Annotated in this window: 46 protein-coding genes and 4 pseudogenes (1 of these 50 cut by a window edge); 18 read left to right on the forward strand and 32 right to left on the reverse strand. The window is 71.8% G+C overall.

Annotated elements, in window-relative coordinates; all coding sequences use genetic code 11:
- Nucleotides 1-185: 185 nt before the first annotated feature.
- The 4 genes from ACZ4IF_RS08910 to ACZ4IF_RS08925 all read right to left on the reverse strand — a co-directional run bounded on the left by ACZ4IF_RS08910 (nt 186) and on the right by ACZ4IF_RS08925 (nt 4930).
- Nucleotides 186-971 (reverse strand): GvpL/GvpF family gas vesicle protein, encoded by a 786-nt coding sequence (locus ACZ4IF_RS08910; RefSeq protein WP_467560901.1) that lies wholly within the window; start codon nt 969-971, stop codon nt 186-188.
- 100 nt (nt 972-1071) lie between these two features.
- Nucleotides 1072-2919 (reverse strand): transketolase, encoded by a 1848-nt coding sequence (locus ACZ4IF_RS08915; protein WP_467560903.1) that lies wholly within the window; start codon nt 2917-2919, stop codon nt 1072-1074.
- The gene (locus ACZ4IF_RS08920; protein ID WP_467560905.1) at nt 2916-4259 is read right to left on the reverse strand and encodes an NAD(P)/FAD-dependent oxidoreductase; all 1344 of its coding nucleotides are present in this window, start codon (nt 4257-4259) and stop codon (nt 2916-2918) included. Before ACZ4IF_RS08920 ends, ACZ4IF_RS08915 begins: the two co-directional genes overlap by 4 nt.
- 179 nt (nt 4260-4438) lie before the next feature.
- Nucleotides 4439-4930: a phage holin family protein gene (locus ACZ4IF_RS08925; protein WP_467560907.1), complete on the reverse strand. Its 492-nt coding sequence runs from the start codon at nt 4928-4930 to the stop codon at nt 4439-4441.
- A gap of 171 nt (nt 4931-5101) precedes the next feature.
- Between ACZ4IF_RS08925 and ACZ4IF_RS08930 the strand changes: the two genes are divergently transcribed.
- On the forward strand, nt 5102-5452 hold the full coding sequence (locus ACZ4IF_RS08930) for a VOC family protein (protein WP_028801850.1): 351 nt from the start codon (nt 5102-5104) through the stop codon (nt 5450-5452).
- 306 nt (nt 5453-5758) lie between these two features.
- On the opposite strand, the gene ACZ4IF_RS08935 is transcribed toward ACZ4IF_RS08930, so the two are convergent.
- From ACZ4IF_RS08935 to ACZ4IF_RS08995, 13 genes are all read right to left on the reverse strand, one after another.
- On the reverse strand, nt 5759-7732 hold the full coding sequence (locus ACZ4IF_RS08935) for a DUF5107 domain-containing protein (RefSeq protein ID WP_467560909.1): 1974 nt from the start codon (nt 7730-7732) through the stop codon (nt 5759-5761).
- Between the two features lie 51 nt (nt 7733-7783).
- Entirely contained in the window at nt 7784-8680 is an 897-nt protein-coding gene (locus ACZ4IF_RS08940) for an arginase family protein (RefSeq protein ID WP_467560911.1), read from the reverse strand.
- Between the two features lie 4 nt (nt 8681-8684).
- A complete protein-coding gene (locus ACZ4IF_RS08945; RefSeq protein WP_467560913.1) occupies nt 8685-9245 on the reverse strand; it encodes a GNAT family N-acetyltransferase in 561 nt (186 codons plus the stop codon).
- Between the two features lie 26 nt (nt 9246-9271).
- Nucleotides 9272-9514, reverse strand: a complete 243-nt coding sequence (locus ACZ4IF_RS08950) for a LapA family protein (RefSeq protein ID WP_467560915.1) — start codon at nt 9512-9514, stop codon at nt 9272-9274.
- A 119-nt stretch (nt 9515-9633) separates the two neighbouring features.
- Nucleotides 9634-11451, reverse strand: coding sequence for a CocE/NonD family hydrolase (locus ACZ4IF_RS08955; RefSeq protein WP_467560917.1), 1818 nt, complete (start codon nt 11449-11451; stop codon nt 9634-9636).
- A 182-nt stretch (nt 11452-11633) separates the two neighbouring features.
- Complete coding sequence (locus ACZ4IF_RS08960; RefSeq protein WP_467560919.1) at nt 11634-12569, reverse strand: S66 peptidase family protein; 936 nt, start codon at nt 12567-12569, stop codon at nt 11634-11636.
- Between the two features lie 31 nt (nt 12570-12600).
- Complete coding sequence (locus ACZ4IF_RS08965; RefSeq protein WP_467560921.1) at nt 12601-14574, reverse strand: prolyl oligopeptidase family serine peptidase; 1974 nt, start codon at nt 14572-14574, stop codon at nt 12601-12603.
- 9 nt (nt 14575-14583) lie between these two features.
- Entirely contained in the window at nt 14584-15888 is a 1305-nt protein-coding gene (locus tag ACZ4IF_RS08970) for a M20/M25/M40 family metallo-hydrolase (protein WP_467560923.1), read from the reverse strand.
- On the reverse strand, nt 15881-16714 hold the full coding sequence (locus ACZ4IF_RS08975) for a M55 family metallopeptidase (RefSeq protein WP_467560925.1): 834 nt from the start codon (nt 16712-16714) through the stop codon (nt 15881-15883). The genes ACZ4IF_RS08970 and ACZ4IF_RS08975 overlap by 8 nt, the downstream gene beginning before the upstream one ends.
- A gap of 76 nt (nt 16715-16790) precedes the next feature.
- Nucleotides 16791-17516: a class I SAM-dependent methyltransferase gene (locus ACZ4IF_RS08980; RefSeq protein WP_467560927.1), complete on the reverse strand. Its 726-nt coding sequence runs from the start codon at nt 17514-17516 to the stop codon at nt 16791-16793.
- 167 nt (nt 17517-17683) lie between these two features.
- Nucleotides 17684-20176 (reverse strand): ATP-binding SpoIIE family protein phosphatase, encoded by a 2493-nt coding sequence (locus ACZ4IF_RS08985; protein WP_467560929.1) that lies wholly within the window; start codon nt 20174-20176, stop codon nt 17684-17686.
- 316 nt (nt 20177-20492) lie between these two features.
- Nucleotides 20493-22883: an MFS transporter gene (locus tag ACZ4IF_RS08990; protein WP_467560931.1), complete on the reverse strand. Its 2391-nt coding sequence runs from the start codon at nt 22881-22883 to the stop codon at nt 20493-20495.
- A gap of 178 nt (nt 22884-23061) precedes the next feature.
- Complete coding sequence (locus ACZ4IF_RS08995; RefSeq protein WP_467560933.1) at nt 23062-23508, reverse strand: SRPBCC family protein; 447 nt, start codon at nt 23506-23508, stop codon at nt 23062-23064.
- Between the two features lie 170 nt (nt 23509-23678).
- Between ACZ4IF_RS08995 and ACZ4IF_RS09000 the strand changes: the two are divergent.
- A pseudogene (locus ACZ4IF_RS09000) lies at nt 23679-23903 on the forward strand (Rv2578c family radical SAM protein); the annotation flags it as partial.
- 206 nt (nt 23904-24109) lie between these two features.
- On the opposite strand, the pseudogene ACZ4IF_RS09005 reads toward ACZ4IF_RS09000, so the two are convergent.
- From ACZ4IF_RS09005 to ACZ4IF_RS09015, 3 genes and pseudogenes are all read right to left on the reverse strand, one after another.
- A pseudogene (locus ACZ4IF_RS09005) lies at nt 24110-24827 on the reverse strand (XRE family transcriptional regulator).
- Between the two features lie 78 nt (nt 24828-24905).
- Nucleotides 24906-25031: a hypothetical protein gene (locus tag ACZ4IF_RS09010; protein ID WP_467560935.1), complete on the reverse strand. Its 126-nt coding sequence runs from the start codon at nt 25029-25031 to the stop codon at nt 24906-24908.
- 230 nt (nt 25032-25261) lie between these two features.
- Nucleotides 25262-26701 carry a recombinase family protein gene (locus tag ACZ4IF_RS09015; RefSeq protein WP_467560937.1) on the reverse strand — a complete coding sequence of 480 codons (1440 nt, stop codon included), beginning with the start codon at nt 26699-26701 and terminating at the stop codon, nt 25262-25264.
- Here ACZ4IF_RS09015 and ACZ4IF_RS09020 point away from each other — a divergent pair.
- The 3 genes from ACZ4IF_RS09020 to ACZ4IF_RS09030 all read left to right on the forward strand — a co-directional run bounded on the left by ACZ4IF_RS09020 (nt 26675) and on the right by ACZ4IF_RS09030 (nt 29991).
- A complete protein-coding gene (locus tag ACZ4IF_RS09020) occupies nt 26675-27496 on the forward strand; it encodes a radical SAM family protein (RefSeq protein WP_467560939.1) in 822 nt (273 codons plus the stop codon). The two genes, ACZ4IF_RS09015 and ACZ4IF_RS09020, sit on opposite strands and share 27 nt — an antisense overlap.
- A 205-nt stretch (nt 27497-27701) precedes the next feature.
- Nucleotides 27702-29285 (forward strand): alpha/beta hydrolase, encoded by a 1584-nt coding sequence (locus ACZ4IF_RS09025; protein WP_467560941.1) that lies wholly within the window; start codon nt 27702-27704, stop codon nt 29283-29285.
- A gap of 193 nt (nt 29286-29478) precedes the next feature.
- The gene (locus tag ACZ4IF_RS09030; protein WP_467561136.1) at nt 29479-29991 is read left to right on the forward strand and encodes a GNAT family N-acetyltransferase; all 513 of its coding nucleotides are present in this window, start codon (nt 29479-29481) and stop codon (nt 29989-29991) included.
- Between the two features lie 136 nt (nt 29992-30127).
- Here ACZ4IF_RS09030 and ACZ4IF_RS09035 read toward each other — a convergent pair whose 3' ends face one another.
- Nucleotides 30128-30706 (reverse strand): adenylosuccinate lyase, encoded by a 579-nt coding sequence (locus ACZ4IF_RS09035; RefSeq protein ID WP_467560943.1) that lies wholly within the window; start codon nt 30704-30706, stop codon nt 30128-30130.
- A 367-nt stretch (nt 30707-31073) separates the two neighbouring features.
- Between ACZ4IF_RS09035 and ACZ4IF_RS09040 the strand changes: the two genes are divergently transcribed.
- The 9 genes from ACZ4IF_RS09040 (at nt 31074) to pssA (ending at nt 42470) form a co-directional block, all read left to right on the forward strand.
- Nucleotides 31074-32879, forward strand: coding sequence for a 3-hydroxyacyl-CoA dehydrogenase family protein (locus tag ACZ4IF_RS09040; RefSeq protein ID WP_467560945.1), 1806 nt, complete (start codon nt 31074-31076; stop codon nt 32877-32879).
- A gap of 136 nt (nt 32880-33015) precedes the next feature.
- The gene (locus ACZ4IF_RS09045; RefSeq protein WP_467560947.1) at nt 33016-33828 is read left to right on the forward strand and encodes a TetR family transcriptional regulator; all 813 of its coding nucleotides are present in this window, start codon (nt 33016-33018) and stop codon (nt 33826-33828) included.
- Nucleotides 33829-34748: 920 nt separating this feature from the next.
- On the forward strand, nt 34749-36086 hold the full coding sequence (gene ccrA / locus ACZ4IF_RS09050) for a crotonyl-CoA carboxylase/reductase (protein ID WP_095937579.1): 1338 nt from the start codon (nt 34749-34751) through the stop codon (nt 36084-36086).
- A gap of 9 nt (nt 36087-36095) precedes the next feature.
- Nucleotides 36096-38123, forward strand: coding sequence for a protein meaA (locus ACZ4IF_RS09055; protein WP_345649227.1), 2028 nt, complete (start codon nt 36096-36098; stop codon nt 38121-38123).
- Nucleotides 38120-39085, forward strand: a complete 966-nt coding sequence (locus ACZ4IF_RS09060) for an HpcH/HpaI aldolase/citrate lyase family protein (protein WP_095937577.1) — start codon at nt 38120-38122, stop codon at nt 39083-39085. Before ACZ4IF_RS09055 ends, ACZ4IF_RS09060 begins: the two co-directional genes overlap by 4 nt.
- Before the next feature lie 5 nt (nt 39086-39090).
- Nucleotides 39091-39603: a MaoC family dehydratase gene (locus ACZ4IF_RS09065; protein ID WP_345649236.1), complete on the forward strand. Its 513-nt coding sequence runs from the start codon at nt 39091-39093 to the stop codon at nt 39601-39603.
- A gap of 2 nt (nt 39604-39605) precedes the next feature.
- Nucleotides 39606-40811: an acyl-CoA dehydrogenase family protein gene (locus tag ACZ4IF_RS09070; protein ID WP_028801874.1), complete on the forward strand. Its 1206-nt coding sequence runs from the start codon at nt 39606-39608 to the stop codon at nt 40809-40811.
- A gap of 170 nt (nt 40812-40981) precedes the next feature.
- The gene (locus tag ACZ4IF_RS09075) at nt 40982-41629 is read left to right on the forward strand and encodes a phosphatidylserine decarboxylase (protein ID WP_467560950.1); all 648 of its coding nucleotides are present in this window, start codon (nt 40982-40984) and stop codon (nt 41627-41629) included.
- Nucleotides 41630-41651: 22 nt separating this feature from the next.
- Entirely contained in the window at nt 41652-42470 is an 819-nt protein-coding gene (gene pssA, locus ACZ4IF_RS09080; protein ID WP_028801876.1) for a CDP-diacylglycerol--serine O-phosphatidyltransferase, read from the forward strand.
- A gap of 68 nt (nt 42471-42538) precedes the next feature.
- On the opposite strand, the gene ACZ4IF_RS09085 is transcribed toward pssA, so the two are convergent.
- From ACZ4IF_RS09085 to ACZ4IF_RS09105, 5 genes are all read right to left on the reverse strand, one after another.
- Nucleotides 42539-43801 carry an ABC transporter substrate-binding protein gene (locus ACZ4IF_RS09085; protein ID WP_467560952.1) on the reverse strand — a complete coding sequence of 421 codons (1263 nt, stop codon included), beginning with the start codon at nt 43799-43801 and terminating at the stop codon, nt 42539-42541.
- A complete protein-coding gene (locus ACZ4IF_RS09090; protein WP_467560954.1) occupies nt 43798-44931 on the reverse strand; it encodes a branched-chain amino acid ABC transporter permease in 1134 nt (377 codons plus the stop codon). The genes ACZ4IF_RS09085 and ACZ4IF_RS09090 overlap by 4 nt, the downstream gene beginning before the upstream one ends.
- Nucleotides 44924-45814 carry a branched-chain amino acid ABC transporter permease gene (locus tag ACZ4IF_RS09095; RefSeq protein WP_467560956.1) on the reverse strand — a complete coding sequence of 297 codons (891 nt, stop codon included), beginning with the start codon at nt 45812-45814 and terminating at the stop codon, nt 44924-44926. Before ACZ4IF_RS09095 ends, ACZ4IF_RS09090 begins: the two co-directional genes overlap by 8 nt.
- Complete coding sequence (locus ACZ4IF_RS09100; protein WP_467561138.1) at nt 45811-46617, reverse strand: ABC transporter ATP-binding protein; 807 nt, start codon at nt 46615-46617, stop codon at nt 45811-45813. The genes ACZ4IF_RS09095 and ACZ4IF_RS09100 overlap by 4 nt, the downstream gene beginning before the upstream one ends.
- Before the next feature lie 108 nt (nt 46618-46725).
- Nucleotides 46726-47529 (reverse strand): ABC transporter ATP-binding protein, encoded by an 804-nt coding sequence (locus tag ACZ4IF_RS09105; protein ID WP_095937573.1) that lies wholly within the window; start codon nt 47527-47529, stop codon nt 46726-46728.
- Between the two features lie 179 nt (nt 47530-47708).
- Between ACZ4IF_RS09105 and ACZ4IF_RS09110 the strand changes: the two genes are divergently transcribed.
- Complete coding sequence (locus ACZ4IF_RS09110; protein ID WP_467560958.1) at nt 47709-48920, forward strand: PucR family transcriptional regulator; 1212 nt, start codon at nt 47709-47711, stop codon at nt 48918-48920.
- 154 nt (nt 48921-49074) lie between these two features.
- Here ACZ4IF_RS09110 and ACZ4IF_RS09115 read toward each other — a convergent pair whose 3' ends face one another.
- Complete coding sequence (locus ACZ4IF_RS09115) at nt 49075-50226, reverse strand: glycerate kinase (RefSeq protein ID WP_467560960.1); 1152 nt, start codon at nt 50224-50226, stop codon at nt 49075-49077.
- 302 nt (nt 50227-50528) lie between these two features.
- Between ACZ4IF_RS09115 and ACZ4IF_RS09120 the strand changes: the two genes are divergently transcribed.
- The 3 genes from ACZ4IF_RS09120 to ACZ4IF_RS09130 all read left to right on the forward strand — a co-directional run bounded on the left by ACZ4IF_RS09120 (nt 50529) and on the right by ACZ4IF_RS09130 (nt 53011).
- Nucleotides 50529-51608: an ADP-ribosylglycohydrolase family protein gene (locus ACZ4IF_RS09120; RefSeq protein WP_467560962.1), complete on the forward strand. Its 1080-nt coding sequence runs from the start codon at nt 50529-50531 to the stop codon at nt 51606-51608.
- 102 nt (nt 51609-51710) lie between these two features.
- Nucleotides 51711-52202 (forward strand): NUDIX domain-containing protein, encoded by a 492-nt coding sequence (locus tag ACZ4IF_RS09125; RefSeq protein ID WP_467560964.1) that lies wholly within the window; start codon nt 51711-51713, stop codon nt 52200-52202.
- Nucleotides 52203-52267: 65 nt separating this feature from the next.
- Entirely contained in the window at nt 52268-53011 is a 744-nt protein-coding gene (locus ACZ4IF_RS09130) for an SIR2 family NAD-dependent protein deacylase (protein WP_467560966.1), read from the forward strand.
- 518 nt (nt 53012-53529) lie between these two features.
- Here the strand turns inward: ACZ4IF_RS09130 and ACZ4IF_RS09135 are convergent.
- The 5 genes and pseudogenes from ACZ4IF_RS09135 to ACZ4IF_RS09155 form a co-directional block, all read right to left on the reverse strand.
- On the reverse strand, nt 53530-54018 hold the full coding sequence (locus ACZ4IF_RS09135) for a methylated-DNA--[protein]-cysteine S-methyltransferase (RefSeq protein WP_467560968.1): 489 nt from the start codon (nt 54016-54018) through the stop codon (nt 53530-53532).
- 40 nt (nt 54019-54058) lie between these two features.
- Nucleotides 54059-55528 carry an AlkA N-terminal domain-containing protein gene (locus ACZ4IF_RS09140; protein WP_467561140.1) on the reverse strand — a complete coding sequence of 490 codons (1470 nt, stop codon included), beginning with the start codon at nt 55526-55528 and terminating at the stop codon, nt 54059-54061.
- A gap of 101 nt (nt 55529-55629) precedes the next feature.
- Nucleotides 55630-55919 (reverse strand): annotated as a pseudogene (locus ACZ4IF_RS09145) (heavy metal translocating P-type ATPase); the annotation flags it as partial.
- A gap of 20 nt (nt 55920-55939) precedes the next feature.
- Nucleotides 55940-56869 (reverse strand): M48 family metalloprotease, encoded by a 930-nt coding sequence (locus ACZ4IF_RS09150; protein WP_467560970.1) that lies wholly within the window; start codon nt 56867-56869, stop codon nt 55940-55942.
- 68 nt (nt 56870-56937) lie between these two features.
- Nucleotides 56938-57089: pseudogene (locus ACZ4IF_RS09155) on the reverse strand (BlaI/MecI/CopY family transcriptional regulator); its annotated part runs 214 nt beyond the window's last position; the annotation flags it as partial.

Below are 57089 nucleotides of genomic sequence, written 5' to 3' on the forward strand. Positions count from 1 at the left end.
CGGGGTGCGGGGCACTATGGCCGGGGGGGGCTGGGGCGGGGGTAAATGTGGTACGCAACCCGGGTCTGATCCGGGTTGTTTTCGGAGTTCAGGTCGAGCCACCGGGGCGCCCCGCGCCCGGGACCCCGGGCCCCCGGGCCGCTCGTCTCATGCCTCGTGCAGGTCAGACAGGTACCTCGTGCAGGTCAGACGTGATGGACGGTGGTGTCGCACGCAGGCCATGCCGATTCGCCCGGGATCGTGGATTCTCCGGTGAAGGCGTAGGCCGCCCACGGCCCGGTGAATTCCACCCGCAAACCTGTCTCCTCATGCTGTGCGCGACGCACACGCTCCACGAATTCCTCCGATTTCATTCGAGGAACCAGATAGGCGGCGTCGAGCAGATTCGTGCCGGACTTCCCGGCGAGCTCCACATTGCGTGGCGGATGCAAACACGCACCCTCGGCGCGACGCGACAGGTCGTCATGCAATTGCCGGGCGTATTCCTCGGCATTCACCGGAACCCGGCCCTGCGCCGTCGTGCCGGAAATCCCCGCGAGGTCCGGGCCGGCGCCGTCGAATGCGGCGGGCCGGCCGGTCTCGGCGTAGATCCGCACGCGCCACTCCACCCGCCCGTCGATCCGGTCGAGTGCGCGCACGAACCGGTCGTGCCCTTCCTGCATCATCAGGCGCACGGCGGCGTCGTCGCGGAGCACCGTGGCGAGCCGCAGGGGCAGCGGGCTGGTGACGGTGGTGAGCGCGTCGACGACGCACTCGTGGGCCAGGGCGGTCTCGCCCACCCATTCCGGATCCTGCAGACGACCGCGCAGCGGCTCCACGGCGAAGTCCTCCTCCGGGACCGCGCCGACGACGGCGACCAGGTCCTCGTGCAGGACCTGGCGCGCCGGGGCTCCCGCGACACCGGTCAGCTCGGCCGACAGGGCCGCGGGGAACGGCCTGCAGATCGCGTAGACGTACCGCAGACCAGTCATGCGCTCTCCTCCTTCGGGCCCGGTCGGCGCGGCTTCGGCATTGTCCGCCCGCACGCCCCGATCGGCATACCTTCGCGTCGTCCTCCTCCTCGCCCGCCGCTCAGCGCACCACCGCCGTCTCCACCAGGAGCCGCGCGGCCGCCGCGATCGCCTCGGCGTCGATGCCCGCGGCGTGCAGCTGCTCGCCCGGGCTCGCCGAGCCGGGCATCGTACGGACGGCGAGGCGCACCAGGCGGGGCACCGGGCGGCCGTCCAGGAAGGCGTCGAGGACGGCGTCCCCGATGCCGCCCTCCTCGCGGTGGTCCTCGACCGTGACGAGGCAACCGGTCTGTTCGGCGGCGTCGCGCAGGGTCCGGCGGTCGACGGGCTTGACCGAGTAGAGGTCGACCACCCGGACCTGAATGCCCTCGCGGTCCAGCGCCTCCGCGGCGGCCAGCGCCTCGTGGACGGTGACACCGGCCGCGACCAGGGTCAGCCGGTCCCGGCCACTGGCGCGCAGCACCTTGCTGCCGCCGACCGGGAACTCCTCCGTGGGGCTGTAGATCACGGGGCTGTCGCCGCGCGAGGTGCGCAGATAGCGGATGCCCTCCAGGTCGGCCATGGTGGCGACGAGCTTGGCCGTCTGGTTGGCGTCGCACGGGTACAGCACGGTCGTGCCGTACAGCGCGCGGAACATCGCCAGGTCCTCCAGGCCCATCTGGGAGGGCCCGTCCTGCCCGATGGCCACGCCCGCGTGCGAGCCGACCAGGTTGATGCCGGAGCCGCTGACCGCCGCCATGCGGACGAAGTCGTGGGCGCGGGTCAGGAAGGCGGCGAAGGTCGAGGCGTAGGGCACCCAGCCGCGGCTCGCCATGCCGACGGAGGTGGCGACCAGCTGCTGTTCGGCGATGTAGCACTCGAAGAAGCGGTCGGGATGCTCCTTGGCGAAGAACTCGGCGCGCGTCGAGTCGCTGACCTCGCCGTCCAGGGCGACGACGTCGCCGCGTGCGGTGCCGAGCGCGGCGAGCGCCTGCCCGTAGGCGTCCCGGGTGGCGACCTCGTCTCCGATGTCGTAGCGGGGCAGGTCGAGGTGTGCGGAGTGCGCGGCGTGCACGGTCCGTGCGGCGGGCGGCTGCTGGACCTCCACGTGCCGGTCGTGGACCCCACCGAGCTCCGCGACGGCCTCCTCGGGGTCGGGCAGCGGCTTGCCGTGCAGGCCCTCGCGGTCCTGTGCGGAGGCGACGCCCTTGCCCTTGAGGGTGCGGGCGATGATCGCGGTCGGCTGTCCGGCGGTGGATCCGGCCTCGCCGTAGGCGCGGTCGATCGCGTCCACGTCGTGTCCGTCGACCTCGACGGTGTGCCAGCCGAAGGCCCGGAAGCGCCGGGCGTAGGCGTCCAGGTCGTGGCCGTGCCGGGTCGGTCCGCGCTGGCCGAGGCGGTTGACGTCGAGGATCGCGACGAGATTGTCGAGGTGCTCGAAACCGGCGTGCTCGGCGGCCTCCCACACGGAGCCCTCGGCAAGTTCGCTGTCCCCGCACAGCACCCACACCCGGTAGCCGGTGTGGTCCAGCCGTTTCCCGGCGAGCGCGACGCCCACGCCGACGGGGAGCCCCTGTCCGAGGGAACCGGTTGCGGTCTCCACCCACGGCAGCCGCCGGGGCGTGGGATGGCCCTCGAGCCGGCTGCCCCGCTTGCGGAAGGTGAGGAGTTCCGGCTCGCTGATGGCCCCCGTGGCCTTGTAGGCGGAGTACAGGAGGGGGGAGGCGTGGCCCTTGGAGAGGATGAACCGGTCGTTGCCGTGATGCTGGGGACGTTCGAAGTCGTACCGCAGGTGGTTGGCCAGCAGTACGGCCATGAGATCGGCAGCGGACATCGACGACGTGGGGTGCCCGGAGCCCGCGGCGGCGGCCGCACGCACGCTGTCCACGCGCAACTGCTGGGCCAGATCGTTGAGTTGACGGGTCTTCATGACGCTCCTTCCGGTCGGTCGGCGTGCTTCGCCGGTGCACCGGGCACTCGTGCCAGTTCCGGCGACGCGGTGTCCAGGGGGACGGACCACGAGCGGACCAGGCCGAGCTGTACGGCCTGGCGCGGGAGTACGGCGTCCAGCAGCCAGTCGGCGGCGACGCGGACGCGGTTCGCCGGCATGGCGGCGAGGTGGTAGCCGCGGGTGACCGCTCCGGCCACGGGCCCCGACAGCGGGACGCCGAGCGGGTTGGCGGCGGCCTTGGCGCCACCGAGGTCGACGGTGAAGCCCAGGTCGCGATGGTGGTAGGCGCGCCGGCTGCCGATGCCGAGCGAGGCGGCGACGTTGCGTCCGGCGATCCGTCCGTGCCGCCAGGCGTGCTGGGCGGTCATCGGCGTGTACTGCCCGGGCCGGTCCAGATCCGGTACGGCCGCGGCGTCCCCGCACGCGTACACCTCGGGATGGCCGGGCACCTGGAGGTACGGGTCGACGAGCAGCCGCCCGTGCTCCAGGGGCCGGTCGAGTCCCGCGACCAGCGGGTCGGGGCGGACGCCGACACACCACACCAGGGTCCGGGTGTCCACGAACTCCCCGTCGCTGAGCCGGACCCCGGTGGGCGTGGCCTCCTCGACGGACGTCTGGGTGCGCACGTCGACACCGCGCTGCCGCAGCACGCGGTCGGCGGTGCGCGAGAGCCGCTCGTCTAGTTCGGGCAGGACGCGCGGCGCGACGTCGAGGAGCAGCCAGCGGGGCCGCATGCCGTCGTACAACGGCTGTTTGCGCACCAGCGCGTCGGTGAACAGCTTTCCCTGGGCGGCGACCTCGGTCCCCGTGTAGCCGGCGCCCACCACGACGAAGGTGCAGCGTGCGGCGCAGTTCTTCGGGTCGTCGGCCGCGGCGGCGAGCTCCACCTGCCGGGTGACGTGGTCCCTGAGATAGAGCGCCTCGGGCAGGCCGCGGAAGCCGTGCGCGTACTCGGCGACGCCCGGTACGGGCAGCAGTTTGTTGACGCTGCCGACGGCGAGCACGAGGCGGTCGTAGCCGAGAGTGGCGCCGTCGCCCTCCGGGCCGGTGTAGTGCACGGTGCGGGCGTCGAGGTCGATACCGTCGGCCTCGCCGAGCACGAGGCGCACCCGCGGCAGGGTTCCGGTGAGCGAGACGGTGACGCGGCGCGGCTCCAGCACACCGGCGGCCACCTGGGGCAACAGGGGCAGGTACAGAAAGTAGTCGGTGGGGTTGAGCAGGGTGATGTCGGCCTTGTGCCGGGTCAGCCGCGACAGGACGCGGGCCGTCCGGTACCCGGCGAAGCCGGCACCGACGATCAGGATGCGGGGTCGACTCACGGTTCGCCTCCGGCGGTGTCGCTCGTACGGGCTTTTCCGCGTCCCCAGGGCGCGGGCACCCAAACACCGGCGCCCCCAGCGTCTCACCCGTGTCGTCCGGGTTCACGTCGGGAGCGCCGCGGCGACGACTCGCCGTCACCGCAGGTGGCGTGCGGGACGGTCACCGCACGCGCTGTCCGTCACGCGCGGTGATGCGGCGCATCCGGATAGTCCGTTCCGGGAATGTGGGGCGTGCTGCCGGGGGCGCCCGGGGGGACGGGCGGGACCGGCGGGTAGGGCATGCCGAGGCCGCTGGGCGGAGCGGCCGGGGCCGAACCGCCGACGACGTGGTCGGGGTCGGTGTGCCCGTGCGGCTGCGCGGAGTGTCCGTGCGGATGCGTGGACGGCCGGGCCATGCCGCGCAGCACGAAGGCCGCCACCGCGAGCAGTGCCGCGGTGATCAGGGCGGCGGCCCAGCCGGGCAGCCCCGCGGCGAGGCCCAGCCCGATGGCCAGAGCCAGCGCGGCGCCCGCGTACAGGGCCAGGGCGCCGGACGCCGCGTACAGCGTGGCCGTGCGGCGCTGTTTGCGGGTCTGTTCGCGCAGCTCGTCCCGTACGGTCTCGCGGGCCACCTGCGCCAGCTCGTCGACGAGGTCCTTGTCCAGGTGTTCCAGATGATCCAAGCGTTCCATGGCCGCCGAGTACCCGGCCCGGCAGTGGCATAACGCGAGGTCGGCGGCCGGACCGGGGGCGGAGCCGGGCGGCCGCGCGCTCCGGCGGACCGCAGGGTGCGGTGCTCCCGCGGGGTGCGGGATCCGTGCGAAACGATCTCCCGTCCGGGCGGCCCCAACTAGGCTCCTCCCATGGAGATTCTGGGAGCCACGCTGCGTATCTGCGTCGACGACCTGGAGGCCTCGGTCCCGTTCTACGAGAGACTCGCCGGCGGGAGCGCCCTCCGCTTCGAGCGCGGCGGTGTCTCCGTGGCCGCGGTCGGGTGCTTCCTGCTGATGAGCGGACCCGAGGCCGAACTGGAGGTCCTGCGCAAGGTCGCCGCCACCATCGCCGTCAAGGACGTCGACGAGGCCCACCGTGTCCTCACCGACTCGGGCGCGCACGTGCTCGCGGGTCCCGTCGCCACTCCGGCGGGCCGCAATCTGATCGCCATGCACCCGGACGGATCGGTGTACGAGTACGTGGACCGCAGAGCGGAGTAGCCGTCCGAAACGGGCCCGGCGGGCCACCGGGGGCTCCGGTACCGGTCCGGCGGGCCACCGGGGGCTCCGGTACCCGTCCGGCGGGCCACCGGGGGCTCCGGTACCCGTCCGGCGGGCCACCAGGGGCTCCGGTACCCGTCCGGCGGGCCACCAGGGGCTCCGGTACCCGTCCGGCGGGCCACCAGGGGCTCCGGTACCCGTCCGGCGGGCCACCGGGGCCTCCGGTGCCGGTCCGACCGCCCCCACGGGGGGCTCCGGCACTGACGGAGCCCCCGGCGGAGCGCCCGGGCGCGTGCCTCGGGCCGGTCAGTCCGTGGGCGGCCGCATGCGGAACTCGTACCGCGCCGGCAGCGGATCGTCGGTCAGGCGGGCCCACACCTGGGACATCACCTCGGCGCCCTCCCGCAGATCGGCCACCTCGAATCCCTCGTCGAAGACGGCGCGGGCCCCGGGCACGTCCCCCTCGGCGAGCAGCAGCTGCGCCTCGATCAGACGGAACCGGCCACGCGCTCGGGTGCCGGAGCCGAGCCGCTCCCACACGGACCGCGCCTGACGGGTCCGCCGTACCGCGAGGAGCGCCTCCACGGCCTCCCGTCCCAGCGCGGTCGTCGCCGCGGTCCACACCTCCCCGGAGTCCCGCCGCTCGCGGCACAGGTCGTCGAACGCCTCGACGTACCGGTCGGCGGCCCGCTCCTTGTTGCCCGCCTGCGCGTCGGCGACGGCGAGACAGCGGAGCAAGGGCCACAGGGACGGGGCGAGTTCGAGGGCACGCTCCCAACTGCGCACGGCCTGCGCCGAGTCGCCGGCGTGCCACTGGGCCACCCCGAGGTGGTACTCGGCCAGCGGCACGGCGGGCGCCGTCTCCAGCATGTCCCGCCAGTGCGGGGCGACCAGCGTCTCACCGGGCGGCCCGACCCGCCGGGGCTCGGGAAACGCCCCGGTCCGCAGGAGTTCGAGCCAGGGGGTCTGCGCCTCGCCGAGCGTGGACTCCTCGAACGGCGTGCCGGGCAGCTTGTGGGCGGAGCGCAGGACCTCCAGCGCTCCCCAGCCCGATCCGACGGCGAGCACCTCGCCGGGGTCGGTGTCGGCGTGCGGCAGCCAGGCGGCGTACGCGGCGTCGACGTCCCGCCGCGGCAGGACGTCCTCCAGCCGGGACTCGGCCTCCGCACGCGCCGCCGCCCAGTCCTCGCCGTGCGCCGCTCCGGCTCCCACGGTCAGCGGCCCGTAGGCCTCCAGCCAGGAGAACTCGCTCTCCGCCTCCAGCCTTACGTGTTCGAGCTGCGTGCGCGCCAGTCCGGCCTGGATCTCGCAGTAGCCGCCGGTCCCGGGCTCGGTGAGCCACTCCTGCCAGCGCCGCCCGCCCGGTCCCGAGCCCCACACGAACAGCTTGCGTCCCCGCAGCAGGTCGGTCGAGGTCTGCACGAGCGCGTCGCCCGCCTCGTCGACCGCCGCGATCCAGCGGCGCTGCCCGTCGGGCACCTCGTAGAAGAAGTCGGCGGGGAAGTGGCTGTTGAGCGGGTACGTCCGGTCGGCGTCGTCGTACGACGGCACCGGTATGCGCCGCAGCCGGCGCTCGTACCCGAAGTGCCAGGCCTCGTCGGCCGGTGCCAGGACCCTGCGCTCCTCGGGCACCGCGATGTTGGACCACCAGTACACGGGCGCGGGCCGCTCGTGCGGATTGCGCACGCGGACGCCGACGTACAGGAAGTCGGAGCCGTCCGGCAGCCACAGATCGACCTGGAAGGGGAGGTCCCGCAGTCGCTCCCACTCCCACAGGCGCAGCATCTCGCCGCCGTCGGGGGCGGGCACGCGGGCGGCGTGGAGGGGTGAGCAGGACAGGGTGGTGTGGCCGGTGGCGCCGATGTTCCATTCGATGCCGCCGGAGAACCAGGCGCCGTTGAGGGCGAAGCAGGCGGGCTGCACCACCGGGTTGCGGTAGAGGAGTTCACGCTCGGTGGGTTTGTGCAGGAGCGAGACGATCCGGCCGCCGAGGCCGGGCAGCACGGTGGCACGCAGCCGGTCGTTCTCGATGACGACGGCGTCGAGTTCGCGGGGCGCGCGCGCCCTGTCGTATCCGTCCCGGATGCGCTCCGGCAGGACGCTGCGCAGGGGCTCGTAGCCGATCTGCCGGGCCATGTCGCGCGGCAGGCCCTCGCGGTCCCGCTCGTCGATGCGGTGCGCCTCGTCGAGGGTCAGCAGCGGAGGCAGCGGATTGCTGGGGCCCAGGTCCGCCGCCGGAAGCGTCAGTACGTCACGTCGGATCGTCGTCACGATGACCATGGAACATGGTCCGGCGGGAAGTGACCAGGGGCTGTGCTCGCAAGAATGCGGTCAGGATTCCGCAAAGGCGGCGACGACTAGGTCGGTGAGCAACCGCCCCGCCGTGCCGTCCGGGTCCAGGTCGGGGTCGTAGATGGTGACGTTGAGGCCGACGCAGTGCGGGGAGCGCACCAAGGGGCGCAGCAGGGCGAGGAGTTCGTCGGGGAGCAGTCCGTCGGGGTCGGGGCTGTCCACGGCGGGCATCACCGACGGGTCGAGGCAGTCGGCGTCGAGGTGTACCCAGAAGCCGTCGAGGTGCGGCTGTTCGAGGGTCTGCACGGTGGCCCGCGCGAGGGCGTCGGCGCCCCACTCGCGCAGTTCTCCGACGGTCACCGTCGGGATCTTCAGCGCGGCGAGCTCGTCCCGCTCGGTGTCGTAGTCACGGATGGCGAAGAGCCGTACGTCCTCGTCGCGCAGATAGGGCCTCAGCCCCTCAAGGTCGGTCAGGTCCTCCTGGCCCCGGCCGGTTGCCAGGGCGAGTTCCTCGCCGCCGGCGGCGCCGATCCGGTCGGAGTTGCCCGGGTGGCGGAAGTCCGCGGATCCGTCGACTGCGGCGAGTCCGTAGCGGCCGATGCGGCGCAGCGCGAGCGAGGCGCCCAGCTGGATGGAGCAGTCGCCGCCCAGGACGACGGGCAGGTCACCGGAGCGGACATGGTGCTCGACGCGGTCGGCGAGCTTGACGGTGTACGCGGCGATGGCGGCGGCGTTGAAGACGCCGTCGCCCTCCTGCCAGTCGCCCCGGTCGTAGCGCGGCGGGACGACGACACCGCCCTCCAGCGCGCCGAGCCGCTGCACGATGCGCTGCTCGCGCAGGGCGCCGGCCAGCTTGTAGCAGCCGGGGACGGTGCCCGGCGCCGGGGGCCGCAGGCCCAGGTTGGAGGGCGCGTCGAGGACCACGATGGTGCGCATGGGCTCATCCTCTCCCGGCGTCCGCCGGGCGGGAAGAGACCATCTCCGCCGTGATCGCCCAGCGCTCGTGGTCCCGCCAGACCCCGTCGATGCGGATGAAGTCCGGCGAGAAGCCCTCCAGCCGGAAGCCGCAGCGCCGGGCGAGCGCGAGGGAGCCGGCGTTGCCCGGCTGCGCGTTGATCTCCAGCCGGTGCAGCCCCATCGTGCCGAAGGCGTACCGCACGACGAGGTCGAGCCCCTCGGCCATCAGACCGCGGCCCGCGGCGTGCGCGAAGGCGCCGTACCCCAGCGCTCCGCACAGGAAGCCGCCCTCGACGATGTTGTTGATGTTGATGAACCCGGCGATGCCCCCGTGGTCGCGTTCGCAGACGAGGAAGCCGGCCTTCGTCGGATCGTCGATGAGCCGTCCCGCGTACTGGGCGTAGGCGTCGGCGCCGTCGGGCGGGAAGAGCCAGGGCTGGTGCAGTTCCTTGCTCTCGCGGGCCCGGGCGGTGAACTCCGGGCCGTCCTCGTGGGTGAAGTGGCGTATGCCCACACGAGGGCCTTCGGCGAGGTAGTCAGGCATTCCGTCACCTTACGCGAACGGGTGTTTCAGCTGCGGCGCTTCCTGACGGCGTACGCGCCGCAGAGCCCGCCGATCGCGCCGGTGCCGAGGAGGGCCATCCACAGCGGCATGGTCACCTCCGGGCCGAGCAGCCGGATCTTCGTGCTGTGCCTGTTCTCGAAGACGAAGATCAGGGTGAGCAGGGCCAGGGCCGCGATGCTGATCCTGCCGGGGGTCGCGGGCCCGCCGCTGCCGTTCCCGCCCGCACTCTCGGAGGTCTTCGGGCTCATGCGCCCAGCATGGGCGGCGCGGTCGCGGCACGCGCGGTGGGACGTTCCTACGGGTGACCCGTGACCGCCCACGGTCACGGGTCACCCTGGCCGGTCGCCGGGTACCGTCGGTCCCCGCGTCAGTCCCCGACGACCGGCAGCTCCAGTACTCCGGTGTCCCCCGGTGAGCTGGTGACGGTCACCGGCTTCACCCCCTTGTTCCCGAAGTAGGCGTCGTCGCCGGCGGCGACGACGAACCGGAGCCGGTGTCCCGCCTCGTACCGGTGCACGATCCCCGGCAGCGAGACGGTGAAGCGCCGCGTGACGTCCGGCACCCGCACCGGCGCCACCAGGCGGTGCACCAGCGTCTTCGTGCCGTCGGGCGCCACGTCGTAGAGCTTGGCGAAGAGGACCAGCTTGTCCGCGGCGTCGCCGGAGTCCTGCACGCGCTCCGTGCGCGGTGAGACGACCTTCAGCGTGGCCCGGGGCGCTCCGACCACGTCGACCGCACGGGGCAGCGGTTCGCTGGTCCAGCCGAGGTAGGTGCCCGGAGTGTCGTACGGTGCCGGGTCGGGCAGCCCGACGACCCCGGCGAGGGAGCTCTCGGAGTGGCTCGTGGGCAGCGGCAGGTTGCGGTACTCCCGGCTGCCGCGCGCGACCTTCTTCCGGTCGTCGACGAGCTTGCCGTCGCCGGACAGGTAGAGCGTGCGGCTGAGCGAGGGCAGCCGGCCGGCCGTCGCGTAGGTGTGACCGGGGTCGGCGATCCAGTCGCGGTAGTACGCGAACGCCGGTCCGGTGTCGGTGTCCTCACGGTGCCTCAGATAGCGGTCGAACCAGGCGAGGATCCGCTTGCCGACGTAGCTCGTCTCCAAGTTGCCCTGGGACAGGTTGAGTTCGCCGCCGACCGGGTCGGTGAGCCCGCCGCTGTGCCCCCACGACTGCCAGATCATCCTGGTCGTGGTGCCCTGGGCCTTGAGCGCCTCGTACGTCGCCGTCGCCTCGTTGAGGTTGAACAGGCTGTCGGACTGACCCTGGACGAGGAGGGTGGGCGCGCGTACGCCCCGCAGATAGGAGACGGGCGAGACGCTGCGGGCGTAGTCCAGCAGCGGCCCGGTCCTGGCCGCCGGGTACCTGCCCGAGTTGAGGGTCCGCATCGTCCGGCAGGCTTCGCTCACGAAGTGCAGGCAGGTCACGTTGTTGATCCGGGAGGGGTCCAGGTTCGGTTCGGTCAGCGGCTGGGTCTCGCCGATCAGGTAGAAGCCGTTGGCCCACTGCCATTTGAAGGCGCCGGGCACCTCGCTCGCACCGCCCGCGTTGTTGGGGTCGAGGGAGTACGCGAGGTCGTGCCAGGTGATGAGCGGGACGAGGGCGTCGACGCGATGGTCCACCGCGGCGGTGGCCATCTGGACGGCGCCGCCGTACGAGCCTCCGATCATGCCGACGCAGGGATCGGCCTTGCCGTCCCGTGCCACGTAGTCGGCCCGTGTGCCGTCGTCCGCGGCGCGTGTGCCGGCGAGGAAGTCGATCAGCCGGGAGGCCGCCACGCCGTCGATGCGCGGGTCGTCGAGGGAGATCAGGCACCCGGATCTGCCGAAGCCGAGCCCGGAGTAGACGAGTCCCACATAGCCGCGGGCGGCGAAGGCCTTGCCGATCGCGTCCGTCGAACCGTCCGACTTGCTGCCGCCGAAGCCGTTGGTGGCGAGCACGGCGGGTGCGGGGTGGTCGCGGTCCACACCGGCGGGCCGGTACAGATCGGCGTCGATCGTGCAGGTGCGCCCGCCGGCCTCGACCGTGAACGTGAGCGCGGTGACGGAGTACGGGACGGGCGCGGCGGACGCGGGTGCGGTGAACGCGAGCGGAGCCGTGAGCGCGGCTCCGAGAGCCAGGGCGAGCGGGGCACCGGATCGCCTGGGGCGGGATCCGGGCACTCGCGGGCGACGGGACACATGGACCTCCACGGTGAGGACGACCCGAATGAGCGCGAAACGACTACCGACCGGTAAGTACCGGCCGGAAGTCATGCTGTGACACGTGTCAGACGGAGGTCAATCGCCGTGCTGCATGTGGTTGACGGAGATTCAGTGAACAGGCCGCGTCCGTGCCCGCATGTCACGGCGGTCACGGACGCGGCCCGGGAGCTTCAGACCAGGGCGGGTTCGTCCAGCGTCAACGTCCCTGTGTCGGCGTCGAGTTCGGCCGGCAGGCCGAAGGGTGTGGTGAGCGCGCCCTCGCAGTGCCCGAAGCCGAAGTGCTCGGCCACGGGCACACCGAGGCCGCCGAGCCGGTCGGCGAACACCGCGCGCACCTCTTCGTAGGGACCGCAGTCCTCCCAGGATCCGAGGGCGATCCCGGCGACTCCGTCGAGCCATCCGGCGCGCAGCAGCTGCGTCAGGATGCGGTCCAGCCGGTACGCCTCCTCGCCGATGTCCTCGATCAGCAGGAGCCCTCCCCGGGCGGAAGGACGCGTGTGCGGGGTGCCGAGGCCGGCGGCCAGCAGGGACACGCAGCCGCCGAGGGTGACTCCCCGGGCGCGCCCCGGCACCAGCGGGGTGCCGCGTCCCGAGGCGATGGTCCGCACCGACTCGGGCTCGAAGAGGGTGGCCCGCAGATGTTCCTGCGCCCGCGCGTTCTTCAGGAAGTCGATGCCCGCCACCATCGGGCCCTGAAGCGTCGCGAGGCCCACCCGGGTCGCGAACGCCTCGTGCAGCGCGGTGATGTCACTGAACCCGAGGAAGACCTTGGGCCCCGCGGCGCGGATGGCGTCCCAGTCGAGGAGATCGATCATGCGCTGCGCGCCGTACCCTCCGCGGGCGCACAGCACCGCGGACACGTCCGGGTCGCACCAGGCGGCCTGGAAGTCGGCGGCCCGGTCGGCGTCCGTGCCCGCCAGATAGTCGAAGTCGGGGTGCCGGTCGAGGACATGAGGTGCCACCACGGGGTCGAGATGCCAGCCGCGCAGGATGTCCAGGCCCGCCTGGAGCCGCTCCTCGGGGATGGGGCCGCTGGGCGCGACGACGGCGACACGCGCCCCGGGGGCGAGTCGGGCGGGTCGGGTCAAGGGCTCGGTGGTGGTCACTCGGCGTGCTCCGGTTCCTGGCTGAGGGGTGTCACTTGGCAAGCTCCAGGGTCGGCACACCGGGCGGGTGCAGTCCGAAGACCTGGGCGTACAGCGAGAGTTCGGACTCCAGGACCCGCACCATCGTCTCGGCCCGCCGGAAGCCGTGCCCCTCGCCCTCGAAGGCGATGTAAGCGTGCGGGACGCGTCGGCCGTGCTCCTCCAGCCTGGCCAGGAACCGCTCGCACTGCACGGGAGGACAGATCGCGTCGTCGAGCCCCTGGAGCAGCAGGAACGGCACGGTGATCCGGTCGGCGTGCTCGGTGGGCGACCGCTCCGCGTACCGGCCGGGCACCTCGGCGATCGGGCCGACCAGGCTCTCCAGATACCGCGACTCGAAGTCGTGGGTCTCCCCCGTGGCCCAGCCCGCCAGGTCGAGGATCGGGTAGATGATCGTGCCGCAGGCGTACACGTCGGTGCTCGCCAGGGACGCGGCCGTGGTCCAGCCGCCCGCGCTGCCGCCGCGGATGGCCAGCCGGTCGCGGTCGGCGGTGCCCTCCGCGGCCAGAGCCAGTGCGACGGCCGCGCAGTCCTCGACGTCGACGACGCCCCACTGCTCCCGCAACCGGTTGCGGTACTCCCGCCCGTGGCCCGTCGATCCGCCGTAGTTGACCTCGGCGACGCCGATCCCGCGTGAGGTGAAGTAGGCGATCTCCAGGTCGAGGACGAGGGGTGCCCGGCCGGTGGGTCCGCCGTGCGCCCAGACGACGTACGGCGGCAGCTCGTCGCCCGCGGCGACGTGGCCGGGGTGGTGCGGCGGGTAGATGTGGGCGTGGATCTCGCGCCCCGCGGGGCCGATGAAGGAGCGGATCTGCGGCTCCGGGTAGTACGCGGGGTCCACCGGGTCCTCGTGCCGGGCACCGGTCACCCGGGCGCGGCCGGTGCGGGCGTCCAGCTCGACGACCTCGTAGGCGCTGCGGGGGCTGGCCCCGACGCCCATGACCCTGCTGCCGTGCACGGCGAGGGTGGGCGCGAACTCGGTCCAGGGGCCGGCCGCGTCGACCACCTCACCGGTCTCCGGATCCAGGACGCCGAGGGCGGTGGCACCGCGCCCGTGCACGACGGCGATCAGGCCGGTCTCCAGTGGGGCGAACCAGCGGTGTCCGACGCGCCACAGCGGACCGCCGAACTCCTCCTCGCGCGGGCACAGCGCCACCGGGTCGCCGTCCGGGTCCAGGCGGTACAGATTCCACCAGCCGGTGCGGTCGCTCGCGTACAGCAGGGTGCCGTCGGGTGCCCAGTCGGCCTGGGCCACGGACTCCTCGGGACCGCCTGCGACGGAGCGCGCAGCGTGCAGGGTGCCGTCCTCGGCCACGTCGGCGAGGATCACCTCCGTCCCGTCCCACGGCATCAGAGGGTGGTCCCAGGCGAGCCAGGCCGCCCGGCGGCCGTCCGGCGACAGGCGCGCCCCGGTGACGAACCGGTGCCGCCCGTCGCTCAGTTCCCGGACGGCGTCGCGGTCCTCGGCGGCCGACCCGTCCAGCGGTACGGCGGCGAGCACCCGCCGTACGTCGGAGGGGCCCTCCCCGGTGAACTCCTCCAGGACGCACCACACCTCGCCGCGCTCCGGTCGCAGCTGCGGGTCGACCCAGCGCAGTCCGCCGCCGACCGTGGAGAGAGGGGTCAACGGCGTGGGTGTACCGCCCGGTTCGTGCCGGTAGAGCCGTTGGTCGGCGAAGTTGACGAACACCGTCAGGGGACCCTCGGGCCGCATGACCCCGGCCCACGGCTGTCCGCCGTACTCGATGACGCGGCTGCGCACGTTCCACGGGGCCGGCAGCAGGGACTCCTCCGTGCCGTCCGCCCGGCGGCGGACGAGCGTGCGGCGCCCGCCCTCCTCCGGTCGGGGCTCGGTCCACCAGGCCTCGTCACCGACGAAACCCACGAACTCGGGGTGGCCGTCGTGCGCCGCGGCCAGTGTCGCGTCGATGGGCGAGGGCCACGATCCGTACGCCAAGGTCTGCATGCCGTCCCCCTAGGCCGTGCGCAGAAAGCGGTCGAGGACGCGGACACCAAAATGGAGCGCCTCGACCGGGACGCGCTCGTCCACGCCGTGGAACAGGGCCTGGTAGTCGAAGCCCTCCGGAAGCTTCAGCGGGGCGAAGCCGTACCCGGTGATCCCGAGGCGCGAGAACTGCTTGGCGTCCGTGCCGCCGGACATGCAGTACGGCACCACATGCCCCTCGGGCGCGAACTCCTCGACGGCCGCGCGCATCTTCGCGTACGTCGCGGAGTCCAGCGGTGCCTGGAGGGCCACCTCCCTGTGGTGGAACTCCCACTCGACATCGGGTCCGGTGAGCCGGTCCATGGTCGTGCGGAACTCGTCCTCGCCACCCGGGAGATATCTGCCGTCCACGTAGGCGACGGCCTCTCCCGGGATCACGTTGATCTTGTAACCGGCCTCCAGCATGGTCGGGTTGGCGCTGTTGCGCACGGTGGCCTCGACGAGCGCGGCGGCGGGTCCGAGCTTGCTCAGCAGGCCGTCCACGTCGCCCAGGTCGGCGTCCACTCCGTACAGGGCGGCCAGTTCGGTCAGCGCAGCGCTCACCGTCGGGGTGAGCCGCAGCGGCCACTCGTACTCCCCGATGCGGGTGATCGCCGCGGCCAGCCGGGTCACCGCGTTGCTCCGGTTCACCTTCGAGCCGTGCCCGGCCCGCCCGCGCGCGGTGAGCTTGAGCCAGCCGGTGCCCCGCTCGCCCGCGGCGATCGGATAGAGCTGTCGCCCCGCCCCGTCGTGGAAGGTGAACGCCCCCGACTCGCTGACGCCCTCGGTGCACCCCTCGAAGAGTCCGGCGTGCTGATCGGCGAGGAAGCCCGAGCCGTCCTCGGCGCTCGCCTCCTCGTCGGCGGTGAAGGCGACGACGATGTCGCGGCGCGGACGCACGCCGGTGCGCGCCCACTCGCGGACGACGGCCAGGATCATCGCGTCCATGTTCTTCATGTCGACGGCACCGCGCCCCCAGACCACACCGTCGCGGACCTCGCCGGAGAACGGGTGCACGCTCCAGTCCTCCGCCTGCGCGGGCACGACGTCGAGATGGCCGTGCACGAGCAGCGCGTCGGCGGACGGATCGGTGCCCTCGATGCGCGCGACGACGTTCGTCCGGCCTCGGGTGCGCTCCAGCAGCGTGGGCTCCAGACCCGCGTCCGCGAGCAGCGCCGCGGCGTACTCGGCGGCCGGGCGCTCCTGGCAGTCGCCTCCGCCGCGATTGGTCGTGTCGATACGGATGAGTTCGGAGGTGAACCTCACGACCTCGTCGAGTGCCTGTGCGTCAGCCATACTGCTCCTCCACCGCGGCCGAGACGATCGTGGTGACCGCCTTGAAGGTGCGAATCCCCTCGTACATGGTGTCGCTGGTGTAGGCCACCTTCCGCTCCCCGATGCGGTCCACACCGGGCACGACCGTGGCGGCCATCGACAGATGCTCGGCGTCGAACTCCAGCGCCACCGTGAACGGGCCGCCGACGACCGGTTCGTGACGCACCGCCAGCGCCGCCGCCTCCTTGGCCGCGGCCCGGATGTCCGCGGCGGTCCTGGCGGGTGTGCGGCACACGGCCGCATAGCGCGAGACGTGGTCCTTGACGGCGACCTTCAATGCCTCCGGCGCGTAACCGAGCGCGTCCTCGCAGGCCACGTCGTCGCCGGTGACGAGGACGACCGGCACTCCGTACTCGGCGACGACATGGGCATTGAGGAGGCCTTCGCTGGCGCGGACGTCGTTCACCCACACCCCCGTGATGGAGTTCGCCAGGTAGGTGTGCGCGAGGACTCCCTCCATTCCGGCGCCGGCGTGATAGCCGACGAAGGCGATGCCGTCCACGTCGGCGTGCTGCACGCCCTCCACCATGGACAGCGCCTTGTGCCGCCCGGTGAGCATCTGTGCCCGCTCGTCGAGCCGCTCCAGCAGGAGATTGCGCATGGTCCAGTGCGCCTCGTTGATCAGCACCTCGTCGGCGCCGCCGTCGAAGAAGCCGAGCACGGCCGCGTTGACGTCGGAGGTGAACAGTGAGCGGCATCGCTCCCACTGCTCGGTCCCCGGCAGCACGTCGGCCGGCCAGGTCACTCCCGTGGCGCCCTCCATGTCGGCGCTGATGAGGATCTTCATGACTCGAAACCGTACGCGCTTCGGCCCGGACCCGGCAGAGCCTGTGGACAACTCTCACCGGTCCAGACCACTGACGTCACCCGGTACGCCCCGCCACCAGCCATTTCGACGGAAGTTCGATGCGTGTGCCGTCCGCCGTGTACTCGGTCGTGACGAGCGGGAGTTCGCCGTTCGCCAGGACCGTCAGGCCGGCGGCGCGCAGGTACTCGGGGACGGCGGCGTCCGCGACCTCACCGGGGGCGATGCCGTGCCGGAACACCGGAGCCAGCTTGGCGGGCGGGCCGTCCGCGCCCTGCGCCAGACCGCGCAGCACGGCTCCGGCGGCCTCGGCGAGTTCGACGAGGAAGACCCGGCCGCGCTCCCCCACCAGCGTCGCCAGCCCGTCCACCAGCGGCTGCCGGTCGTCCGGCTCGGCCTGGTGGAGGACTCCGCGCATGTAGACGTTGGCGTCGCCGAGCTCCGCGTGCAGGGCCTGCGCCTCGGTCTTCTCCGCGGCGTCGAGCTGCCGGTAGCCGGCCTGACCCGCCGGGTCGGCGTGGCGGGCATGGTCGAGCGCGGCCGCCGACAGGTCGGCGCCGACGACGTGCGGGAAACGGTCGGCGAGGAAGCGGGTCTGGGTGCCGTTGCCGCAGCCGAGGTCCACGACGGGCAGGTCACGGGCCGCCAAGTGGGGTTCGAGCAGGGCGAGATGGACACCGGCGGTCAGGCCGGGCTCGGCGTCCCAGAAGACCGATCCGGGTTCGTCGGGGGCCTCCTGCCAGAAGCCCTCCCAGGCCTGCCTGTACCGACTCGTCACACTCATGCCCGCTCCCCTGGTCGCGACCGCAGCCCGCCGGGACCTGGCAGGCGAGATCGGTCTATCGCGCCCGGCGCGCGGCGACAAGCGGGCGGCGCGTTCCTTCACGCCACTTTCGGCCCGCGTACCCCCGGAGCACTTCGCGCGCCCCGTCCGAAGGCCGCCGCCGCCGTTCAGCGCCGTCGTGGCAGGGTCAGTTCGAACCGGACGGACTTGCCCGCGCCGGTCCGGCTGGCGCCCCACTCGCGGGCCAGGGTGCTGACGACGCGCAGTCCGCGCCCGCACTCGTCGGTGGGCCCGGCGCTGAGCAGCGTCGGCAGCGTGTGGTCGTCGTCGGCCACCTCGCACAGCAGGGTGTCGCCGCGCACCAGCCGCAGCTCGATCCGCCGGCTGTGCGCGTGGCGCACGGCGTTGGTGACCAGCTCACCGACCATCAGCTCGGCGTTGTCGGTCAGTGCGCCCAGGTCCCACGCGTGCAGCTGTTCGCGGACCACCGCGCGCGCCCTGCCGACCTCGACCGGGTCGAGCGCGAGGCGCCATTCGGCGACGTCCTCGGGCTCGATGCCGTTGAGGCGGGCCATCAGGAGGGCCACGTCGTCCTTGCGTCCGCCGCGGGTGTTGAGGGAACGGATGATGGTGTCGCAGGCGTCGTCCATGGACGCGGCGGGGTGTGCGGCGGATTCGCAGAGCGTGGCGAGGCCCACGCCGATGTCCTCGCCGCGGACCTCGACGAGACCGTCGGTGCACATCACGAGCCGGTCGCCGGGCGTCACACGCACGCGTACCGACTCGAAGGGCACTCCGCCGACTCCGATGGGCGCACCGGTCGGCAGGTCGAGCAGCTCGCTGCGCCCGTCCCCGGCGTGCACGAGGACGGGCGGGATGTGGCCCGCGTTGGCGATCTCCAGCTCACCGGCGATGGGGTCGTAGACGGCGTACAGGCAGGTCGCCAGGTAGGTGTCGCCGAGCCGCTGGGCGAGGTCGTCGAGATTGCGCAGGAGCTGGGCGGGCGGCAGGTCGAGCGCGGCCATGGTCTGCACGGCGGTGCGCAACTGGCCCATCATCGCGGCGGAGTTGAGCCCGTGCCCCATGACGTCACCGACGACCAGGGCGGTGCGGGAGCCGGGCAGCTTCACGGAGTCGAACCAGTCGCCGCCGACGCGGCCGAGGAGCGTGCCGGGCAGGTAGCGGGTCGCGATGTCGCAGCCGGCCATGCGGGGCGCGATGTGCGGCAGCATGCTCTCCTGGAGGGTCTCGGCGACGCTCTCCTGGTAGGTGTACATGCGGGCGTTGTCCAGCACGAGGCCCGCGCGGGCGGCGAGTTCGGCGCCGGTGACGCGGTCCATGTCGTTGAACTCGACGCGCTCGGGGTGGCGCAGCAGGATCATGAACCCGAGGACCACGTTGCGGGCCTTCAGGGGCACCACCAGCATGGAGCGGTTGGTGATGAGCGGCCGGATGTCACGCTTCTCGAACTGCGCGGCGATCATGTGGCCCATCTGCTCGCTGATGCGCGGCACGAGCACGGGCTCACCGGTGGTCATGCACTGGAAGAACGGGGTGTGGGCGGGGAAGGGCATGGCCTCGCCGACGGGTACGACGTCGTCCCAGCGGCCCGGCTCGTCGGTGTGTTCCAGTGCGACGCGGTGCCACATGGTGGTGGTGTCCGGCACGCCGTCGTGGAACCCCTCGCCCGCGACGACCTGTTCGCGCAGGTAGGTGCCCGCCACGTCGGTGAAGCGGGGCACGACGGCCCGGCTGACCTCCAGGATGGTCTGCGCCAGGTCGAGGGAGGTGCCGATGCGTCCGCTGACTTCGTTGAGGAACTCCAGTCTCTCGCGCACCGCGACGTATTCGAGATCCGTGCCCTCGTCCTGGTCGTCCTGCGGCACGGGCGCGCCGGAGGCGGCGGCCCTGGCGGCCCGGGCGCGGCGCGCCTTGCGTTCGGCGCGCCGGGGGACGCCCCAGTCGGGGGTGACGGGCACCCGGTCGTTCTGGCTGAACTCCAGTACGGGATAGCCAAGTTCGAGGACCTGCGCGACGATCCGGGCGCTCTCGCCGACGCTCATGCTGGGCAGGATCTCGGGGAGCCGGCGGGCCAGGTCCTCCGCGCCGGGGAAGTCGGTGTGCAGGGCGAAGCCGGGCGCGATGCGCTCGATGCCCGCGCCGGCCGCGGGGTGGCCGTCCGGGTGGTCGGGGTCGCCCTGGTCGCCGAGACGGAGCGCGGCCGCGTCGGCGGCGAGCACCAGGAGGCGTTCGCGCCCTGGGCCCACCAGCGGGTACGCCCACCACAGGACGTCGATCCGGTCGCCGTCGACCGCGCTGAGCCGGGCCCGCCCGGCGGCCGGGTAGGCGAGCCGTCCGTCGAGGGACGTCTCCAGGCCGGGGCCGAGGCCGTCGTAGACCGCGTAGGCCCCGTAGGGAGCGGCGTCGTCGTCCTCGGGCAGTGCGCCGGAGACGGGCAGCAGGTCGGCGGCGAGACGGCCCACCGCGTCTTCCTTGGGGGTGCCGAACAGGCGCTTGGCGCCGCTGCTCCAATGGGAGACGAGTCCACCGCGGTCCACGAGGACGACCGCCAGAGGGATGCGGCCGACGGCGGTGTGGTCCGCCGTGCCGTTCCCAGCTCCGCGGCTGGGAGTCGTGCCCACTTCGGTGCCACGGTCCATGGCCCAGGCCCCCTCTCCCCACGGCTCCGCAAGATCTGTGCCGCCCCCCTAACCGTACGGCGGCCCCCGTCATGATGTGTGTCAATAAGGGAATTGACCTCTCCGGGGGCGGCTCCGGCGCGCGGCGCCCCGGGCGTGCTCCGTCGCGCCGCCCGGATCCGCCGCCGACTCCGGCGCCCGGGCCCTCGGGCATGGACGTCGCGCCGTCCATGGGCGCCACCGGATCCCGCCGCCGAGCCGCTGCCCGGGCCCGCGGCCGGGCCCGCGGCCGGGCGCTCCCACGGCCGCGCGTCGGTGTCGGCCCGGTCCGCCCGCGTCAGTCCTCGTGCCCCAGTTGCAGGTCCCGTTCCGTCCGGCCTCCCCCGGCGACCTGGAGCACGGTCGCCACCGGCGGGTAGCCCGCGGCGATGACGGTGTACTCGCCGGAGGACAGATCCACGAACCGGAACGTTCCGTCCGCGCCGGTCGTCAGGGTGTCCACCACGTTCCCTGCGGCGTCCAGGAGGGTCACTCGGGCGTCCTCGACGGGGCGTCCGCCGCCCGCCCGTACCGTGCCGCGCAGCACGGCACCGCCCGCGAGCTCGACGTCCTGGCGGGTCTCGCGGGCGGCCTGGACGGAGACGGGGAGCGCGGCCGGCCGGAAAGCGGGAGCGCTGGCGGCGAGGGTGTACTCGCCCGCCACCAACTCCGTCATGACGTAACCGCCTTCGCGGCCGCTGCGGGTGGTGGCCACCACCTCGCCGTGCACATTGGTGAGGGTGACGGTGGCTTCCCGTACGGGGGTGCCGTCCGCGGTGAGCACACTGCCGGCGAGGCGCCCCGCGCCGCCGAGCACGACGTCCAGCTCCACGGGACGTTCGCCGACGGTCACCGAGACGGCCTGCGGCTGGTGGCCGCCGGCCGCGGCGATCAGGACGTACGAGCCGGATCCCGGCGTCGACAGCGCGTACCGTCCGTCCTCGCCGCTGGCGCCACGTCCGATCTGGGCTCCCGCGACGTCGATGAGGGTGAGCGCGGCGCGCGGTACGACGGTGCCGTCGGGGTGCTGCACCGTGCCGCAGACGGGGACTCCGGCGGGGTACGGCGAACGGCCCGGCGGGATGTGGGCGGTGGTGCGGGCGGTTTCCGGTTCGGCGGCGGGGGCGTTGTGGGACACCAGGGGTTTCTCCTTGAGGAAGAAGGCGATGGCCAGGCCGAGGGCGAGCACCGGGACGAGGTAGAGGAAGATCCGCGGCATGGCGTCCGCGTAGGCCCCGATGTAGTCGTCGCGCAGGGCGGCGGGCATCGCGTGGACGAGCTGCGGAGTGAGGGACTCGGAGTCCCCCAGGGCGTCCTGCCCGCGCGTGGGCAGGCGCTCGGCGAGGGCGTCGGCGAGCCGGTGGGCGAACAGGGTGCCGAAGATGGCGGCCCCGACGCTGCCGCCGATCTGCCGGAAGTAGTTGTTGGCGCTCGTCGCGGTGCCGAGGTCGGCGGGGGGCACGGAGTTCTGGACGGCGAGGACCAGGACCGGCATCACCAGGCCGATGCCGGCGCCGAGGACGGCCATCCAGATGCTGTAGTGCAGCCGGGGCGTGTCGGCTTCGAGGCGGGACAGCAGCCACATGCCGACGACGGAGAGGGCGCTGCCGACGATCGGATAGGGCTTGTAGCGGCCGGTACGGCTGATGAGCTGCCCGGAGACGATGGACGCGCCGACGATGCCGCCCATCATCGGGAGCATGAGGAGTCCCGATTCGGTGGCGCTGGCCCCGTCGACCATCTGCAGGAAGGTGGGCAGATAGCTGGCGGCGCCGAAGAGGGCGACGCCGATGACGAGTCCCACCAGTGCCGTGACGTTGAAGACGCCGTCCTTGAACAGCCGTAGCGGGATGAGGGGTTCGGGCGCGACGCTCTCGACCACGAGGAACAGCAGTGTCGCGATGAGCGCGCCGGCTCCGAGCCCGAGGATGACCCGTGAGCCCCAGGCGTACTCCGTGCCGCCCCAACTGGTCAGCAGCACCAGGCAGGTGGACGCGGCGGCGAGCAGGAGCACGCCGAGGACGTCGACGCGCCCTCTGGCCTCGGGCTTCGGCAGTTTCAGCACGACGGTGACGACGGCCAGCGTGAGGAGCCCGAAGGGCACGTTGACGTAGAAGCACCAGCGCCAGGACAGGTGGTCGGTGAAGTAGCCGCCCAGCAGGGGGCCCGCGACGGATGCCAGGCCGAACCCGGCCCCGATCAGCCCCATGAAACGGCCGCGTCGGCGGGGCGGCACGATGTCCGCGATGATCGCCTGCACGCCGATCAGGAGACCGCCCGCGCCGACGCCCTGGAGCGCACGGAAGGCGATCAGCTGGTCCATGGTGCGCGACCAGCCGGCGAGTGCCGAGCCGATGACGAAGACGACGATCGCGAACTGGAAGACGCCCTTGCGGCCGAAGAGATCGCCGAACTTGCCGTAGACCGGGAGTCCGACGGTGGAGGTGAGCAGGTAGGCCGTGATCGCCCAGGACATCTTGTCCAGGCCGTGCAGCTCCCCGACGATCTTCGGGAGCGCGGTGGCCACGATCATCTGCTCCAGCGCGGCCAGCAGCAGGGCGAGCATCAGCCCGAAGAAGACCAGCCGGATCTGGCGCGAGTCGAGTTCGGCGGGCCGGGCGACCGCCTCCACGGCGTCCTTCGGGGGTGCGGTACCCGGCTCGTCCTGCACCAGAGTGATCCCGCCCACGTGCCGCTCCCCTCGTCGCGCCCACCGCACAATTCCCGCTTATCGCGACAACTGCGAGCAAGCGCGACGAGTTACGGCACGACGTCACGCGACAGGGAGATCCACTCGAAACGGTGAGGACCGCAACGGGCCCTGGAGCGCGGCCCCTTGGGCGCCGGACACCTGCCCCTCGGGACCGCTACTTCTTCTCGGTCTCGGCGGCGAGCCTGACGAGCACCGCGTCATAGATCCGCCCGAGACCCTTGGGCGCGAAGGTCTTCTCGAAGAAGCCGCCGATGCCGCCCGCGCCGTTCCAGACAGTGGTGACCACGACACGGGACGAACCCTCGCCCGCCGGCGTGACACGCCAGGTGGTGACCATCGAGGAATTGCGGTCCTTCTCGACGAGCTCGCCGTCGGTGGGCTCGCTCACCTCGAGCAAGCAGTCGCGGACGCGCTTGCTGGTGGCCTGGAGCTTCCAGTGGACGAGGGTGCCCTCGCCGTCGCCGCCCTCTCGCACCTCGTACTCGCTGAAGTGCTCCGGCAGCAGCTTCGCACGCGTGCCGGTGTAGTCGGCCAGCGCGTCGAACACCGCCTCCGCGTCCGCCGCGATGACCCGCTCCGTCGTGGCCTCGACCTGCGCCATTGCACTTCCTCCAGCACTTGGTTCCTCGGGGTGTGCGGCCAGCCAACCACCAGGCGGCCCGGCCGCCCAAATCGGGGCCGGGCGGGCTCTCCCGGGCGATGCAGGTATCCGGTCGCACGATCAAGGGAACATGTGTTCTATTCTGTGGTCAGTGCTACCGAGGAGGCGCCATGCGCTGGGAGAACCTCACCGTGGACCCCGCCGGGGACCCGGTTCGCGACGCCGCGCTGTTCGGCGCGGACGCGGTGACCACCCGTACGTTCGACACCCCCGAGTTCCGCGGGATCACCTTTCACGAGATCCGGGCGCCATCGATCGTGAACCGCGTGCCGGGGGCTTCACGCATGCCCTTCGAGCGGCCCTACCGGGGGTGCACGCACGCTTGGATCCACTGCGCTCAGTAACCCTAATCAGGCTTGGAGGTCACGATGCCCGGAAACCCGAACGCAGATACGGCCTGGAAGGGCATGGCGGGGTCCCCCTTCACCAGGGAACGCCCCGCCATGAGGAAGTCGGTCGCCTACGCGGTACTCATGCGCGGCGCCACAGGCAAGGGCACCCAAGATCACGGAATTGCCCAGGCCCGATCCTGAGAGCGGGCTCACGCCTCCGGCGGCCGGTCGTACTTGGCCGGCGTCGCCTTGCCCGTGTCGGCGTCCATGAGGCGCAGCTCCCGCGGACCGGTGTTGACGTCGAAGTCCTTGCCTGACCCGACCCACTTCCCGGCCATCCGGCGGCCGGTCGGTTCGGCCGGCATCTGAAGCGCCCCGAAGTACCGCGCTCCGCGGTAGTAGCCCTCGGAGGCGGTCTGCTCGGTCCACGTGTCGGTGACCGTGGCGCCGTCGATCTGGAGATCAAGGGTCAGCGGGCTGTCCGGGTCGAGGGAGGCGTTGGGCAGGCTGCGGGCAGTGAGCCGGTTGCCGTGCTGGACCAGCACCACGTAGTGCTTGCCGGTGAACGACGCGTCGCGGCCGGAGCTGAAGTACTCGTACGTCGACAGCCAGACGCCGGAGTAGTTCCCGCGCGGCACCGCCTGGGGCGCTGGGGCGCCGTTGGCCACGGGCACGCCGGTCGGGCTGTCCACGAGGTCGTGATCGCCGTGGCCGTCGTCGGAGACGCGGGCCTGCACCGAAGCGGCGAAGCCCAGGGAGTCGATCGGCAGGCCCGTGACGACCTCCAGGGTTCGGGAGTAGAACCGGCCGGGGCGCGGCAGTCTCGCCGGATTCCCACCGCTGCACGAGGCGCTTGGAGGCGTCATTGGGCTGGCCCGTACGCTGCCCGGCCTCACGGACCGCGCGGGCGAATGCGTCCTGCGACAGTCGGCGACGGCGGTATCTTGGGAAGTGGCGTTCTCTGCGTCCTCGTTGGGGCCCTGGGCAGGGGCCCTTCGTATGTGGTCACCGCTCGTCGCCCCCAGTGGTGGTCGGGGCGAACAGAGCCGGCAGCGCCTCGCGCTGCTTCGGTGTCATCTCGTCCACTCGGGCGGCAAGACGCTTGATCAGCATGTCTGTGCTGTGGAGCACGGCGGCACCCTCGGCGGCGCGTGCCCGGCGGACTTCAGGCGGAGGAAGACGCATGGCGAAGCTCCTGCGGAAGGATCTTCGGCTGCGTCTATGAGGGGTTGCGCCTGCCCACTGCGGACTTTGTGCGGTGCCTGCCGTGTGGCCAACCTCGCGGTCCGGATCCGCGATCACGGCCCCCGTGGGCCGCTACAAAGCATGCTACGACTAGATGTGGGGTCTCCGGGAAACGATCAAGACGCCAGGCGCGGCTCGATCACCACGGTCTCTGGACGGAAGTGGGCGCGGCCGGGTCCGGCCCGGTGGATCGTGACCGTCATCAGCAGGTCGATCACGGCGCGCTTCCGGTCCAACGGCAGCGCCCTCCAGGCGCCAGGTACGTCGTCGGCACCGACCAGACCGGCGAGCACCGGCCCCCGGGTCGGGTGCGACATCTCCGCCTCGATCTTTGCCAGCCGGGCCCTGATCCGCTTCGCTGCGTCCCGGTACTCCACCGGGTCGGCCTCGTCGTCGTCCGCGAAGGCGTCCGCGAGGGTGTCCAGCCGTGCCCTCAACGCCGTTGCGCGGGTGCGGAGTTCAGCAGTATCGGTACGATCCGGGTCATCCAGCAGCCGCAGGGCGTCCGGCCGTGACAGGAGTTGGATCACCACACCCGTCGGGCCCTTCTCCGGGTCGGTGTTGGCGATCAGTGCGTCGATCGGGTCGGCCACCCGCATCAGGTGCTTGACCTTGCCCCGGCACTTGTAAGCGGTCTTGCCGTCCCCGCGCTGGGCACTGGTCACGGTCGTGCCGTCGGCGCACACGCCACACCGGGCGATGCCGGACAGCAGGTGCTTGCGGGCCGGCCCCGGCGACGTCTTGCGTGTGTCGTCGGTGAGGATCGCCACGGCCTTGCGCCAGATGTCCTCCTCCACGACCGCGCTCCAACCGGCGCCCGCGTACTCCTCGCCCCGGTACTCGCGCAGCCCGGCGTACCGCTCGTTGAGGAGCACGCCGCGCACGCTGTTGTGGGTCCACGGCTTGCCGTTGCGGTTGAGCACACCCCGCGCGTTGAGGTCGGCCGCGATGCCTGACACGCTGGCACCGGCGAGCAAGGCGGCGAACATCGCCTGCACCTCGGCGGCCTCCTCCGGCACCGTCACGCCACCGGTGGCGGAGTACCCGAAGCACCGCGGACCGGTGGGGAACTCGCCCCGCTCGGCACGCTGGAGGGATTCGCGCCGCATCCGCTCCTTCATCTGCTCGACCTCGAACGAGTCGAACGCGCCGATCACATCCGCGATCAGGCGGCCCTGAGCAGTAGTCAGGTCGAACTCCGGGCCCTTGACGCACAGCACCGGGACCTTGTGCTTCCGGAGGATCTCCATCCCGTCCAGCCGCTCGCGCGGGTTGCGCCACAGCCGCGACTGGTAGGTGACGATGATGCAGTCCACCTCGCCGCGCTCTACGGCCGCCACGAGGGCCGCGTACCCGGGACGGTGCCCGCCGGTGGTGGCGCTCAAGTCGTTGTCGACGTAGCGGTGCTGGTCGGTGACCGGAATGTCCCGGCGCAGGGCCAGGGCATCGGTGTCCTCGCCCTGCCGGATCACCCCGTCCTCGTCCCCCGCGTCGGCCTTGCTGATCCGGTTATACGTGGCGCCTGCTCTGTGTACTGCTTCGCGCGCAAGACGCACAGCTATCTCGACCTCGACACCGGACTCGGCTTCGACTCCCAGATAGTCGTGAAGGTCAACGCGCCGGACCTGCTGCGCCGCCGGCTCGCCTCGCGCCGCTGGCACGGCGAGCACATCGCGATGGGCACCAACGTCGACTGCTACCAGCGGGCCGAGGGCCGCTACCGGCTGATGCCCGGCATCATCGCGGCCCTGCGCGACCACGCGAACCCCTTCTCGATCCTGACCAAGGGCACGCTGATCCTGCGCGACCTCGACCTGCTCAGGCAGGCGTCCGAGGTGACCGACGTCGGCATCTCCGTCTCGGTGGGCTTCACCGACACCGAGCTGTGGCGCACGGTCGAGCCGGGCACCCCGGCCCCGGAACGCCGCCTGGACGTGGTGCGCACCCTGACGGACCACGGCATCGGCTGCGGTGCGCTGATGGCGCCCGTCATCCCCTTCCTCGGCGACCACCCCGCCCAACTGCGCGCCACCGTCCGCGCGATCGCCGCCTCGGGGGCCACGTCCGTGACCCCGCTGGTCCTCCACCTCCGGCCCGGCGCCCGCGAGTGGTTCATGGCCTGGCTGGAACGGCACCACCCGTACCTGGTCCGCCGCTACGAGCGCCTGTACGCGGAGGGCGCCTACGCCCCGAAGTGGTACCAGCTCCGCATCACCCGTCAGGTGCACGAGCTGGCGCAGGAGTACGGCATCGGCCCCACGCGCGCGGGGATGCCGCGCCGGATCGCGGGCTCCGAACCGGCCGCTCCAGACGCCCCGGCTGCCGAGCCGACCCAGCTGACGCTGCTGTGACGACCGCGCGGCACGCCATCCGTGCCGCATGAACTCCCAGGACCGGTTCACAGGCGTCCGTGAACACTTCTGACGGCATCCGAGCGATCTCCTGGCTCAATCGGGTCAAGTCTTGTCAGAACCGGTTCCTCCGGCCTCCCTTTCCGGCACGATGCGGCGAAGGCCGTGGCGTGCACGGCTCAAAACCTCCGTCCTGGGAGGCCTTATGAAGAAACGCGCAGCTGCTCTGTGCGGGGCAGCCGCCGTGGTGGCCGGGATGATCACGTCGATCCCGGCCGACGCAAGCGCCGGCTCCGCGACCGCACCGCGCACCACCCAGACCGCCAAGCTCACTTGGAAGAAGTGTGCGACCAGCGACTATCCGACGCTCCAGTGCGCGTCGGTGAAGGTACCGCTGGACCACTCGCACCCCGACGGGCGGAAGATCACCCTCGCCCTCTCGCGCGTCCCGCACACCGCCGCGAACTTCCAGGGACCGTTGCTGGTGAACCCGGGCGGCCCCGGCGGCAGCGGGCTCACCCTGGCCGGATTCGTCGCCTCCTCGCTGCCGAAGTCGGTGGCCGCGCAGTACGACGTCATCGGCTTCGACCCGCGCGGCGTCGGCAAGAGCGAGCCGGCCCTGGACTGCAAGCCGGGGCACTTCGCCCCTGTCCGCCCCGACTCGGTGCCCGCCACTCCGGCCCTGGAGAAGGCCAACGTCGAGCGCGCCAAGGCCTTCGCCACGGCGTGCGGCAAGAAGTACGCAAGCCTGCTGCCGTACATCGACACGGTCGACGCCGTCCGCGACATGGACTCGATCCGCGGCGCGCTCGGGGCCAAGAAGATCAACTACTTCGGCTACTCGTACGGCACCTACCTGGGCGCCGTGTACGCGAAGCTCTACCCGCAGCGCGTTCGCCGCCTGGTCCTGGACTCCATCGTCGACCCCATCGGTGTGTGGTACGACGACAACCTCGGGCAGGACTACGCCTTCGACGACCGCCAGAAGGCCTTCCTGGCGTGGATCGCCAAGCACAACGCGACCTACAAGCTGGGCACCGACCCGGCCAAGGTCGAGGCCAAGTGGTACGCGATGCGCGCCGCGCTCGCCAAGAAGCCCGCACAGAAGAAGGTGGGCGCCTCCGAGCTGGAGGACACCTTCATCCCCGGTGGCTACTACAACGGCTACTGGCCCTACCTCGCCCAGGTGTTCTCGGACTACGCGAACGGCACGAAGAGCGACTCGCTCGTCCAGGCGTACGAGGACTTCGGTGCCGTGGACGCCTCGGGCGACAACGGCTACAGCGTCTACACCGCGGTGCAGTGCCGTGACGCGTCCTGGCCGCGGGACTGGAACCAGTGGCGCAAGGACAACTGGGCGGTGTACGAGAAGGCGCCGTTCATGGCATGGAACAACGCCTGGTACAACGCACCCTGTGCCTTCTGGCCGACGCGCTCGCTGCGGCCTGTGGACATCTCCAACAAGTCGCTGCCACCGGTGCTGCTCTTCCAGGCCACGGACGACGCCGCCACCCCGTACCAGGGCGGTGTCACGGTCCACCGCAAGCTGCGCGGCTCCAGTCTGGTCGTCGAGCAGGGCGGCGGGAACCACGGCATCACGCTGAGCGGCAACGCCTGCCTGGACAAGTACCTGACGGCGTATCTGACCGAGGGCAAGGTGCCGCACGGCAGTGGTGAGGCCGACGCGGTGTGCAAGAAGCTGCCCGACCCGGAGCCGCTGAAGGCGAAGGTCGCGTCCTCCTCCTCGCGGGGTTCGACGCTGCACGGACTGCTCGGCTTCCGGGGCTGATCCCCGCAGATCGAAGGCCCGTCGGGGGCGTTGTCGGACCCGTGGTCCACCATGGACCCATGACCGATCCGATGCGCGTTCACGTCCCCGACGGGTCCGTCCCCGCCGCCACGCCGCAGTCCCCGACGCCCCACGGGGACTGCGGGGAGAGCAGCGCGGTGGTGTGCGGGTGAACGGGCTCGTGATCCGCGAGATGACCCTCGACGACTGCCCGCGCGTAGCCGAGATCCGTGTGCGCGGCTGGCAGAGCGCGTACCAGGGGCTGATGCCGCAGTCGTACCTCGACGGGCTCAGCGTGGCCGAGGACACGGCACGTCGGCGCGCGTTCTTCGAGCGCGGTGACGGCGATGTGGTGAACCTGGTCGCCGAGCGGCAGGACGAGCTGGTCGGCTGGGCCTGCCACGGACCGTACCGGGACGGCGAAGTCCGCACCGGCGACATCGAGTTGTACGCGATCTACGTGCGTCCCGACCGGGTCGGCAGCGGGATCGGGCGGGCTCTGCTCGGCGAGTCCGTCGCCCGGTGCGCGGCGGCCGGTCACGAGCGGATGCTGCTGTGGGTCCTCAAGGAGAACGGTCCGGCCCGCCGTTTCTACGAGCGATCGGGTTTCGGACCGGACGGCGCCGAGGAGCCTTTCGAGGTCGACGGTGTCGCGATACCCGAGGTGCGTTACGCGCGCCCCCTGGCCGGTACCGCCCTCGCCTGAGCCGTCGGCGTCCGCGCGAGGTTCCGGGCGGTCCCGTCCCGGCGGCGCCTCCGGCCGGCACCGCACCCACCGAGCACCCGCGCGCCTTCCGGCCGATCCCACACTTTCCGGCCGATCCGGCACCGTCCGTTCCGCCCTACCCCTTCCGAGCGGGCAGCAGGGCCAGTGCGTGGACCGCCGCCTCCGCGAGGGCCGGATGGGCCAGCGCCTCGCTGAGCACGGGTCTCGCACGCTCGTCCCCCAGGGCGCCGAGGCCCTGCACGCACGCGAGGGCCACGCTCCGGTAGGGGTCGTGCGGACGCAGCCGGCGCTCCAGGGTGGTGATCAGAGCGGGCACCGCCTCGGGGGCGCGCAGCTCGACAAGCAGCCGTATCGGACGGAGGGCGTAGGCGACGCGCAGCTCGTTCGTGGCGAGCGCCGCCGCCGCGCGGGCGGTGCGCGGATCGCCGAGCCGTGCCAGCGCGTACGCGGCGGACGCGCAGCGCTGCGGGTCGCGGTGGTTGAGCAGCAGGACGAGCGCCTCGAAGGCCCGCCGGTCCCCGGCCAGGCCGAGCCGGAAGGCGACCAACTCCCTGGCCCACAACGGCTGTCCGGTCTCGGTGAGCGCGGACGCCAGTGCGTCGGCGTCCTCGGTCGCCACGAGCCGGTCGTACTCCGCCGAGCCTGCGGCCTCCTTCCGTAGACGCTCCGTGAGTGATCGCAACTCTCCGTCCATGACGCCGAGTCTAGAGAAACGCGTGGGACGTCGGGACGTACATCACAAACTCAGGGGCTGGCGCGCTCGTTACCGGCGGGTTAAGCTCAGACGAGCGAGTTACCCACTCGCCTCACCCTTGCGGTGGCCTGGTGACGCAGCCGCCGCAGGAGCAGTCGGTTCGGTGCCTCAGGTACCGCAGTACGACACGGCTTGGGACAGGGCCGGTCGACTTCACCGTTCGTCGGCGCGTTTTCCGAGCGCCGCGGGACGGACCGGGCGTGTGCGCCAGTCAGCCCGGCAACACCCGCAATCCCAGCACCATGTGCGCCCGTCGGCGTACCCCATGTGCACTCCTCAGTCGTCACCCTCTTCCTGGAGTCCCGCGATGGCCACTCCCCTGTCCGACACCCCTCAGCCCCAGCTCAAGACCGTCGCCGTCGTCGGCCTCGGCACCATGGGCACCGGCATCGCCGAGGTCCTCGCCCGCGCCGGCCGCGAGGTGATCGGCATCGACATCAGCGAGGCCGCGGCCGCCCAGGCCGTCGCCGCGCTCGAAGCGTCCACGGCGCGCGCCGTGCAGCGCGAGCGCCTCACCGAGCAGGAGCGCGGCGACGTCCTCTCGCGCTTCCGCACCTTCACCGAGCTGGCCGCCGCGGCCGACGCCGACCTGGTCATCGAGGTGACCCCGGAGTCGTACGACATCAAGCAGCAGGTCTTCCGGGAGCTCGACGCCGTCGTGCGCCCCGAGGCCATCCTCGCGACCGGCACCAACGCGCTGTCCGTGACACGGCTCGCCGCCGACTCGGCCCGCCCCGAGCGCGTCCTCGGACTGCACTTCTTCAACCCGGCCCCGGCGATGAAGCTCGTCGAGGTCGTCTCGTCGGTGCTGACCTCCCCGCAGGCCGTCGGCGCCGTGACCGACCTCGCGATCGAGCTCGGCAAGGAGCCCGTCGCGGTCGGGGACCGCCCCGGTTTCGTCGCGGACGGACTGCTGTTCGGCTACCTCAACCAGGCCGCCGCGATGTACGAGGCGAAGTACGCCTCCCGCGAGGACATCGACGCGGCGATGAAGCTCGGCTGCGGCCTGCCCATGGGCCCGCTCGCACTGCTGGACCTGATCGGCGTGGACACCGCGCGCACGGTCCTGGAGGCCATGTACGCCGAGTCGCACGACCGGCTGCACGCCCCCGCGCCCATCCTCAAGCAGCTCAGCGAGGCGGGCCTGACCGGCCGGAAGTCGGGCCGCGGCTTCTACTCGTACGAGGCCCCCGGCAGCGCGACCGTCGTGCGGGACGCGCTCACACCGCTGGAGGGCGCCGCCCTGGTCCCGGGCCGCACGGTCCGCTCCGTCGGCGTCGCGGGTTCCGGCACCATGGCGTCCGGCATCGCCGAGGTCTTCGCGAAGGCCGGGTACGAGGTCGTCCTCGCCGCCCGCAGCGTGGAGAAGGCCCAGGCCGCCAAGGCTCGTATCGGCAAGTCGCTTTCGCGCTCTGTCGACAAGGGGCGCATGACCGCCGAGGCCGCCGCGCAGACCCTGGACCTGATCACCCCGGCGGGCACGTACGACGCGTTCGCCGACGTCGACCTGGCCCTGGAGGCCGTCGCCGAGGACCTGTCGATCAAGCAGCAGCTGTTCGCCACGTTCGACAAGGTCTGCAAGCCCGGTGCGATCCTGGCCACCACCACGTCGTCGCTGCCCGTCGTGGCCTGCGCCCGCGCCACCTCACGCCCGCAGGACGTGATCGGCATGCACTTCTTCAACCCGGCCCCGGCGATGAAGCTCGTCGAGGTCGTGCGCACCGTGCTCACCGCCGACGACGTGCACGCCACCGTGCGCGAGGTCTGCGCGAAGGTCCGCAAGCACCCGGTGGACTGCGGTGACCGCGCGGGATTCATCGTGAACGCCCTGCTGTTCCCGTACCTGAACAACGCGATCAAGATGGTCGAGGAGCACTACGCGACGCTCGACGACATCGACGCCGCGATGAAGCTGGGCGGTGGCTACCCGATGGGGCCCTTCGAGCTGCTGGACGTGGTCGGCCTGGACGTCTCGCTCGCCATCGAGAAGGTCCTGCACCGCGAGTTCCGCGACCCCGGCCTGGCCCCCGCGCCACTCCTCGAACACCTGGTGGCCGCGGGCTGCCTCGGCCGCAAGACCGGCCGCGGCTTCCGCGAATATGCCCGGCGCTGAGCGTACGGGCGACTGGTTCGCGGAGAGCCCCGACTGGGGCGGACTGCTCGACCCGGCCGGACACCCCCCGCCCCAGGAGGGCGGGGGGATCCCCGGACATGCGCGCTCTCCTGCGCACATGCAGTACGTTCGGGTCATGTCCCAGCCCGCCAAGTCCTCACGTACACCAGCCACGTCCGACGCACCGGAAAGTGCCGCCGGCAGTCGCGCGGCCGCTCAACGCCTCAAGATGCGCCGGGAACTGGCGGCCGCGGCCATGGAGCTGTTCGCGACGAAGGGGTACGAGGCGACCACCGTCGACGAGATCGCGGCCCAGGCCGGAGTGGCCCGCCGGACCTTCTTCCGCCATTTCCGCTCCAAGGAAGAGGCGATCTTCCCCGACCACGACGACACGCTGATCCGGGCCGAGGCCGTGCTCAACGCGGCTCCCGCGCACGAGCACCCGCTCGACACCGTGTGCCGGGGCATCAAGGAAGTCATGAAGATGTACGCGGCGCGGCCCGAGATCTCGGTCGCCCGCTACAAGCTCACGCGCGAGGTACCCACCCTGCGCGAGGCCGAGATCGCATCGGTGGCCCGCTACGAGCGACTCTTCACCCGCTATCTGCTGGGCCACTTCGACGAGCACGCGCACGACGACGACGCGAATGACGACCCGCTGCTGGCCGAGGTGGCCGCGTCCGCCGTCGTGACCGCCCACAACCACGTGCTGCGGCGCTGGCTGCGGGCGGGCGGCCAGGGCGACGTGGAGGCACAGCTCGACCACGCCTTCGCGATCGTGCGGAAGACGTTCGGCAACGGGATCGGCGCCGGGCGGGAGACCACCCCCCGGCCGGCACCCGCCTCCTCCTTCACGGAAGGCGACGTGCTGGTGACCGTCGCCCGCGTCGACGCCCCGCTCGACCAGGTCATGCGCACGATCGAGCAGGCGCTCAAGGAGCGTCCGTAGCCGCTGCGTCCGCGCGCCGCGCCGACACCGCGGCGCGCACCTCGGAGCCGTGACGACCCCGGACCCCGGCCCGAGACCGCGCAACTCCCCGGCCGCGCCGGCACCGGGGCCCGCACCTCCGAACCGCGGCCGCTCCGGACTCCGGGACGGGCCCCGGACCCCGGTCCAAGGCCGCGCCACTCCCAGGCCGCGCCGGTACCGCGCGGCCCGCACCTCCGAACCGTGACCGCTCCGGCCCGGGCCCCGCTTCACAACCCCGGGTCGCGCCATGCCCCGGCTCCCTGGCCGCGAGAGTCCCGGCCTTCGCCGGTCCCGCCGATCCCGACGGCCGGCAGGCCCGCGCACCCGGCGCCCCCGTCCGGAGCCGACAGCCGGGCGCGCGTCCGCCCCGCCCCTCCCGGCAGTCGACCAGCCGTCCAGCAGCAGGAGAGCCCCACGCCTCCTCACGGACGCCCGCGAGCGGCCTCCTCACCTGCCCTCGCCGCACCGTTGCGCGCACTCCCCCCGGCGCCCCTGAACGCACCCGGCCGACACCCCCGTCATGACATCCGGCGGACCACGACAAGACCTCCCATAGCCACCTACTCGGCAGTAGCTTTGATCGATCATCGCTCATTTGTTACGTAAAGATTTCATCTGAGGCCAACTTCTGGCACTCAGTGCCTTGTCAGGTGACACGCGGTGTCATACGTTGAAGGAGTCCGGGCGGCCGGCGTGCAGAGACCTTTCGTACGCCGGCTGTCCCCGCAAGCCCCCCAGGCTGCGCGCCCGGACGCCTGCGTCACAGGCAACCTCCTGCGCCGACCAAGCGCCGCCACAGCACCACCTCCGCCGAACCGACGGCACCCCTCACACCCTCAGCAGCACCGACGTAACCCTCAGCGTCTTCCCTCAGGACGCTCATCGCCGGAGGCAACACAGTGAAGGAAATCCTGGACGCGATTCAGTCTCAGACGGCCACGTCTGACGACTTCGCCGCTCTGCCGCTCCCCGAGTCGTACCGTGCGATCACCGTGCACAAGGACGAGACGGAGATGTTCGCCGGGCTCAGCACCCGCGACAAGGACCCCCGCAAGTCGATCCACCTGGACAACGTGCCGGTGCCGGAGCTCGGCCCGGGCGAGGCCCTGGTGGCCGTCATGGCCTCCTCGGTCAACTACAACTCCGTGTGGACCTCGATCTTCGAGCCGCTGTCGACCTTCGGCTTCCTGGAGCGCTACGGCCGGCTCAGCGAGCTCACCAAGCGCCACGACCTGCCGTACCACATCATCGGCTCCGACCTCGCGGGCGTCGTCCTGCGCACCGGCCCGGGCGTGAACGCCTGGCACCCCGGCGACGAGGTCGTCGCGCACTGCCTGTCGGTCGAGCTGGAGTCCTCGGACGGCCACAACGACACGATGCTCGACCCCGAGCAGCGCATCTGGGGCTTCGAGACCAACTTCGGTGGACTCGCCGAGATCGCCCTGGTCAAGTCCAACCAGCTGATGCCGAAGCCCGACCACCTGTCGTGGGAGGAGGCCGCCGCTCCCGGTCTGGTGAACTCCACCGCCTACCGGCAGCTGGTCTCCCGCAACGGCGCCGGCATGAAGCAGGGCGACAACGTGCTGATCTGGGGCGCGAGCGGCGGGCTCGGCTCGTACGCCACCCAGTTCGCGCTGGCCGGCGGCGCCAACCCGATCTGTGTCGTCTCCAGCGAGCAGAAGGCGGACATCTGCCGCTCGATGGGCGCCGAGGCGATCATCGACCGCAGCGCCGAGGGCTACAAGTTCTGGAAGGACGAGCGCACCCAGGACCCGAAGGAATGGAAGCGCTTCGGCAAGCGCATCCGCGAGTTCACCGGCGGCGAGGACATCGACATCGTCTTCGAGCACCCCGGCCGCGAGACCTTCGGCGCCTCGGTCTACGTCACCCGCAAGGGCGGCACCATCACCACCTGCGCCTCGACCTCGGGCTACATGCACGAGTACGACAACCGCTACCTGTGGATGTCGCTGAAGCGGATCATCGGCTCGCACTTCGCCAACTACCGCGAGGCGTGGGAGGCCAACCGCCTGATCGCCAAGGGCAAGATCCACCCGACGCTCTCCAAGGTCTACTCCCTGGAGGACACCGGGCAGGCCGCCTACGACGTGCACCGCAACCTCCACCAGGGCAAGGTCGGCGTGCTGGCGCTCGCCCCCGAGGAGGGCCTGGGCGTCCGCGACCACGAGAAGCGCGCCCAGCACATCGACGCCATCAACCGCTTCCGGAACGTCTGAGGTCCCCAGATGACTGAGCGTCAGAAGGACCGGCCGTGGCTGATGCGCACGTACGCCGGTCACTCCACCGCCGAGGCGTCGAACGAGCTGTACCGGCGCAACCTCGCGAAGGGCCAGACGGGCCTGTCGGTCGCGTTCGACCTTCCGACGCAGACCGGTTACGACCCCGACCACATCCTCGCCCGCGGCGAGGTCGGCCGGGTCGGGGTCCCGGTCTCCCACCTCGGTGACATGCGCCGTCTGTTCCAGGACATCCCCCTGGAGCAGATGAACACCTCGATGACGATCAACGCCACGGCCATGTGGCTGCTGGCGCTCTATCAGGTCGTCGCCGAGGAGCAGGGCGCGGACATCACCAAGCTCCAGGGCACGACCCAGAACGACATCGTGAAGGAGTACCTGTCGCGGGGGACGCACGTCTTCCCGCCGGGCCCCTCCCTCCGTCTGACGACGGACATGATCACCTACACGGTGAACCACATCCCGAAGTGGAACCCGATCAACATCTGCAGCTACCACCTGCAGGAGGCGGGCGCCACGCCGGTCCAGGAGATCGCGTACGCGATGTCCACCGCGATCGCCGTCCTGGACGCGGTGTTCGCGTCCGGCCAGATCGCCGAGGACCGCAAGGGCGACGTCGTGGCCCGCATCTCCTTCTTCGTGAACGCGGGTGTCCGCTTCGTCGAGGAGATGTGCAAGATGCGCGCGTTCGGGCGCATCTGGGACCGGATCACCCGCGAGCGGTACGGCATCGAGAACCCCAAGCAGCGGCGTTTCCGGTACGGCGTCCAGGTCAACTCCCTCGGTCTGACCGAGGCGCAGCCGGAGAACAACGTCCAGCGGATCGTGCTCGAGATGCTGGCCGTGACCCTCTCGAAGGACGCACGCGCGCGTGCCGTGCAGCTGCCCGCCTGGAACGAGGCGCTGGGCCTGCCCCGGCCCTGGGACCAGCAGTGGTCGCTGCGCATCCAGCAGGTGCTCGCGCACGAGAGCGACCTGCTGGAGTACGAGGACATCTTCGAGGGTTCGCACGTCATCGAGGCCAAGGTGTCGGCCCTCGTCGAGGAGTCGCTGGCCGAGATCGACCGCATCCAGGAGATGGGCGGTGCCATGGCCGCCGTCGAGTCGGGCTACCTGAAGTCGCAGCTCGTCTCCTCGCACGCCGAGCGCCGCGGCCGTATCGAGTCCGGCCAGGAGAAGATCGTCGGCGTCAACATCTTCGAGTCCACCGAGCCGAACCCGCTCACGGCCGACCTGGACGCCGCCATCCAGACGGTCGACCCGGCCGTCGAGGCCCGGGTGATCGGCGCCCTGGAGAACTGGCGCGACACGCGCTACCAGCCTCCGTTCAACCACCCGCGCCCGTGCAAGGCGCTGGAGCGGCTGAAGGAGGCCGCCAAGGGCACCGACAACCTCATGGAGGCCACCCTGGAGTGCGCCCGCGCCGGGGTCACCACCGGCGAGTGGGCCGGGGCCCTGCGCGAGGTGTTCGGCGAGTTCCGCGCGCCGACCGGTGTCTCCTCCGCGCCCGTCGCGGTCACCGCCGAGGAGGGCACCGCGCTCGCCCAGGTCCGCCGCAAGGTGGAACTGACGGCACGGGACCTCGGTGTCGGCAAGCTCCGCTTCCTGGTCGGCAAGCCGGGCCTGGACGGACACTCCAACGGCGCCGAGCAGATCGCCGTGCGGGCCCGCGACGCCGGCTTCGAGGTGGTCTACCAGGGCATCCGGCTGACGCCCGAACAGATAGTGGACGCCGCGGTCGCGGAGGACGTGCACGGTGTCGGGCTGTCCATCCTGTCCGGCTCGCACGCCCAGCTGGTGCCGGACGTGCTGGAGAGGCTGCGCGAGGCCGGCGCCGCGGACATCCCGGTGATCGCGGGCGGGATCATCCCGAACGCCGACGCCGAGCAGCTGCGGGCCGCAGGAGTGGCCGCGGTCTTCACACCGAAGGACTTCGACATCACCGGAATCATCGGCCGTATCGTCGACGAGATCCGGAAAGCGAACAAGCTCGACCCCCTGGAGGTCCCCGCATGACCACGCCCGTCAACCGTCTGCGTCCGCGTCGCTCCTGCCTCGCGGTACCGGGGAGCAACCCGCGTTTCCTGGAGAAGGCCCAGGGCCTCCCCGCGGACCAGGTCTTCCTCGACCTGGAGGACGCGTGCGCGCCGCTGGCCAAGCCCGGGGCACGGCACACCATCGTGAAGTTCCTCAACGAGGGCGACTGGACCGGCAAGACGCGGGTCGTGCGCGTCAACGACTGGACCACCGAGTGGACGTACCGCGACGTCGTGACCGTCGTGGAGGGCGCGGGCCAGAACCTCGACTGCATCATGCTGCCGAAGGTCCAGGACGCCCAGCAGGTCGTGGCGCTGGACCTGCTGCTGACGCAGATCGAGAAGACGATGGGCTTCGAGGTCGGCAAGATCGGCATCGAGGCGCAGATCGAGAACGCCCAGGGCCTGAACAACGTCAACGAGATCGCGACGGCCTCCCAGCGCGTCGAGACCATCATCTTCGGCCCGGCCGACTTCATGGCGTCCATCAACATGAAGTCGCTCGTCGTGGGTGAGCAGCCGCCCGGCTACCCGGCGGACGCCTACCACTACATCCTGATGAAGATCCTGATGGCCGCCCGCGCCAACAACCTCCAGGCGATCGACGGCCCCTACCTGCAGATCCGGAACATCGACGGCTACCGCGAGGTCGCCCAGCGCGCCGCCGCGCTCGGCTTCGACGGCAAGTGGGTACTGCACCCGGGCCAGGTCGAGGCGTCCAACGAGATCTTCTCGCCCTCCCAGGAGGACTTCGACCACGCCGAGCTGATCCTGGACGCGTACGACTACTACACGTCCGAGGCGGGCGGCAAGAAGGGCTCCGCGATGCTCGGCGACGAGATGATCGACGAGGCCAGCCGCAAGATGGCCCTGGTCATCTCGGGCAAGGGCCGGGCCGCCGGCATGCAGCGCACCAGCAAGTTCGAAGCCCCGGAGGCCTGAGCACCATGCAGTTCGGACGCACCTACGAAGAGTTTGAGGTCGGCGCGGTCTACAAGCACTGGCCCGGGAAGACGGTCACGGAGTACGACGACCACCTCTTCTGTCTGCTGACCATGAACCACCACCCGCTCCACATGGACACGAACTATGCGGAGAAGACGACGGATTTCGGGAAGAACGTCGTCGTGGGCAACTACATCTACTCGCTGCTCCTCGGCATGTCCGTGCCGGACGTGTCGGGCAAGGCGATCGCCAACCTGGAGATCGAGTCGCTGCGGCACGTGGCGCCGACCTTCCACGGCGACACGATCTACGGCGAGACGACGGTCCTGGACAAGACGCCCTCCCGGTCCAAGTCGGACCGCGGGATCGTCTACGTCGAGACGAAGGGCTACAAGCAGGACGGCACGCTGGTCTGCGTGTTCCGCCGCAAGGTGATGGTCCCCACCGAGACGTACATCAAGGAGCGCGGCGGCGAGCAGCCCGGCCGCCCGGAGCTGAAGCAGACGGAGAAGTAGCCATGGCGCGACTCGCCCAGACCGCCGGTCTGACCGACATCCAGCAGGAGATCCTCTCCACCGTCCGCGACTTCGTGGACAAGGAGATCATTCCGGTCGCCACCGAGCTGGAGCACCGCGACGAGTACCCGCAGCAGATCGTCGACGGCCTCAAGGAACTGGGCCTGTTCGGCCTGATGATCCCGGAGGAGTACGGCGGCCTGGGCGAGTCCTTGCTCACGTACGCGCTGTGCGTGGAGGAGATCGCCCGCGGCTGGATGTCGGTGTCCGGCATCATCAACACGCACTTCATCGTGGCGTACATGCTCAAGCAGCACGGCACGCAGGAGCAGAAGGACCACTTCCTGCCGCGGATGGCGCTGGGCGAGGTGCGCGGCGCGTTCTCGATGTCGGAGCCGGGTCTCGGCTCGGACGTCTCGGCGATCACGTCGAAGGCGGTCAAGGACGGCGACGAGTACGTCCTGAACGGTCAGAAGATGTGGCTGACGAACGGTGGCTCGTCGACCCTGGTGGCCGTCCTCGTCCGAAGTGACGAAGGACACCCCGAGGGCACCGCGCCCCACAAGTCGATGACGACGTTCCTGGTGGAGAAGGAGCCCGGCTTCGGCGAGGTCCGTCCCGGCCTGACCATTCCCGGGAAGATCGACAAGATGGGCTACAAGGGTGTCGACACGACCGAGCTCATCATGGACGGACTGCGCATTCCGGCCAATCGTGTACTCGGCGGGACGACCGGCCGAGGGTTTTACCAAATGATGGACGGAGTCGAGGTCGGGCGCGTCAACGTCGCGGCCCGTGGCTGCGGCGTCGCCCAGCGCGCCTTCGAGCTGGGTGTCTCCTATGCCCAGCAGCGTCACACTTTCGGCAAGGCGATCGCCCAGCACCAGGCCATCCAGTTCAAGCTGGCCGAGATGGCTACCAAGGTCGAGGCGGCCCATGCCATGATGGTGAACGCGGCACGCAAAAAGGACTCCGGGGAACGAAACGACCTCGAAGCAGGGATGGCGAAGTACCTCGCCTCCGAGTACTGCAAGGAGGTCGTGGAGGATGCCTTCCGGATCCACGGCGGCTACGGCTTCTCCAAGGAGTACGAGATCGAGCGCCTCTACCGCGAGGCCCCGATGCTGCTGATCGGTGAAGGTACCGCCGAAATCCAGAAAATGATCATCGGGCGCAGGTTGCTCGAAGAGTATCGACTCCAGGGCTAGATGTCGTGATTCGGGGTGTTTTCTTCGCGAAGAAGATCACACCCCGTCAACACTCTTCGGCCGCCGACTCGGCTTCCTGGCTTGCCCAGTTGCGGCCCGCGACCGGTACGATCGCCGGAAAGCCGCCGTCCCCCGTTCCAGCGCGGCATCATCCGCTACGAAGGTCATCCATGCCCCACAGCCAAACCTCTGCACAACGCGGCCGGGTCCGCCTCGCGCGCGGAGCATCGCCGTGGCTCCTCCCGACCGTGGCCACCGCAGCACTCAGCCTGGCCCGCGCGCGCCGCTCCGGCGCCGCCAAGGCCGTGGCCGTACCCGCCACCGCGCTCGCGGCCGGCATGCTGTGGTTCTTCCGCGACCCCGAGCGCGAGATCACCCAGGGCCGCGTCATCTCGCCCGCCGACGGTGTGGTGCAGAGCATCATGCCGTGGAAGGACGGGCGCACCCGCGTCGCGATCTTCATGAGCCCGCTCAACGTCCACGTCAACCGCGCGCCGCTGTCCGGCACGGTGACGTCGGTCGAGCACGTCCCCGGCGGGTTCGTTCCGGCGTTCAACAAGGAGAGCGAGAACAACGAACGCGTCGTCTGGCACTTCGACACCGAGCTCGGTGACATCGAGATGATCCAGATCGCCGGCGCGGTGGCCCGTCGCATCGTCCCCTACATCCCTCAGGGCACCAAGGTCGAGCAGGGCGAGCGGATCGGCCTGATCCGCTTCGGCTCGCGCGTCGACATCTACCTCCCCGAAGGTGTCGAGGTCGATGTGGAGGTCGGTCAGAAGACCGTGGCTGGGGTGACTCGAATTGACCGTGATTGATCCTGAGACACAGGCCGGCTGGGTGCCGGAGGCCGAGGACGTGGACGACGAGGAGGAGATGCCGCTCTCGCTCCGCCTCTCAATAGCGGACACCCTCACCCTCGGCAACGCCACGTGCGGCTTCATGGCGGTGTACTTCACCACCACCGGCATCCTGATCCCGCACCTCACGGGCAGCCAGGAGACAGGCATGGCGCGCCACAGCGCCGCCACGGCCGTCATCCTGATGCTGTGCGCCGCGGTCTTCGACCTCTTCGACGGTCTGGTCGCCCGCAAGCTGCGCTCCTCCCCCATGGGCGCGGAACTGGACAACCTGTCCGACCTGATCAGCTTCGGACTCGCACCGGCGTACTTCGTGCTCGTCTACGGCATGGTCGCGGACGACGCGCACCAGCGGGTGGCGGCGGTGGGGGCCATCGTGGTCCTGCTTGCGGTCGTCCTCCGCCTCGCGCGGTTCTCCTGCGTCACGGTGAAGGACGGCACCTTCCAGGGCATGCCCTCGCCGTTCGGCGCGCTGACCGTGGTCTCCATCGTGCTGCTGGAGCTGCCGTTCGTCGCCACGCTCATGGCGATCATCGGCACCGCCTGGCTGATGGTGAGCCGGGTCGAGTACCCGAAGCCGCGGGGCCGCCTCGCGGTCGCGATGCTCTCCTGGATCGTGCTCAGCATGGGTCTCCTGGCGGCCTGGGCGTTCGACGCCCCGAGCGGCCAGCTGCTCCTCCAGACGGGCTGCGCGCTGCAGCTGGTCATGGGTGCGGTCATCCCGCTCTTCGCCACGGCCCGGAGGGTGAACAACTTCCGGGACAACCGTCGCGAGGCACGCGCGGCGCAGCTGCCGTAACACCCGTACGTCGCCGAAGGGCCCCGAACCGGATGGTTCGGGGCCCTTCGCTTGCGTGGGGCGGGGTGTCACGAGCCGGGCGTGTAGCCCTCCGCCGCGGACGAGGCCTCGGCCTCGCGGACCACCTTCATGCCGCCCACCGCGCTCTTGTCCGGCCGCAGGATCACGCTCTGCTTGGAGGACGCGGACTTCGGGTCGCTGAAGTCCTGCGTGATGCCGAAGCCCGGGTCGAAGGCGTTGATGGTCAGCAGGGCCTTGTCGACGCCCTCACGGGTGAGGTCCTTGGCCGCACAGGCCTTCTTCAGGGCCTCGCCGAACGCGGCGGCGGCGGTCCAGCCGGCCACCACGCCGTTGTCGAGGGAGTCCTTCGGATAGGCGGCCTTGTAGTCCGCGACCAGCTTCTTGGCCTGGGGGGTGTCGGCCCCGATCGGCAGCGACGGCGAGGCCACGTAGTAGTTCGCCGTCAGGGCGGGACCCGCCTGGGTGGCGAGCAGCTGCGGGGCGAAGGCCGAGTTGTTGCCGATGATCGGCACGGGGAACTTGCCGGCCGCCGCGACACCGACCAGGGAGGCCGCCTGCCGCGGTCCGGCGCTGATCACGATGGCCTTCACCTTCGCCTGCTTCAGCGCCGCGACCTGAGCGGTCATGTCGTTGTCCGTCGGTTTGATCTTCTGCTCGACGACCTGGAGCCCCGCCTTCTTCGCCATGTACTTCGAGCCGGCCAGCGCGTTCTCGCCGTAGTCGCCCTCGAAGTACACGTGGCCGATCTTGTCGCCCTTCTTGAGGCCCTTCTCCTTCATCAGGAAGTCGATGGCGTTGATGGTCTCGATGTCGTACGTGGAGCCGATGACGCGGATGTACGGGCTGCCGAGCAGGTGGGCGGACCAGGCCTGTGGCAGGACCAGCCCCTTGTCCTGTCCGTCGATGCGCTGCTTGACCGCGGCGACGAACGGCGAGCCGATGAACTGCGTGAAGCCGAGCACCTTGGGCGCCAGTTCGGTGTACCCGGAGACGGCCTTCTGCGGGTCGTACCCGTGGTCGCGGACCGTGAGGGAGAGCTTGTAGCCGCAGACCCCGCCGCTCGCGTTCACCTGCTTCACATAGAGCTGCTGGGCCTGGGTGACGCTCTTGCCGAGGGTCGCGTACACCCCGGTCATGTCGGTGAGCACCCCGAGCGAGATCGTCTTCCCGGAGATGCCGTCACCGGTCTTCACGCCGCCCGCCGACTGCTTGTCTCCGTCGTCGTCCTTGGCCTTGGAGCTGCAGCCGGCCAGCACGAGCAGTGCCGCCAGCGCCCCGGCGGCCACCCTGGCCGTATGTGTCGTTCTCATCGTTCCTCCCCTGGAGTGGCCCCTGAACCGGGACTGACGCGGCGCCGGGCGGCCAGCCTGACCAGGCCGCCCGGCAGGAAGAGCACCACCGCCACGACGGCGGCGCCGTACAGGTACCGGGCTGCCTCACCCGGTGCGATTCCGCCCGTCCCGGGATCCGAGACCAGGGGCAGCGCATCGCTGTAGCGGGTCAGCAGCTGCGGCAGCAGCGAGACGAAGACGGCCCCGACCACCGCCCCGGCCACCGATCCGAGCCCGCCGATGACGATCATGGCGAGGTAGTCGAGCGAGAGCGTGATCCCGAAGTAGTCGGGCACGGTCCGCTGGAAGACCAGGGCGAGCAGGACCCCCGCCAGACCCGCGTACATCGACGACAGGACGAAGACGGCGGCGCGGTAGCGGGCGACCGGCACCCCCATCACCCCGGCGGCGATCCGGTGGTCGCGGATCGCGTTCATGGCGCGGCCGGGCCGGCCGCGCAGCACCCCGCGGGCGAAGAGGGCGCAGCCCAGCAGCAGCACCAGCCCCGCGTACCAGAGCTTCTCGGCGGAGCCGAACGGCACGGCGGCGACGACGACCTCCCGGTCGTCGAAGGTGAGGCCGAACAGGCTGAGCGGGGGTACGTCGCGCCCGTTGAAGCCGCCCGTCAGGTCACGCGCGTTGAACAGCACGTGCTGGCCGATGAAGATCAGCGCCAGTGTGGCGATGCCGAGGTAGGCGCCGCGCAGCCGGCCCGCGATCGGGCTGAACAGGCCTCCGGCGACACCCGCGACCAGTACGGCCAGCACCGCCGCCAGCCAGCTCGGCAGTCCCAGTCCGGTCAGCCCGTCGCCCCCGTCGGCGGCGAACACGCAGTAGCCGTAGGCGCCGACCGCGAGGAAGAAGGCATGCCCCATGGAGAGCTGCCCGGTCGCGCCGGTGAGGAGATTGAGGCCGATCGCGCCGATGGCCGCGGCCATCGCGAACAGCCCGGCCTGGAGCCAGAAGCGGTCGAGGTAGAAGGGCAGCGCCAGCAGCAGGACCGCACCGGCCACCCGGACCCAGGTCCGGACACCGGGCAGCCGGAGGGTGCGGAGACGGGCGGGCCGGGTGGTGCCGGTCGCCTCGTCACGGGCGAGGACGTCAGACACGGGCGAGCTCCTTGGTGCCGAACAGCCCGGCGGGCCGGATGAGCAGGATCGCGACCATGACCAGGTAGGGCGCGAGGTCGCCGAGGCCGCGTCCGAGGAAGGTGAGGTCGCTCTGGTAGCCGGTGGCGAGGGACTCGGTGATGCCGACGAGCAGCCCGCCGACCAGCGCGCCCGTCGTCGAGTCGAGGCCGCCGAGGATCGCCGCGGGGAACGCCTTCAGCGCGGCGAGGGAGGTGGCCCGTTCCAGTCCCGGAGTGGGGAAGACGGTCAGGAACAGCGCGGCGACGGCGGCGAGTCCCCCGGCCACCGCCCACGCGCCGAGCGACACCCGGCCCAGCCGCACACCCATCAGCGCCGCGGTCTCCGGGCTCTCCGCCGCCGCACGCATCGCCACGCCCCAGGACGTGTACCGGAAGACCAGCAGGAAGGCGGTGATGAGGAGGGCGGCGGCGACGAACGCGGCGATCCGTGTGTGGGCGAGCGAGACCGGCCCGACGGTGAGCACGGAGTCGCCCCACGGGTCGCCGAGCGCCAGCACGTCCGTGCCGATGCGCCGGGTCAGCTCGGTGGTGAGCAGGATGTCGACGCCGATCGTGACGATGGCGAGGACGCTGTGGTCGGAGCCCCGGTAACGACGCATCACCAGGAACTCCACGGCGGCCCCCACCGCCGCGGCGCCGGCGATGCCGACGAGGAGAGCCGGCCAGAAGCCGATGTCGTCGTGGAGGGTCGCGGTGACGTATCCGCCGGCGAGGAGCAGCGAGGCGTGGGCGAAGTTCACGACCTCGGTGGCCCGGAAGATGACGACGAAGCCGAGGGCGATGAGTGCGTAGACGGAGCCCAGCGAAATGCCGTTGAGCAGGAGTTCGGCGAAGGTGCTCATGAGGTGCTCTCCTCCTCGTCGGCGCGCTCGCCCAGATAGGCGCGCACCACCGCCGGATCGTTCTGTACGTCGTCGGGTGCGCCGTCGGCGATCCGGCGCCCGAAGTCGAGTACGGTCACCGCGTCCGCGAGCCGCATCACCACCCCCATGTCGTGTTCCACCAACAGGATCGAGATGCCGAGGCTGTCGCGGACCCCCGCGACGACCGCGGCGGTGCGGCGCCGTTCGTCGGCGGTCATCCCGGCGACGGGTTCGTCCAGGAGCAGGATCCGGGGCTCCATGCACAGCGCCCGGGCGAGTTCGGCGAGCTTCTGCTGCCCGTACGGCAGTGATCCGGCGCGCCGGTCGAGGCAGTCCTCCAGGCCCACGAACGCGGCGATCTCGCGGACACGTTCGCGGTGTCGCCGTTCCTCGCGCGCCGCCGCGGGCAGCCGCAGCCCGGCGGCGAGGAAACCGGTGCGGGTCAGCCGGTGGCGGCCGAGCAGCAGGGAGTCCTCGACGGTGGCGTGCGGCGGCAGGGCGAGATTCTGGAAGATCCGGGCCACGCCCAGTTCCGCGATGCGGTGGGGCGGCAGACCGGTGAGCTCGTGGTCGCCGAAGCGGACGCTGCCGGACGCGGGCCGGCAGACACCGGAGAGCACGTTGAAGCACGTGGACTTCCCGGCGCCGTTGGGACCGATGAGGGCGTGCACCGTCCCGGGCCGCACCGTGAAGCCGACCGCGTCCAGCGCGGTCAGCCCGGCGAACCGGACGGTGACGTCCCTGACGTGCAGCGGGGGGACGTCGGCGATCGTGCCGTGCACGGGTGCGGGAGCTTCGGCCGCGTCGCCCGGCACGGCGACGTCGGAGGAGGGCCGGTCCTTGGCGGGGCCGGGTGTTGCGGCTGTTTCAGGTGTTTCCACTGGTGCTGTTCACCCCTTCCAGCGGGACAGGGCCGGCAGGCCGCCCGCTCGGGACACGTCGGCCGCCGCGTCCTCGTCGGTCACGCCCAGATAGCGGCGGCGCACCTCGTCGGAGGCGGCGAGCGTGTCCGCGGGGCCGGAGAGGGTCACCTCCCCCACCTCCAGGACGTAGGCGCGGGAGGCCAGCCGCAGGGCGAGCGCGGCGTTCTGCTCGACGAGCAGGACGGAGGTGCCCTGTTCGTTGATCTCCCGCACGGTGTCCGCGATCCGCGCGGCCATCAGCGGGGCGAGCCCGAGCGACGGCTCGTCGAGGAGCAGCACCTTCGGGGAGCCCATGAGGGCCCGGCCGACCGCGAGCATCTGCTGTTCGCCGCCCGAGAGCAGTCCCGCCCGCTGCTGGGCCCGGTCGGCGAGGACGGGGAAGAGGTCGTGCACACGGCGCAGGGCGCGGGCCCGCTCCGCCCGGCCGCCCGAGCCGCCGAGCGCGCCGGCACGCAGATTGTCCGCGACCGTCATCCGGGCGAACACCCGTCGCCCCTCCGGGACTTGGGACACGCCGGCGGCGACCACGCGTTCCGGGGGCAGCCGGTCCAATGGGCGCCCGCCCAGCGAGACCGTGCCGCCGGTCACCGCTCCCCCGTGGAAGGAGAGGGTCCGGCACACCGCCCGCAGCAGCGTCGACTTTCCCGCGCCGTTGCTGCCGAGAACCGCCACCACGGCGCCTTCGGGCACCTCCAGCGACACCTGGCGCAACGCGCGCACGGGGCCGTATCCGACCGACAGATCCCGCACGAGCAGAGCGGATCCGCCCATGGCACCTCCCTTTCCTCGCTCGGTGTGGCGCTCACCTCAGCACCGGCGGGGACGCCCGTCCACGGGGTGCGGACGAAACGCGGCGGGAGCCCAGAGGTGACGTCGGCCGGTTGTGCGCGCGCACAACACCGCGTGTCAGGGGCCTGTCCGGCAGGGTGCCGCAGTGGCATCCTCCGGCCATGGGACGGCGCAGACCGCGGACCGGTCATGACTGGAAACTGCTCGGGGAGTCCTGTACGGCGCTGCTGGAGCGACTGCCCGAGCTCGTCGACGAGCACCTGCGTCAGCTCGCCGAGCACTCACCGGTCTACGGGCAGGTGCTGCCGTACGACCAGCAGTGGCAGGAGGCGGAGACGGCGATGCGTATCGGCATCCAGACGATCTCGGCACCGCGGGACTCCCCGCGCCGCGATCTGGAGCACGCCGAGGACGCGGGGCGCCGCCGCGCCCAGCAGGGACTTCCTCTGGAACTCCTGGTCCACGCCTACCGTGCCGCGGGCTATCTCGTGTGGGACGCCCTGCTGGAGGGTGCTGCCGGCCGGGAACCGGAACGGCTCGCGGTGCTGATGCGGTCCGCGACGATGGTGTGGGCGGCCGTGGACGCGCAGGCCGCCATCGCCTCCGAGGCCTACCTCGCGACCGAGAAGGAGCTGCGGCGCCGCACCGACGAGCAGTTGCAGGCCCTGCTCGACGCCCTGCTCGAAGGCAAGGAGGCACCCGGGCTGGCGGCGCGGGCCGCCGCGGGGCTCGACCTGCCGGAGCAGGGGCCGTACGCCGTGGTGGTGCTGCGGCCCGACCGCCGCGACGGACGGGACGCGTTCCCCCGGCCCATGCGGGGAGCGGGGCTGCGTTTCATCTGGCGGATGCGGACGGACTGCGAGGTAGGTGTGGTCGCGCTGGGCCCGGGGCAGGGCCTGGACGCCGTGGCGCAGCTGCTGGACGGACGCCGTGCGGGGCCGGGCGGCATCAGTCCGGTGGTGTCGGGCCTCGCCGAGCTGGGCCGGGCGCGGCGGATGGCCGAGCTGGCGTTACGCACCTGTCCGCCGGACGCGACACATGTCGTACGCCTCGACCGGCGGATGCCGACGGCGCTGGTGGTGAGCCAGCCGGAGCTGGCGGGGCAGCTCGTGTCGGACGTGTTCGGCGAGCTGCTGACGCTGGACCCGGCGGACCGGGCGGTGCTGCTGGAGACGCTCGACGTGTGGCTGGCCTGCGAAGGCTCCGCGGGCCGTGCGGCAGGGCAGCTGTACTGCCACCGCAACACGGTCTTCAACCGGCTGCGGCGGCTGGAACAGCTGACGTCGAGGTCCCTGGCCCGGCCCCGGGACCTGATCGAGATGACGCTGGCGCTGGACGCGTACCGGCTGGCCGGGGGCGGGGCGGCGGCCTGAGGCGGCACGGAGCCCTCCGGCCGGGGCGAGCGCCGCCCCCGCACCACGGATCCCGCCCCTCCGGCCGCGCCCGTACCCAGGGAGCACTGCCCGGGTGGTGGGGGCCCCGCCGTCTCGGAGAGGTCACCCCCCGGCCGCGGCCGGGCACGGCGTCTCAGCCGAGGAAGTCCCGCCCGATGTTCTCCGCGACCCGTTCCAGGATGGGACCGGCGTCCGCGATGCACTTCGCGACGTCGGGCTCGACCTCCGTCAGCGGGTACGCCCGCCTGATGCCGGCCTGTCCGAGCGCCTCGGGGGGAAGGGCGAGGCGCCCGCAGACCGCGACGACCTCCTTGCCCGCCGCGCGTGCGGCGGCGGCGACGCCTGCCGGGGCCTTGCCGTGCAGGGTCTGTTCGTCGAGCGAGCCCTCACCGGTGACGACGAGGTCGGCGCGGTCGAGGGCCGGTGCGAAGCCGAGGACGTCGAGCATGACCTCGATGCCGGGGCGGAAGCGGGCCCCGAGGACGAGCGCCCCGTACCCGATGCCGCCCGCCGCACCGGCGCCGGGTGCGGCCGCGTACTCGGCGGCCCGGGCACCGATCGCCTGCTCCAGGACCGTGGCGAAGTGGGCGAGCGCGGCGTCGAGGGCGGCCACGTCGTCGGGGCTCGCGCCCTTCTGGGGGCCGTAGACGGCCGGGGCGCCCTTGGGACCCGTCAGCGGGTTGTCCACGTCACTGGCGAGCACGAAGTCGACCGAGGACAGCCGGGCGTCCAGCGCGGAGAGGTCCGCGCTCGCCACGTCGCGCAGCGCCGCACCGCCGGGTGCGACCGGCTCGCCGTCCGCGTCCAGGAAGCGCGCTCCCAGCGCGGCCAGCATGCCCGCGCCGCCGTCCGTCGTGGCGCTGCCCCCGACGCCGAACACGAGGGTGCGCGCACCGGCGTCCAGCGCGGCGCGCAGCAGCTCGCCCGAGCCGTACGTCGACGCGGTGAGCGGCGCGAAGACCCCGGCGGGCAACCGCTGCAGCCCGCTCGCCTCGGCCATCTCGACCACCGCGGTGTCTCCGCGCAGCGCGTAGGCCGCGGTCACCTCGTCGCCGAGCGGCCCCGCGACACGCAGCTCACGCCGCTCGAACCCGGCCGCGACCGCCGCGTCCACGGTCCCGTCGCCTCCGTCGGCCACGGGCAGCGCCTCGACCTCGGCGCGCGGCGCGACCCGGCGCAGTCCGGCCGTCACCCGTTCCGCGACCTGCACGGCCGTCAGCGATCCCTTGAACTTGTCCGCGGCGATGAGCACACGCGGGGTCCGATTCACTGCAGCGTCCGCCACCTTGCATTCCCCTTGCTTTCCGGGCCTTGCTCACGTCAAGGCAGTCGCGCCGCTGCGACCTTAACCGGAGGAAGCCCCCGCCGTCATGCCCCGCCCACCTGCCGGAACCGTCCCGCTCCGTGGACCGCGACGGTCCGATCCGTGGATCACGGCGTACGGCCCGGTCCACGCCGCGAGGGGTCCGGCACCCGGCGGCGTCGGGCGGCCCGGGACGGGCGACGCGACGGAGCCGTCCGGCGCCCGGAGGCACCAGCCTCGCCGAACACCGCGCGTGGCCGCCCGTAATTGGGTAAACCGGAGCTATGACCCCTGTGGGCACTGAGCTCGCGGACCGCGTCCTCGGGGGCTGGCTGGGCCGGATCGCGGGCAACATGCTCGGCAAGCCGGTCGAGCAGGGCGACCACTGGACGCGGGATCGCATCGACCGCTATCTGCGGCAGGCCGCGGCCCTGCCGCTCACCGACTACCTCCCCGAGCCGGCCGATGACGGCACCGGCGAGGAGTTCGCGCTGCGCCCGGAGTGGCGGCAGTGCGTGCGCGGCCGTATCCACGGCAGCTGCCGTGACGACGACGTGGACTACGCGATCCTCGGGCTGGACCTGCTGGAGACCCACGGGTTCTCCTTCAGCACCGAGCAGGTGGGCGACCTGTGGCTGCTGCGGCTGCCGTATCTGCAGACGTTCACGGCGGAGCGCGCCGCGTACCGCAATCTCGCGAACGGGCTGAAACCGCCGCTGACGGCCACCTACGACAATCCGTACCAGGAGTGGATCGGGGCACTCATCCGCGCCGACGTCTACGGCTGGACCTGCCCGGGCCTGCCGCGCCGCGCGGCCTCCCTGGCCCGCCGGGACGCCGTCCTGTCGCACACGGGCAACGGCGTGTACGGGGCGATGTGGGCGGCCGCGCTGGTCTCGGCGGCGTTCACGGCACCGACCGTGCGGCACGCACTGGACACGGCGCTGACGGTGATCCCCGCGAGCAGCCGCCTCGCCCGCACGGTGCGCCGGGTGCTGACGCTCCACGAGACCCGGATGACCTGGGAGGACACGCTCAGCACGGTCGCCGAGGAGACCGCGGGCCTCGGCTGGATCCACACCGTCCCGAACGCCGCGGTCCTCACGGCGGGGCTGCTCTACGGCGACGGGGACTTCACCCGCACCATCACACTGACCGTCCGCGGCGGCCTGGACACCGACTCGAACGGCGCGACGGCGGGCTCGGTCGCCGGGGTCCTGTGCGGGGCGGACGCGGTCCCGGAGCAGTGGAAGGACCCTCTGGAGGACACCGTGCGCAGTGCGGTGTTCGGCTTCGACGGGGTGCGGATCAGTGAGCTCGCGTCCCGCACGGTCGCTGTCGCCGAGGCCGGGAACGGTTCCTGAACCCCTGAGCCCCCGGGCCGGTGCCCGAACTCACGTGACTGAGCCCGCACTTCGCGCAGGTGAGTCCGGGGGCCGGCGGCGCAGGCTGGTTACCCTTCGGGCATGACCACTCCGGACTTCGCCACGTACATCGCGGGTCTGCCCCGCATCCTCGCCGGGGCAGCCGCCCTGTTCCGCGACGCCGAGGGACGGGTGCTGCTCGTCGAACCGAACTACCGGGAGGGCTGGGCCCTGCCGGGCGGCACCGTCGAGTCGGACGACGGGGAGACCCCGCGGCAGGGTGCGCGCCGGGAGACCGCCGAGGAGATCGGACTGGACGTCGGCCTGGGCCGGCTGCTCGCGGTCGACTGGGTGCACGGGACGGCGCGGCCCCCGCTGGTGGCCTATCTGTACGACGGCGGCGTCCTCGACGAGAGCGCGCTCAAGTCGATCCGCCTCCAGGAGGAGGAACTGCTGTCCTGGCGCCTGGTGCCGTGCGAGGAACTGGCCGACCACCTGCCGGGTGCCCTGGGCCGACGGGTCCTGGCCGCCCTCGACGTCCTGGCGGACGGCGGGGGCACGGTGGAGCTGGAGAACGGCCACCGGGTGGGCTGACCGGACGCTCGCCCGCCCGCGATATCCGTTCGACCCGCTCCCCGGCCCGACCTACCCTCGGTCCCATGAACAGGCCCCTCGTCGCCATTCTGAGCGGCGCCGGTATCAGCACGGACTCCGGAATCCCCGACTACCGCGGTCCTCAGGGGCTGTGGCGGCGGGATCCCGAGGCCGAGAAGCTCGTCACCTACGAGTACTACATGGGTGATCCGGAGATCCGGCGCCGCTCGTGGCAGATGCGGCGCGGGAACCGGGCGCTGGAGGCCGAGCCGAACGCGGCGCACCGGGCGGTGGCCGAGCTGGAGCGGTCCGGGGTACCGGTGCGGGTGATCACGCAGAACGTGGACGGGCTGCACCAGCTGGCGGGCATGCCGGCGCGCAAGGTGCTCGAACTGCACGGCACCGCGCGGGCCGTGGTGTGCACCGAGTGCCACGCGCGGGCGCCGATGGAGGACGCTCTCGCGCGCGTCGAGGCCGGCGAGGACGATCCGCCGTGCCTGGAGTGCGGCGGCATCCTCAAGTCGGCGACCGTCATGTTCGGCGAGCGCCTCGACCCGGTCGTCCTCGGCGAGGCGGTCGCGATCACCAAGGCCTGTCAGGTGTTCATCGCGGTCGGGAGCAGCCTCCAGGTGCAGCCGGCCGCCGGGCTCGCGGGGGTCGCCGCCGATCACGGGGCACGGCTGATCATCGTCAACGCCGAGCCGACGCCGTACGACGACCTCGCCGACGAGGTCGTACGGGAACCGATCGGCACGGCGCTGCCCGAGCTGCTGCGGGGGCTGGGGAGCCAGGGCGTTCCGTTCGGATGATCGGATCGCCGGTCCGGTGTGTCGTCGGCCGATGCGTGGTGGGCGCGGATCGGGCGGTTGCTCCCGCACCGGACGCCGCCGCGGGGTGGTCGCTGTCGGAGCACGCCCACCACCCCGGCGCCGTTCTCCGCCGTGGGGGCTGTGTGCGCCGAGCCGCCGGAAGGGGTTCGCCCGGAGGCGTCACTCTCTTTGTGGCTGCTGTCCGGCCCGCCGTCGGATGTGGCTTCCGCCATGAACCAAGGCTACGAGTTCCTGACGAGGGGCGCGCATGGCTGAGCGCCGTACGAGTGCCACGGACGGCCGGCGCCGTCGGCGGCTGCGGTTTCTCCTGGCCGGACACCAGGTGGCCAGGGCCGCCGGGCCGGCCGGGGCCCCCTTTGCGGGCCCCGGCCGCATGTCGGTGGGCCCGCACGATCGTGGCGTCCACCGACACCGCCCACGCCAGGTTCTCGTCGATCAGTCGACGCCAGACCGGACCGACGATCCGATGATCTGACGAGACACCCCGGGGTCAGGCCTCAGAAGAGGGCTCCTCCGCTCTCGAAGTCGAGCAGTCGCTTCTTGCGGTCCAGGCCGCCGCCGTATCCGGTGAGGCTGCCGTCGGCACCGACGACACGGTGGCACGGCACGATGATGCCGATGGGGTTCTTGCCGTTGGCGAGGCCCACCGCGCGAGAGGCACCGGGACTGCCGAGGGCGTCGGCGAGGTCGCCGTACGAACGGGTCTCGCCGTAGGGGATGCGGCGCAGCTGGTCCCACACGCTGCACTGGAACGGCGTTCCCCGCAGGCTCAGTTCGAGGGTGAACTCCTTCAACTCTCCCTCGAAGTAGGCCTCCAGCTGGTCGGCCGCCTCGTCGAAGAGCGAGTCGTCGCGGTCGCCGAAGGTCTCGTCCGACGGACGATGGCGCTGGCCCACCATGTAGAGGTGGGACAGGACACCGTCCGTGGCGACGAGGGTCAGGGGTCCGTACGGGCTGTCGAGCACTGTGTGCCGTTTCGCTGTCATGTCGCGGAAGGTCCTTGGTCGTTGGTCCTTGATCCTGGGGTCACACGGGGAGGAAGTTGATCGGGTGGCCGTCCGTCGCCCACAGGTACTGGACGGCGTACGCCCGCCACGGCCGCCAGGCCGCCGCGCGAGCGGTGAGTGCCGCGGGCGTGGAGGGCAGGCCGAGCTCCTGCGCGGCACGGCGGATGCCGAGGTCGGTGGGCAGGAACGCGTCGGGGTCGCCCAGCGCCCGCATCGCGATGACGTCGACCGTCCAGGGGCCGAAACCCGGCAGGGCGAGCAGCCGGGCCCGGCTCTCCTCCCAGTCGCTCTCGACTCCCAAGTGGAGTCTCTTGTCGGCGAGTTGGGTCACCAGCGTGGTGAAGGTGGTCCGCCGGGTGCGCGGCATGGCCAGCGACTCGGGGTCGACGGCGGCGAGCGCATCGGGCGTCGGGAAGAGATGGGTGAGACCGCCCTCCGCGTCGTCGACGGGATCGCCGTGCGCGGTGACCAGGCGGGCGGCGTGGGTGCGGGCGGCGGCAGTGGAGACCTGCTGGCCCAGCACGGCGCGTACGGCGAACTCCGCCTCGTCGACCGTGCGCGGCACCCGCCGGCCGGGCGCCTTGTCGACGAGCGGGGCGAGCAGCGGGTCGGCGCGCAGCCGGTCGTCGACGGCGACCGGGTCGGCGTCGAGGTCGAGCATGCGGCGGCAGCGGCTGATCGCGACGGGCAGATCGCGCAGGTCGCTGAGGGTGAGCCGGCACGCGATGTGGTCCGGCATCGGCGTCAGCGCGGCGATCCCGTGTCCGTACGGGAGCCGCAGGGTCCGCCGGTACGCCCCGTCGCGCCACTCCTCCACGCCGGGTACGGCGGTCGCGGCGAGGTGGCCGAAGAGGTTGTCGGGGTTGAGCGGGGCGCGGAAGGGCAGCCGGAGGCTGAGCACGCCCGGTGTGGCGCCGACGCCGTTCTTCGGCCGGCGGGCGCGCAGTTCGCTCGGGGAGAGCGCGAAGACCTCACGCACGGTGTCGTTGAAGGTACGGATCGACGAGAAGCCTGCCGCGAAGGCGATCTCCGCCATCGGCAGGGGGGTGGTCTCGATGAGCAGCCGGGCGGTCTGGGCGCGCTGGGCCCGCGCGAGGGCGAGGGGTCCGGCGCCCAGCTCGGCGAGGAGCTGCCGTTCGATCTGGCGGGTGCTGTAGCCGAGCCGGCCGGCGAGGCCGGGTACGCCCTCGCGGTCGACGACGCCGTCACCGATCAGGCGCACCGCGCGGGCGACGACGTCGGCGCGCTGGTTCCACGCAGGAGAGCCGGGGCTGGTGTCGGGCCGGCACCGCTTGCAGGCCCGGAACCCGGCCTGCTGGCAGGCTGCGGCGCTCGGGTAGAAGGTCATGTTCTGCGGCTTCGGCGGTACGGCCGGGCAGCTGGGCCGGCAGTAGATCCGCGTCGTCAGCACCGCGGTGAAGAACCATCCGTCGAAACGCGCGTCCTTCGACTGGACGGCACGCACGCAGCGCTCGATGTCGGTGTGCATTCCGTTCCGCATGTCTCCAGCATCGGGCACCGGCGAGGGCGGGGCTGGCGAAAAAGCGACATGTACGTCGGCCTGCCTGCGGGCGCCCGGACCACCCCCTCTCGCCACGCGGACGCGCGCAGGAGCCGTGGCCCGTCTAGTCCGACCAGCGCGGTGGAACCCTCATGACCTGCGACGCCGAGCGGCAGTGGCAGGTCTCCGAGGAGGTCCCACAGGACCAGGACGGCGATGAACGCACCGGCGAGGTCGAGGCTCTGGACGACCAGGCGGTGGGCGTCCCGGGGCAGGCGCACGACGGCCGGGGGGAGAGGCGTACGACGGACAGGATCGCCGCGAGCTCGTCGCGGACCACGACGCTCGGCCTCAGCGACACGGCCGAGTGACGTCCCGCCGGGCGGGACACGGGTGGGGTCAGCGGGCCGCTTCGCCCTGAGCCACCTCGACCTGGTGGTGGAAGGCGAGCACCCCGGCCGCCGAGGCGCCGGCCGACACGCAGGCGCAGGCGAGCACGAGCAGGACCGGCCAGGAGGCGGCGCGGGAGCGGCGCCGGGGAGCGGCGAGGAGGGCGGCGACGCGCCGGGGCACGGGCCCCGTGGTGACCGCGGGGGCGAAAGCGGGGCGGTCCGAGCGGGCCGCCTGCGTGGCCAGCGCGGCACGGGCGATGGCGCGCGCGGTCAGCTTCCGGTCCCCCACCACGGCGGCAGCGGCCTCGTCGGCGGCGCGCTCCGCGGCGAGTGCGACGGCCGCACGGACCGGGCGCAGACCTGGGTGGCAGTGCGCGGCGAGCTCGGCCGCGAGGAGGAAGCGGTGGTGACCGTAGTTGTTGTGGGCGCGTTCGTGGGCGAAGAGCACCTCGCGTTCGCGGGGGGCGAGGCTGCGGAGCATCGCGGTGGTGACGACGATGCGGTGCGGGCGGCCCGGCAGGGCGTAGGCGTCCGGGTGCGGTGAGTCGATGACGCACAGGTCGCCCGCGGCGGGGCGGCGGTCGGCCTGGGTCCGGGCCACCCGGAAGGCACGGAGCTGGCGCGCGGCGGAGCGGGCGAGGGTCCAGGCTCCGACGGTGAGCACGCCGGTGGCGCCCGCGGCGGCGGGCAGGACGACCAGGTCGGACGCGGTGCGCAGCGGATGGACGAGTTCGCCGAGGCTCGCGAGGACCGGCACCTCGAGCAGGCCGTTGAGGACGAGGGCGCCGAGCGCCGCCACGGACGCGCCGGCCAGCACGAGGACCGCGCAGGTCAGCATCCACAGCGCGGTCACCGGCGCGAGCCGGTCGAGACAGCGGCGGGCCAGCGGCGGTAGCGCGAAGGGCAGGAACAGCGGAAGGAAGAACAGGGTCGTCATCGCCCACCCGATTCCGGCAGGCCGTCCCCGCCGGGCTCCGTCGGACCGTGCTCGGCCGTCCCCTGGAAGTCGTCGGACTCCAGCAGATCGCGCAGGAGGCGTTCGTCGTCGGGGCTGAGCTGGGCGACGAACCGGGCCAGGGCGGTCCCCCGGTCGTCGTCGCGGTCCAGTTCGGTGTGCATGCGCCGGGCGGTCAGACCGTGCGGGTCCTGGACGGGGA

The organism is Streptomyces sp. NPDC025784 (assembly GCF_055558435.1).

What these genes read in the sequence shown, in the direction of transcription:
- ACZ4IF_RS09140 (WP_467561140.1), bottom strand. Translation starts at nt 55,528, where the DNA reads ATGCACACCGACATCGAGCGCTGCGTGCGTGCCGTCCAGTCGAAGGAC.
- ACZ4IF_RS08965 (WP_467560921.1), bottom strand. Translation starts at nt 14,574, where the DNA reads ATGCAGACCTTGGCGTACGGATCGTGGCCCTCGCCCATCGACGCGACA.
- ACZ4IF_RS08995 (WP_467560933.1), bottom strand. Translation starts at nt 23,508, where the DNA reads ATGGCGCAGGTCGAGGCCACGACGGAGCGGGTCATCGCGGCGGACGCG.
- ACZ4IF_RS09060 (WP_095937577.1), top strand. Translation starts at nt 38,120, where the DNA reads ATGACCACGCCCGTCAACCGTCTGCGTCCGCGTCGCTCCTGCCTCGCG.
- ACZ4IF_RS08940 (WP_467560911.1), bottom strand. Translation starts at nt 8,680, where the DNA reads ATGCGCACCATCGTGGTCCTCGACGCGCCCTCCAACCTGGGCCTGCGG.
- ACZ4IF_RS08915 (WP_467560903.1), bottom strand. Translation starts at nt 2,919, where the DNA reads ATGAAGACCCGTCAACTCAACGATCTGGCCCAGCAGTTGCGCGTGGAC.
- ACZ4IF_RS08930 (WP_028801850.1), top strand. Translation starts at nt 5,102, where the DNA reads ATGGAGATTCTGGGAGCCACGCTGCGTATCTGCGTCGACGACCTGGAG.
- ACZ4IF_RS09150 (WP_467560970.1), bottom strand. Translation starts at nt 56,869, where the DNA reads ATGACGACCCTGTTCTTCCTTCCGCTGTTCCTGCCCTTCGCGCTACCG.
- ACZ4IF_RS09065 (WP_345649236.1), top strand. Translation starts at nt 39,091, where the DNA reads ATGCAGTTCGGACGCACCTACGAAGAGTTTGAGGTCGGCGCGGTCTAC.
- ACZ4IF_RS08975 (WP_467560925.1), bottom strand. Translation starts at nt 16,714, where the DNA reads ATGAAGATCCTCATCAGCGCCGACATGGAGGGCGCCACGGGAGTGACC.
- ACZ4IF_RS09075 (WP_467560950.1), top strand. Translation starts at nt 40,982, where the DNA reads ATGCCCCACAGCCAAACCTCTGCACAACGCGGCCGGGTCCGCCTCGCG.
- ACZ4IF_RS09035 (WP_467560943.1), bottom strand. Translation starts at nt 30,706, where the DNA reads ATGGACGGAGAGTTGCGATCACTCACGGAGCGTCTACGGAAGGAGGCC.
- ACZ4IF_RS09095 (WP_467560956.1), bottom strand. Translation starts at nt 45,814, where the DNA reads ATGAGCACCTTCGCCGAACTCCTGCTCAACGGCATTTCGCTGGGCTCC.
- ACZ4IF_RS09130 (WP_467560966.1), top strand. Translation starts at nt 52,268, where the DNA reads ATGAACAGGCCCCTCGTCGCCATTCTGAGCGGCGCCGGTATCAGCACG.
- ACZ4IF_RS09040 (WP_467560945.1), top strand. Translation starts at nt 31,074, where the DNA reads ATGGCCACTCCCCTGTCCGACACCCCTCAGCCCCAGCTCAAGACCGTC.
- ACZ4IF_RS09110 (WP_467560958.1), top strand. Translation starts at nt 47,709, where the DNA reads ATGGGACGGCGCAGACCGCGGACCGGTCATGACTGGAAACTGCTCGGG.
- ACZ4IF_RS09070 (WP_028801874.1), top strand. Translation starts at nt 39,606, where the DNA reads ATGGCGCGACTCGCCCAGACCGCCGGTCTGACCGACATCCAGCAGGAG.
- ACZ4IF_RS09045 (WP_467560947.1), top strand. Translation starts at nt 33,016, where the DNA reads ATGTCCCAGCCCGCCAAGTCCTCACGTACACCAGCCACGTCCGACGCA.
- ACZ4IF_RS09135 (WP_467560968.1), bottom strand. Translation starts at nt 54,018, where the DNA reads ATGACAGCGAAACGGCACACAGTGCTCGACAGCCCGTACGGACCCCTG.
- ACZ4IF_RS09025 (WP_467560941.1), top strand. Translation starts at nt 27,702, where the DNA reads ATGAAGAAACGCGCAGCTGCTCTGTGCGGGGCAGCCGCCGTGGTGGCC.
- ACZ4IF_RS09085 (WP_467560952.1), bottom strand. Translation starts at nt 43,801, where the DNA reads ATGAGAACGACACATACGGCCAGGGTGGCCGCCGGGGCGCTGGCGGCA.
- ACZ4IF_RS09105 (WP_095937573.1), bottom strand. Translation starts at nt 47,529, where the DNA reads ATGGGCGGATCCGCTCTGCTCGTGCGGGATCTGTCGGTCGGATACGGC.
- ACZ4IF_RS08985 (WP_467560929.1), bottom strand. Translation starts at nt 20,176, where the DNA reads ATGGACCGTGGCACCGAAGTGGGCACGACTCCCAGCCGCGGAGCTGGG.
- ACZ4IF_RS08910 (WP_467560901.1), bottom strand. Translation starts at nt 971, where the DNA reads ATGACTGGTCTGCGGTACGTCTACGCGATCTGCAGGCCGTTCCCCGCG.
- ACZ4IF_RS08980 (WP_467560927.1), bottom strand. Translation starts at nt 17,516, where the DNA reads ATGAGTGTGACGAGTCGGTACAGGCAGGCCTGGGAGGGCTTCTGGCAG.
- ACZ4IF_RS08970 (WP_467560923.1), bottom strand. Translation starts at nt 15,888, where the DNA reads ATGGCTGACGCACAGGCACTCGACGAGGTCGTGAGGTTCACCTCCGAA.
- ACZ4IF_RS09125 (WP_467560964.1), top strand. Translation starts at nt 51,711, where the DNA reads ATGACCACTCCGGACTTCGCCACGTACATCGCGGGTCTGCCCCGCATC.
- ACZ4IF_RS08925 (WP_467560907.1), bottom strand. Translation starts at nt 4,930, where the DNA reads ATGGAACGCTTGGATCATCTGGAACACCTGGACAAGGACCTCGTCGAC.
- ACZ4IF_RS08945 (WP_467560913.1), bottom strand. Translation starts at nt 9,245, where the DNA reads ATGCCTGACTACCTCGCCGAAGGCCCTCGTGTGGGCATACGCCACTTC.
- ACZ4IF_RS09055 (WP_345649227.1), top strand. Translation starts at nt 36,096, where the DNA reads ATGACTGAGCGTCAGAAGGACCGGCCGTGGCTGATGCGCACGTACGCC.
- ACZ4IF_RS08935 (WP_467560909.1), bottom strand. Translation starts at nt 7,732, where the DNA reads ATGGTCATCGTGACGACGATCCGACGTGACGTACTGACGCTTCCGGCG.
- ACZ4IF_RS09030 (WP_467561136.1), top strand. Translation starts at nt 29,479, where the DNA reads ATGACCCTCGACGACTGCCCGCGCGTAGCCGAGATCCGTGTGCGCGGC.
- ACZ4IF_RS08950 (WP_467560915.1), bottom strand. Translation starts at nt 9,514, where the DNA reads ATGAGCCCGAAGACCTCCGAGAGTGCGGGCGGGAACGGCAGCGGCGGG.
- ACZ4IF_RS09120 (WP_467560962.1), top strand. Translation starts at nt 50,529, where the DNA reads ATGACCCCTGTGGGCACTGAGCTCGCGGACCGCGTCCTCGGGGGCTGG.